This window comes from Idiomarina solivarensis, from assembly GCF_033052755.1.
Classification (GTDB): domain Bacteria; phylum Pseudomonadota; class Gammaproteobacteria; order Enterobacterales; family Alteromonadaceae; genus Idiomarina.
This window is the reverse complement of sequence record NZ_JAVFHZ010000004.1, coordinates 172,667-229,314: the sequence shown is the minus strand read 5'-3', so window position 1 is coordinate 229,314 and position 56,648 is coordinate 172,667. Positions and strand designations below refer to the sequence as shown.

Below are 56,648 nucleotides of genomic sequence, written 5' to 3'. Positions count from 1 at the left end.
ATCAACCTTTTGATCTATTATCCGCAATCGGAAGGGATAGTGTTGGAGCGTTACAATTTGTACTGGACGGTGAGCAGCTGGGAAATGCTCGTGAGCTTCAATATGAGCAGCTGGACCTTGATAGGTTAGAACGTATTCTGAAAGGTTATCAGTCAAAGGCACCTTTGGGCATGATAAGAGAAGTGGATGACTTTCGGATTTCAATTGCCGGCGCTCAGGAAAAAACGTCATTGTTAAAAGTGCATGGTCAATGGTGTCTCCCAAAAGGAAACACACCAACTTCCCATATCATTAAATTGCCGATTGGTAAGATACAAAGCCATGATCATACGATTGATTTGAGCGACAGTGTTGAAAATGAAATGTTGTGTTTGATGTTGGCGAAAGCTTTTGGCTTTGACGTACCGGAATGTGAGGTAATTGATACGGGAAATGTTAAAGCGTTAGCAATTGAGCGTTTTGATCGACGGTATTCGGGTGACCGTTCGTGGTTAATGCGCTTACCTCAGGAAGATTATTGCCAAGTGTTTGGTTTACCATCTGCTCGTAAATACGAATCGGGTAATGGCCCTTCGATCGCGACAATCATGAAGCACCTTCAGGGCTCAGCTCAGTCAGTTAATGATCGTGAAGTATTTATGGCAGCACAAGTGCTCTTCTTTTTGCTCGGTGCTACCGATGGTCATGCAAAAAACTTTTCCGTCCATATAGAGGCATATGGTGCTTATCGACTGACGCCACTTTACGATATTATTTCTGCTTACCCTGCTGTGGGTGGAGCCGGTTTGAATATTCGCGACTTAAAACTGGCGATGAGCTTGCGTGGCTCCAAAAGTAAGGAATGGAATATTTACCACATTTTTAAGCGCCACTTTTTAAAAACAGCGAAAGAGGCTGAGTTCAGCCAAACCAAAATGAAAGAAATTATTTCCAGAATGTGTGGTCAGGTGGACCATGTTATCGAGCAAGTGAAAAAGGATTTACCCGCTGATTTTCCGGAAAACGTGGCGAGCCCGATTTTTGATGGCATGCGCGCGCGCAGTGAGCGGTTACTTGTAGGGTAGCTTTAACAGTCGCAAACTGGCATTTTAGGGTTTCGGGCTCCGGAGGCAGAGGTAGCCTTACGACCAAACGTCCAGTACCTGCAGCAGGAGTCTTGTCGCAATAAAAAACATTAACGCAGCGATGCATGAATTAATGATCCGCCACGCTTTTGGCCGGTTGAGAATATTCGCTAGCTTTCTGGCAACAAAAACAAGGCTATAAAACCATGCTCCAGAGGCGAGTAAGGCACCTGCTACAAACCAGGGCTTTAGCTCCTGAGACAAGCTGGCAGTTACACCTCCAACTAGTACCACGGTATCGATATAGACGTGCGGGTTTAAAAATGTCATAGCGAATGCCATTAAAGTTGTTGCTTTCAGGCTAGTGGGTGGCTGTTCTGAACCTTCAACAGCTAAAGCAACCTTCCCGTGGAAAGCAGCGCTAAGCGCAAGTAAGCCGTACCATACAAGGAATGCAGCGCCAGCAAGGCTTAGTAACATACCCCAGATACTGTCAATGGACACGAGTGCACCTATCCCAAACACGCCGGCACCTATTAAAATAAGGTCGCCAAGGAAACAAACGGTGGCTGCTGCAAACGGATGGTTGTTTGTCAGGCCGGTTTTAAGCAGGAAAGCATTCTGACTGCCAATAGCAATAATGAGCCCTCCGGAAATTACGACCCCCATTACAAATGTGCTTATGATTTCGTGCATATTTCCCTCTGACATTGACGTGGTCCGCAACTCATGCGGATAATAGAGTAATGGCAATGGTGCAATATAAAAACTAAAAGATCAATATAGTGACCAAAAAACAAGATGCAGTTATAAATCAGGCCATCGCAGATCGGGTTGGCAAGTTTCGCAAAGAGCATAAACTCACTCTTGATGGGTTAGCGAAGCGTGCGGAGATCAGCAAAGGCATGCTCGTTCAAATTGAAAAGGGCAATGCGAATCCAAGCATTGGTATTCTTTGTAAGCTTGCAAACGCCTTAGGCGTCGCTGTTGCTGATATTGTTGCTATGTCTGATGGGCCAAACATCGGGATTAAACATCGAAATGACATGCCCGTTCTCTGGAAAGGTGAGCATGGCGGAACGGCGAGATTACTGGCGAGCACCAAAGGCTCGGTTATGGTTGAGTTGTGGCGTTGGGTTATGTTCCCTGGCGAAGTGTTTACATCCGATGCTCACGCGAAAGGTACTATTGAGCTCATACATGTTGAGGAGGGGACATTGTCGGTGACCGTAGTCGATGAAACCTTTGTCTTAGGTCCGGAAAGCTCCCTGACAGCAACGATGGATGTTCCCCATAGTTATGAAAACCGTTCAGACGCTGAGGTAAGCTTTACTATGACAGTCTATGAGCGAACCGAATACTAAGCTGCCGAATTGATAACTGCTTTTGTGAGGAACAGAAAGAGGTTATAAGAGTCGTCACAATCGGTTATTATTTGCGCACATACATTTTTTAAGGTCGCCTGCGTGTCATACAATAAATTTGACATTATACCTGCTGCCAGCTTCTCTGATATTGGCTTAAAGATGGTCCCACCGTTGCGATGTCTCTCCAGCTGGGTTCAATGTTTGTGGGCTAATGATGGTTCGAAAAGCAATCCACAGCGTGTTGAAGAAAAACTGTATCCCGATGCGGGGTCCAGTCTAACGTTTGAAATACGCAATACCGAGATCAAGGCACGTTACTTTCATCATACTCGAGTCTTTGCTCATCGTTGGGATCTATCGACGAAACATATTAGCGTGCGGTTTCGAGCTGGAGGCGCGAGAGCGCTGCTGGGGCTGGATATCGACGATTTGCAGAACATAGAGATAGATTTACTCGACACAGCTTTTCCTCAACGCTCAAGTTTACAGCTGTTAATGGATACGCTCCCGGCGCTCTCAACAACCCAACAAATCGAAGCTGTGCAGAACTGGTTACTGACGCTTAGTTGTCGCGCTCAAGAACCTCATTATAAATGGTCGACGTTATTGGCTCGTGCGTCCACAGACTTAATCCCGCCTCAGCAACTGGCTTTGCAGAACGGATTGAGTCGACGCACACTGGAAAGGCAATTGCGAAAATACTTAGGTTTTACTCCCAATCAGTTGCACCGTTTTGCTCAAATTCGAAAAGCCCGGCAACATTTGATCATGACACCAGACAGCCTCAGTGATATTGCTCTTGCTTGTGGCTACTTCGATCAAGCGCATTTTACGAATGCTTTCCGTGAACAAGCTCTGGAAACGCCACTTCAATATCGCCAACGAAAAATGTCGCAAATTTCCAATTCGTAGCTAGTAAATGTTCCTAAAGTATAGAAAGTTATTCTTTGGAGGACATTATGCAACACCGAATTTCACAATCATCACTTTATGAACAATGCCCGCGTCTGGTAACTCACTTAACCGCATTAGGTGAGGTGCCGGAAGCAGTAAGCTTATCCCCACGGCTTCTGCATCTCGTAAAACTGCGCGCATCGCAGCTCAATCATTGCGGCTTCTGTCAGAAAATGCATGCGGATGAAGCCCGCGCCGATGGCGAGATGCAATCAAGGTTAGATGTGCTTCCGGCCTGGAGAGAGTTATCTTGCTTTACTCCAGAAGAGCGCGCTGCCTTGGCGTGGACCGAAGCTTTAACGCTGCTCAACCATGTAGAAATTACTGATACTGCCTTTCAGGATGCACTGGACGCCTTTGATGAGAACGGGTTAATTGAGCTGACCGCGGTCATCGTACAGATAAATAGCTGGAATCGTATTGCCGTCAGTTTCCGTTTCCAACCGGAAATAAAATAACGGGGGCGATATGAAAGTAACATTATTGCAGCGCCTTCAACAAAATACGTTAGGGGTATTGGCCAGCTTGTCGTTCTTCTTTGGCAGTATGCTGTTTCTACCCACTTTTGCAAGCTACGCGACATTAGGTGTGTGGCTTTTCATGACGGGGTCAGCGTTGATGTTTATTGATGTCATTCGTCCAGTACGTGGTTAGTGGATGAATCAACACCTAAAAAGGATCTTCGCAGATTTCTACTTATAGACTCTCTGTTTGTAGTTGTCGGTCTTGCTGTGCTAACGGCCAAGATAATGTGAAAGTTGTCCCTTGCTGGGATTGAGAGTGGCAACTGATTTGTCCACCGGAGAGCAAAATGTTTTCGCGGGCGATGGCTAGCCCTAGCCCTGAACCTGACTTTTTGCGGGTGAAAAAGGGCATAAATATATAGGGTAAGTCTTGTGCTGAAATGCCGTTGCCGTTATCACGAATGCTGATACTAATATGCTGTTGAGCGATAAGATCAACTGTCAGTCGGGGTTGAGGATGTCTTTTCAGAGCCTGAACTGCGTTCTTAATAATATTGATTAGTGCTTGTGAGGTTCTGTTTTTATCAACATAGGCCCTTGCGGAGGAAGGAGCGCCGAAACTTAGCTGAATATTATCTTCTTCAAAGGTCGACTGAAATAAAGCCAGGGTATCTTTCAGTAGTTCGGACATATTGAGGTATTCTGGTTGCGCTTGCTGTTTTACTGAAAACCTTCGGTAGCTCTCGGTGTAGTCTGTCAGCCATTTTGTTCGATCTAGAATAAGCTGCAGTATTTCTGTTAGACGAGCATCATAGTCCTGGTGCTGTTGAACAAGACCTAATGCCGTTTGCGATAATGATGAAATCGGTGTAACTGAATTGCCCACCTCGTGCGTAATGACTGTTAGTAACTTCTTCCATGCCGTTACTTCTTGTCTATCTAATGCTTGGCTGATGTCGGTAAAGCAAATCGTGAAGACTTTTCCTTGTTCAGTGGAAATATAATCGTGCCAGGCGGAAAAGCGGATGGCAGAATTCTGTTGATGCCAGTCGTGAAGTTGGTTACAGGGGCTATTAATAACATTATTTAGTAACTGCTGTATTGACGTTGATAGCAAGCGAGTATTTTTAGGGGTAAAGGTCAAACTAGGGTTGTTGAGTTTGAGCATTGCCTGGTTAATGATGAATATATCGCCCCGCTCGTTGAACGAAATAATGGGATGAGAGAGGTTATTTAATGCTAGCGCATAGACGGCCTTACTGAGCTCATGGTTGTGTTGGAGTGATTGGAAACTTTGGGCGATCCCGAAGATAACAGGAAATAAGTTGTGTAAGTCATTACTTGCGTTTTTGCCTGGCGTTGGCGAAGAGTGGCCTCCATCTAATGCGAGTAAATTCAGCTTAACTGTCGCTAAACATTTGTGTACAAGAAAAATAGCAGTTAGTGCGACGGATACTGCGCCGATTAACGCACCAACACTCGTCCAATAGAGCTCGCGGTTTAAGCAATATACAGCCAGCGCGGTAAGTACCATTATAGTAAATAAGCGCCAGGCGAGGGATAGCAGCATTTTACTGCTCATTTTGGTATTTCTCCAGGCGACGATACAGGGCGCCTCGACTTAAACCTAGCGCTTCTGCTGCTGCGCTGATATTGCCATGATATTCGCTTATGGCACATTGAATGGCTTGTTGTTCAAGCTGCTTTAAATTCAGGCTATTAGTTAGATCTGAATGCCGTTTCTCAGATTCGTTAGTTACCGTCGCCGGATAAGGCATAACAGCCTCAATCGAGGTTATTTCGTTCTGAGAATGAATAAGATAGCGCTCAATAACATTTCGCAGTTCACGAGCGTTACCAGGCCAATCATAATTTTTCAGAGTATTTTTATCACGTGCGCTTAATGTTGTCGGGTTTTGCCGGTATTGGTGAGCAAGTTGCTTTATAAAGTGTTCTGCTAGGCAGATAATATCGGAACGGCGTTGACGCAGCGGTGGAATATAAATTTCTATGGTATTAAGGCGATAATATAAATCCTGCCTAAACTCGCCGATTTGAATACTTTGATTGAGGTTTGCATTGGTGGCAGTTATCACCCGAACATCGACAGGATTAGTTTGATCGGCGCCGATGGGTGATATTTGGCGTTGTTCTAAAACACGCAGTAGCTTTTTTTGGAGCTTTAGCGGCAAGTTTCCAAGCTCGTCGAGGAAGAGGGTGCCTTGATTAGCCTGAAGAAACGCACCCTTTCGGCGTTTATAGGCGCCAGTGAATGCGCCTTTTTCATGACCAAACATTTCGCTTTCAAATAGCTCGGTGGATAACGCGCCGCTATCGACAGCAACAAAGTTATGCTTTTTTCGAGCGGACAAATCATGAATGGTTTGTGCAACAATTTCTTTGCCCGTACCTGTTTCCCCGATAACGAGAACATTAGCGTCGCTACGAGCTGCTAAATTTAGCAGTTCGCGAAGACGGGCCGCCGCGCTGCTTTCGCCGATAAATCTTTGTACAGCATCTATTTGAGCGGAGGTTGTGGTAGTTTTGTTATGTAGCAACTCGGCAATGCGCCGCTTTAGCTGCGCGTTGTCCCAAGGCTTCATAATAAACTCATTGGCTCCCAACCGCATGGCTTCAACTGCAATGTCAATATCGGCAAAGGCGGTGATTGAGACAATAGGAACGTGTGCGTCAAGGCGTCGAATCGATTCGATCAAATTTATTCCCTCACGCCCGTTCACAGCTCCCTGACTTAAATTCATATCTAGAATGATCAGCTCGTATCGTTTATTCCGCATGGCAGAAGTCAACTCATGAGCAGTTGTGTAAGTGTCTATTTGCTGGACGATATCGGTAAGCAGGTAATTGAGTGAGGTTAGAATATCCCGATTATCATCGATAATGGCTATCATGACTTATCTCATAGTTATAAGTTAATTAGTGTTAACTTATAAAAGAGTGGCGGTCTTGTCAAAACGAAGGTGGATGTGTCCAATCTTGGACATTTAACTGTTCAACACCGAACAGTGTTTTATCAAGGGATTTCAACTAACTGATTTAATTGGATAAAAATAGTTATTATTGTTGGCTTAGGTTTTGCTTAGTCAAAGGTATCTTAGGGGCTAATTAGTAACGGTAGGAGAATGGATAGGAAACTGAATCGTAAAAGCTCTCAAAAATTACGTTGGTCAGCCGTGGTGCTCGTAGTCTTGCTTGGAGGCTTCTTAGTTTCCTGGGTAGATTACGGTGGTAGCGAAACAACTGGCCCGACGGTCAATATAGAGACTCCTCAGATTTTTTCTGTAGTGAAGCATAATTTTACTGAGTTAATTACCGTCCGGGGAAATGTTGTTCCGGAAAATGTGGTTTACCTTGATGCCATTGATGGGGGGCAGGTTAAACAAGTGCATGTGGATGAAGGTGAATTCGTAGAAGAAGGTGAGCCTATTGTGGTTTTGTCTAATACGGCTCTGCAGCTTGAAGTGATCTCCCGTGAAGCTCAGGTCAGTGAACAATTGAATAATTTGCGTAATACGCGATTGCAGATGGAGACGGACCGCCTCGACTTAGAGAGAGATATCCTTGAGGTCGAGTATCAGTTAGGAGTGTTAAAGCGGCGACTCAAGGAGACTCGACATTTGTTGAAAAATGCACTGGTGGCGAAAGAGGAAGTTACCAAAATTGAAGAAGATATTAATTATTTCAGTCGGCGTTTAGAGCTGGCTAAAGAACGCCGCCAGCAGAATGAAAAGTTACGTCAGGTGCAGTTAGAGCAACTGACTATGACAACTAAACGCTTAGAAGAGAACTTAAGAGTTGCCACTGAAAACTTAGCCCGCCTTGAAATAAAAGCGCATGCCGATGGTTATCTTACGTTTTTAGACGCTGAAGTTGGTGAATATAAAGCTCCGGGGGCTAGGATCGGCCAAATTGATGATCCATCTGCAATGAAAGTCAGTGCAAATATCGATGAATTTTATTTATATAAAGTAAGTAAGGAGCAGTCTGCGGTTGCTGTGATTGACGGCCGACAAGTGCAGTTAATAGTAACTCGCGTATACCCTCAGGTGACCGCCGGTCAATTTAAAGTCGATTTTGCTTTTGTTGATGACTCATCTTTATCGCTAAATAGTGGTCAATCCTTAACGTTAGAACTAAAGATTGCGGATGGAGGGGAGCGTTTAGCTGTTCCACGGGGGGCGTTGTCGAGTCTAGCAAAGGAGCAAACGTTGAGCGTGCGGCAAGCGGGTGATGACGACTACAGCGAACAACGGGTTCGATTAGGAGCCCAGCATAAAGGATACGTTGAAGTGGTCACGGGAATGCAGTTAGGTGACCAAGTTAAAAACATAACAAATGAATAGGGCTGCCATGCTTACATTAAAAAATGTGGTTAAACGGTTTTATGCAGAAGATATTGAAACGACTGCCTTGAATGATATTTCTATGACGGTCAACGAGGGCGAATTTGTCGCGGTAATGGGACCTTCCGGCTGTGGTAAGTCAACGTTGTTGTCTACGTTAGGCATGCTGGACAATATTGATGAGGGCCATTACTACCTGGACCAGGACGAGGTAGGTTATGCCAATGAGCGAGTCTGTAATCAGTTAAGAAATGAGAAAGTCGGTTTTATTTTTCAAGACTTCAACTTAATCGATACGTTGTCAGTACGCGAAAATATCGAATTGCCATTACGTTATGCCGGGATTTCATCTGAACAGAGAAAGCAACGCTCAGATCAATTGATGACTCGATTTAATATTGCGCATCGCGCTGGGCATCGGCCGCTGCAGCTGTCAGGAGGACAGCAACAGCGAGTTGCTATTGCGCGCGCGCTTATTTCTCGACCGCGTTTGATTTTGGCGGATGAGCCAACGGGGAATCTTGACTCTGAAACTGGCTACCGAGTGATGACAATGATTCGTGATTTAAATAGAGATGGCACTACTGTAGTCATGGTCACTCACTCGGAAGCTGACGGACAGTTTGCTGACAGAATTGTCAAAATGCTGGATGGCAAAATATTGCTTGATGGTCAGGTATCTTAGGAGGGCGCATGCAGGCATTATTTAAAGACGCCGTTCAAACATGTCTACTGGCGGGTCGGCAAACGCTGTTACAAGCAATTGTTCTGGCATTTAGTTTGATGGTAATTATTGTAACGGGACTCTTTGTTCAGCATGAACTGTCTTTCGACACTTCACAGCCAGATTACCAGCGCAGTTATCGCATTAACATCGACTTTCCTAATATAGATTATGGTGGTACCGCAATAGCTGTAAGCCCTGGAGCATTGCGGGATGTTTTTTCATCTTCCCGCTTTAAAAATCACGTCAGTGTGCATAGTCAAATTAGTGCAATGCCAGCAAACTATAAACTGTATACGGCGGATAAATCCTTATTAAATGTTGAGCTGCTAGCAATAGACAATCATTTTTCTGACATTTTTTCTGTGAAATCAACAACCGGCAGTACGGTAGACTCTCCTGCTCAGCCAAACGGCTTATATATTTCGGAGCAGACGGCCAAAAAAGTATGGAACAGTACCGATGTCACTGGAAAGGTTCTGTATTTGAATAAGAAGCATCCTTTAGTGATTGAAGGGGTCGTAGCTGAGCAGCAACAGAGTTCTCATTTAAGCTTTGACGCGTTATTCAACAAAGCGATGATTGAACGGCTGGATCCTGAGTACTTTCAGCACTTTCAGATGAATAATTTCTATAACTATCTGAAAGTTGAGCAAGATGCTGATATATCCAATATCGAGAGGCAGTTATCAAAAGAGCTCAGTGAGCGTAATAAAAAAGAGGTTGTTGTCAGCTTGCAGCCGATAAGCGATATCTATTTATCAACCGGCATCCTAATGGAGCTAGGTGATAGCGGTTCGATTAATGTGCTACTTGCTTTAGTTATTATTGCTGTTGTGGTTTTAGTTATAGCCGTATCAAACGCCTCCAGTATTCAGGCCGCTATCGTCAATGACCGATGGCAAGAAATCGCTATTAGGCGGTTATGTGGCGCAGGTTTATGGCCGCTGATTATGAATTTCTTATTAAGTGTGGTTATTACTTGCTTGTTCGCCGGATTCGCTGCGCTTGTATTGAGTGAATTGTTTTTGCCTATGTTGAGTAGCTGGCTTAATAAACGTTTGCTTATGCCGTATTCAATTAGCTCAATTATGCTGCTTATGTTACTGGCTGTCGTCATTGCGGGCGTTTGTGCTATTTACCCTGCCTGGCTATTAAAGACGTTTACTGTGAAGTCCGTTTTCGCCGATAAACAGAGGGCATCGTTCCGCTCTCAGGGCTTAAAAAAAATTGTAGTAACGGTTCAGTTAACAATGACCTGTGTACTGTTAGCACTTTGCCTTAGCTTGAACCATTACATTAATCAAATGCAAGAGATCGACCTTGGTTATGAGAGCGAAAATACATACTTATTTGATGCTTCAGCGGCAGGAAAAGACGTCGATCTTGTTGCGTTCATGAACGCTCGTACTGGCTCTTCTGATTTAGAGGCAGTGGCTGAAGGCGAGGTTTTCCCAACCTACAATTTTAATATTGGCGCTGAACAATTAAGAACTATAGACCATAGTTCGAAACCGATTGACTGGGCACCACTTGTCGGTGTGTCGGAGCAATATTTTGACTTACTGAATATCAATATAGTTTCAGGAAGAGCCTTTAGTGAAACCCGTCAAGGTGACCAGCTTCGTTATGATGAGGGTAATGAGAATTACCGGGCCGCAGTTATCATTAATGAGGCGATGCGGAAGGCGTTAGGTTGGTCTAACAATCAAGAGGCACTTAATCAGATGCTTGTATGGGGACCTGATGGGATATATAACGGGCGTGTTATCGGAGTAAGTCAGAACGTATTTTATAGCAAGCCTACCGAATCAGCTGACCCAATGATGTTTATATTGGGGAGAAATCAAACTCAAGAAAATTACTTGGCGATGGCCTTTTCGCAACCGCTGACGACAGATCAGTTTCAAGTTTTAGAAAGAGATATAAACCAGGGACTGGGATTCAAAGGTGTTGCGTTGGTCAGCTTACAGGAACGTTATCAGGCATTATTTAAAGACGAAACCATACAGTTTCGATGGATACTGATAATTTCTTTTATTCTATTGGTTTCTTCGTTGGCTGGTGTATTCGGCTTGATTGCACTAGATACCGATACACGTCGAAAAGAGTTGGCTATTCGACGTGTACTGGGAGCGTCCGCTGGGCGCCTCTGTCTATTCTTTTGGTACAGTTACAGCGGTATGTTCGTATGGATGTTAGGTGCCTCGGCTTTCGGTTACTGGGCTATTATAGCTTTATTGAGCTACTACGAGCTATTGACGCTGCCTTTGTCATTGCTGAGTTTTTCTTTTGCGTACCTCGTTGTATTCATTTTCGTTAGTTTAGTGATCATCGGGCGAACGCATTGGGCTATGAAAGATAAGCCGAATAAGATTTTGCGTAGCCACTAGTATTTACAGAAAATGTAAACATCGTAAATTGTATTTACTGAGGTTTGGCATGTTTATTCATTTTTTTATTGTTAAGTTTTTATTGTGCTTTATGCACAATCACAAAACACAAGGAGAATAATCATGTTAAATGTTTTAGCTCTACAAAGCCTGAGCTCAGTCGATCAGTCACAATCTGAAGAATTAGCTGCAGCTAACAGTGGTGTGAGCAATTGTTGTACTGGGTGCAGCAGTCTCAGTACAGGCGGTTGCGGTGGCACTAAAGAGAAAGAGTTACTGTAAGAAAAAGCAGCTGACGGTCGATTTAAACAGGCCGTCAGCTGCTCCTATCTATGATCGGTGGTGAAAGAGGTAGGTCGTAAAGCCCCACTGCATTATTCACGTGTAAACTAACCCAATACCGCTGATTAATAGAAATTAAGGATTTCTGAGTAAATGATTGAATAACGGTTTTTGTGGTTACTCCTCTGGCTATCCGATTAATTAAACCTTGAAAAGTTTGCCCTGGACCTGCGATTAACAGCTTCTTAGGGTGTCCGTTGCTCTCGTCGACGTAATCCTCATGAGTGCACCACGTATGAATAATACGCTGTTCTACAGACAATACCGGATTGCATATATCCCTTGCGGATTGATTAAGTACTTTTCTAATGCGTTCTGGACTTAAACCTGTGACGAAACCGATATGGGACTGTGTTTTCAGTCGGTTATCTTTCTGCAACGCTCGACGATGTGCGACATTTACAAGTTCGTACTCAATGATATCGGTTAAGACATCATGAGCAACTTCGCCTAAGTACTGTTCGACAATAACTTTAAGAGATTCATGTAAATCTCTCAAAGTACTATGACTTTTAGCTTCGGCATTATCCATCTTATTTCACCCTTAACAATCCTTCGTTGAAGTTATACACAACTACTGTTGTAAACATTAATTTAACAAAATTCATGGGAGATACATCATATTTTTTGATGAATTTTAGTAAACTCGATTATCCGTAAATACAGCGAGCGTCAGTCAGCCGTTACTCATTTTCTGTAATATCTGTATATGATCTTATGCTTAGGTAGTTGTGGATTATCCGCTATTGCTTTTAATCGATGCGAGTCAAATATGATAAGCAAATACTGGCGATTTATCTCGCCCCACAGATCGTTATTTATATCGATTACAATTCTTTCTATTGTCACTGGATTGGGTACAGCGGTTGCTGATCCTCTGGCGCTAAAGATATTGGTTGATGCTTTAACTGAAGGGGACTTTACAAAATTCACCTATTTCGCAGCAGGGTTCATTGTCATCGCGTTGTTAACTGCATGGCTTCGGTACTTAATGAGTTGTCAGGCAAAGAAGCTACAGAACAGCATCCATAAAACAACGACGTTATCATTAAGCGGAAAATTCTTTTGTAAGTCACTAAATGAGGTAGGTAAACAAGGATCGACTTATTACATAAATCGACTTCATGATGAGCCTAGAGAGCTTTCCCAAGTTGGTACTTATGGTGCCGCCACGATATCTCGAGCGGTTCAAATGATCGCTTCGTTAGCTGTCGTTATTTATCTTTCATGGCAAGTTACACTTGCACTATTAATTATTGCACCTGTACTCATTTTTTTGGGAAAGCACTTTAGTAATAAGCTAAAAGAAACGGAGTCTGCAAGATTGGAAACTGATGCGCAGTTTAAATCTATTTTAGGTGGGTTTGTAAATGGTTTTCCGTTCGTAAAATTAATGAATGGTAGTAAACAAACAGTTTCTTCATTAGATAGAGAAATTGAGCAGCCATTGACAGCCTCCTACTTAAATACGCAAGTGGGGGCAAAGTACAACCTTTTATCATCGATGTTTTTTTCTATTTCTGAAATTAGCGTGATTATTATTGCCGGTTCTCAGGTTGTATTTGGTGGAATTACTATTGGTAGCTTATTTGCGTTTATGCGCTCTTACCATATTATCATTGGGCTAGTCGATGGTATAACATCATCATTACCTTTATTAATTCGTCTGAATTCAACTATTGACCGTTATGATACGTTCAGAGGCGAAACAGGGCCCAAAGTGGCAAACGACAAGTCTAAGAATCTAGACGATTTTGAGATCAATATACCAAGCCTTAGTTTTTCTTATCATTCTGACGAACACATTTTGTCAAATTTTAAGTTACACGTTAAAAAGCAAGACCGTGTTTTAATAAAAGGCCGTAATGGTTCAGGAAAAACAACGCTAAGCTTTATTCTTGCTGGTTTGATACAAGTGGAACAACAGCAACCCACGAAGATCCCTAGCGCGCGAGAGGTTAGTGCTTATATTAGCAGTGTGCCGTTTGCTCCACTTTCTGTTGGTGAGTTGGTTTTAGATAAGCGTTCAGCTTGGTGTCATGAAACTTACATAAAACTATTAAATGAGCTTTCACTAGAGAAGTATATCAGCACTCCTGTCTTATTTCTTTCGGCGGGACAACAAGCTAAAGTCAGAATTGCATTAACACTCTCGAAAAACGCGGATTTATATATCTTTGATGAACCTTTAGCTTTTATCGACGCGCAGTCGAAAGTCCACATTTCCAATTTAATAAAGCAGCATACGAATGGGAAAACTGTTTTATTTATTACCCATGAAGCAGAGCAACTATTCGAACCCTTCGAACAAATAATCACAATTGATAGAGCTGGGATTAAACACTATGAGTGCGAATGAATTTTATGGTGTCGTTAGCAAGGAGTTTTATGATACGCCGGATAATTTACCTGTTAGCGGCCTTTATCTTAATCACGTGAAAAGACTTGTTCCTCGTTCTTGGCGTATACAGGTTAGAGGCTGGTGGACATTTATTAGCCCCGCTGAACATAAAATGGCCAAGCAAGGTTTTAAGATTCATATTTCAGCTATCAATAAAGATGCAGTCAGCATTATAAATGCGGTATTACCCATCCTGATTACCCACCAAGTAGCTTTCAAGTTTGTATCCGGCCCAGAAATGTATACCTTAGGGATTAGCAAGAACTTTGGGCGTAGCGGCTCTGCCAAGCTGATTGCGGTCTATCCAAGCAATGAAGAGATTTTTCGTCAGGTAATAGAAGATCTTTATCATGCAACTAAGGATTTTCAAGGTCCTTATATATTATCGGACATGCGTTATAAAGATAGCGGAGTGGTTTACTATCGATATGGTGGCTTTATTTCAGTTGAAAAGCTAAAAATAAACGGCACCGCAGAGGCTATGATACAGGGGGCGGATGGGTCTTATGTAAGCGATGAAAGAGTACCTTACTATAAGTTGCCAGAATGGGTGGCTGAACCTTTTCAGCAAGTTAATGACATCTCTAGCTTATCCGTTCCTTTACTTAATGACCGCTATCAAGTGCTTAACGTCATGAAGTTTTCTAATTCGGGAGGGGTTTACTTAGCTAAAGATATAAGTAATGACGAAAGTGTGGTTATAAAAGAGGCCAGACCATATATCGGCTTAGCACGAGTTAGCGAAGATCAATACGTTGACAGTAAAGAGCTTCTGAAGCGTGAGGCCCTAGTTCTGCGGAAACTTAAAAAACTAGACTGCGCACCACGTTTAATAGACGAGTTTGAACAAGAAAGCCATGCATATCTAGTGCAAAGTTTTATTCCAGGCCAGCCTTTAAGCTCTTTTCGCGCACGGGACAACGTGACCTTAATCAGTAAAAGCGACCCTGAAGGCGTTATAGATTTTATAATGACCTTTTCTGTATTAGCTCGTCGAACTATAGAAATGGTAAAAAAAGTGCATAGCGAGCAGGTCATTTTGGGAGATCTATCCGCATCTAATGTAATGGTTGAACCGGATTCGTTAACTGTTCGTTTAATTGATTTTGAGACGTCATGGGATTGTGAAGAAGGAGAACCAGACTATATCGTTACCGATTGGGGGACCGACGGCTACCGTTATCGTGTAAAAAGGCAGAGCAGCAAAGATATAAAGTCCGACTTGCTGAAATCTGACTGGTACTCATTGTCAATGACCTTATATAGCACGTTACTACCTAACAATAACTTATTTGAGCTTGCGCCAGATAAGTTCGATTTAATGCTAACCAAATTAACAGAATACTATGGTCTTCCTGAGTCGCTAAAAGGTTTTCTAAAGGCATTGCGAAAAGCCAATTTGGACTCAGCTATGTCTCTGTTGAACGAACTAGAAGGAGTGAGTGCCAAAACGGTGCTACCTGTCGAAAGTTGGCAGGGTATTAACAATATCAATATAGCTAAATCTATTGACCGAGCGGCGGTAAACAGTGAACGATTGGCTGATTATGTAGAAAGTGTGGCAACCCCTTTGCGGGAAGACAGGTTATGGCCGTCGGGCACAGAGATTTTTGTGACCAAACCCGCTAGTTTAGCTTACGGCGCCGCTGGAACTCAGATGTTTTTGGTTGATATGCAAAGGCAATGTCAGCCAAAGTATGATCTTTGGTGGAAACGAGAATGGAAAAACTTTGAAAGCTACCCACCTGGATTTCATAGTGGGTTAGCCGGTATTTCCTATCTATATGGAAGTATAGGGCAGTTAGATACAGCAAAAACTCTTTTTCAACAGTTGTCGAAGAGCCCTCTCAGATTTACAAACAACAACTGGATGTATGGTGAGGCTGGCATTGCTCATGCCGGTTTAGCCTTATTTGCGCAATCCAAAGATGAAGACTTTCTGTGTCATGCTAAGCAGTCGGGAGATTATCTATTAAATAGTGCAGAGCATCACGAGGGAGCTCTTTGTTGGCTGGATAGCAACGGTCAGCCTTTGCATCCTGGCTTCGCTGACGGTGTATCCGGTATTTTGTTGGCGCTAACCCAGTTGTATGAAGTAACTGGTGAAGAGCGTTATATGAATAGTGCGCTTCAGGCGTTGTCCTATGTTAACCAATATGCAGATGTGTCGTTGGGGAGGCCTGTCTGGTATCTTGACCAGACGCGACAAATTCATACGCCATATTGGCACCGAGGTGCGGCAGGCATTGGCAGTGTTTTATTGCGCATGGGGCGTGTTATTGATGATAAAGAACTAGTTGACTTAGGTTGCGAAGCCATAGGTGGAGCTTTTTCTAAATTTACGGTGGCGTGTGATCAGTATCGTGGTATGAGCGGTATTGGCGAGTCGTTGTTAGATGCCTACCAGCTCACATCTGATGAGCGCTTTTTGAGAATGGCCTGTTTGGTTGCTGATACTATATCCCTATATATTATTGAGCAAGACGAAGGAGCCGTTATTCCAGGATTTCAAAACAAACGCTTTCAATGCGATTATGCTTACGGTACAGCCGGTGTCGGTTGCTTTCTTAAGCGCTTGGAGTCGCAATCGGCTCGCCGTTTTATGGATATTAAAATGAACCGTTATTAGACTCTCTCCACTCCAAATATTGTTATGAGGTGTCTAGCAAATCAATGGCGATTCAGAGCTTGCGTGGCTCCAAAAGTAAGGAATGGAATATTTACCACATTTTTAAGCGCCACTTTTTAAAACAGCGAAAGAGGCTGAGTTCAGCCAAACCAAAATGAAAGAAATTATTTCCAGAATGTGTGGTCAGGTGGACCATGTTATCGAGCAAGTGAAAAAGGATTTACCCGCTGATTTTCCGGAAAACGTGGCGAGCCCGATTTTTGATGGCATGCGCGCGCGCAGTGAGCGGTTACTTGTAGGGTAGCTTTAACAGTCGCAAACTGGCATTTTAGGGTTTTGCCATTGGAGCCTGTTGCTCGCGACACGCAACATGAAACTATGAGTAGACTTAAACAGTCTTGCCTCAAAATTGGAGATGAGCTCAAATGTCAATAAGCTCTATTTTTAAAAGGTTCTGGGATATTCTAATTTATATTTTAGTAAACCTGATGTTCCTAGTATACCTATATGAAACCATTAACTTTACTACCGCAGAGCTTCAAAGTGTTCCGCAGTCTTCTCTTTGGTGGAGCTTTATATGTAGTATCATTTGGTCATCAGTTTCTTTAAATATATTGACCCTATACTACATACTTTCTGCCAATCATCGAAAATTACGTTTGATAGTATTGCTTCTTGGCGGAATTAGCCCGTGGCTCATTATTATACCTCCGTGGTAAGTCCTGAGTTTAAGGACGAGGCGTTACGCCATCAGATTTATTTTTCTACAGCGATTTATTTTCCCGCTGGGCAAATTCTTGTTGAGCTTCACTAACTAATATCGATTTATAACAATCAAGTCATTCTTAAATCGCGATAAAAGGGCTGTTAAAACAACTGCGTAATACCAAGCAAAATAGCGTAGCGGCCAGATTTGCTAATAAAAACCAGAATCAAAAATTGCCAAAAGCTTAAGCGCAGCATACCAGCGATGAAGGTTAGAGCATCTCCAATAAACGGCGCCCAGGCCATCAGTAGCGACCACTTACCGAAACGTTCAAACCAGCGGTGACCACGAGCCAGAGATTTCGGTTTGAACGGGAACCAGCGACGATCCTGATACTGTACCAAAAAGCGGCCCAGAACATAGTTGACCACGGACCCCAGTGTATTGCCAATTGAGGCCAGCCACCAAATTATCCAAACATCGTAATCCAGCCGTTGGGCGGCCACGACTACAAACTCAGACTGAGCCGGTAGTACGGTGGCGGCCAGAAACGCCGTCAGAAATATGCTGAGATACATAGGGTCATAGTGACGCTGAGCGGCTTATATACTGGAAGTAATTTGTTCATAAATTGCTTTCATTCGTTATTCACTAATAAAGACTCACTGATTCTGCTATATAAATAGGGTACGTTAAATTCAGTGAGAATAACAAAAACTTAGCAGAGTCAGGGAAGTCTAGGGAGATATGTATGAAAAGTGATTCAATAGAGCGCTATGGCACAGTATCACGCTTTTTCCATTGGGTAATTGCGACGCTAGTCTTGTGGCAGGCAATGAAAGTTTTCGACCGTATAAATGATGGCGAGCACTGGGTTGGTGAGACACTAGTGCCATGGCACATCTCAATTGGTGCGCTCATTCTGGTTTTGGTGCTGCTACGTATAGTTTGGGCTTCACGGAACCTAAGTAACCGCCCACCCGCGCCACCGGGGGTGCTGGGCGTGCTGGCCAGAGCCGGTCACATCATTATATATATTGCACTCGTGTTTCTGCCGATCGCGGGTATGAGTTTTATGATTGGCAAAGGTCATGGCTTAACTATTTTCGGTATGGAGCTGGTCTCCCGCGGTACAGAAATTCCATGGCTTGCAGCCATCGGTGAACTGCACTCGCCGGTTGCCTTGTTTTTGCTGGCTGTGTTGGCCGGCCATGTGGTGATGGCGTTCTGGCACCAGTTTGTTCGAAAAGACGGATTGCTGCGGCGTATGCTCTGATGAGGCTTTTCGATACGGTGAACCTTGATCGTTTTGATGGCGTTAACCATACTTTATTTAAGTAGGCTTTTGAGTATAAAGAAAAAACGAGGAGGTTAGCGTGAGTAATAAAGAAGCGTTTGAAAAGAAGCATGAAGCAAAAATTGAAGAGATGAAAGCTGAAATTGACCGTCTGAAAGCTAAGGCGAAGCAGTCGGAAGCCGATTCCCAGATTAAATATGAAGAAAAAATTAAAGAGCTTGAGACGTTGAAAGATAAAGCTGAAGATAAACTGGAAAGTCTCAAAAAATCCAGTGAAAATGCTTGGTCTGATATTAGCACAGGCCTTGAGTCGGCGACTCAATCCTTGGCGACTGCAATAAGAGCAGCCAACCAGGAGTTTAAAAAATAGAGCCTTTAAACGGTAAGAAAAGGAAACTATCAAACCCAGCAACTACTGCTGGGTTTGATTTAATGCCTGAATAGCAAAGCTGCCCAGCCAGTGGCCGCCTTCGTAACTGTCGCCTACCAGGTTAGGGTAAGAATGCGCCATATGTTTATCGGCTACCTCGCGTAAATGCTCATACTGTGGGTATTGATTAGCCAATGTGTATAAGTTCCAGGCGCGGCTGAAGTTTAAACCATCTAGGTGTACCAGCTTGCCATCCGTTCTGTCGCCAACTTCCCCCACTGCCAGGCTGAATTCAGGGTCAGAGAGCTGTGGCATAAAGTCCTCTAGCCAGGTTAGGAACTGTTGTTTTGGCAGAACGCGCTGCATAAGGCCAACCTCTTCCAGACAGGGCGACAGAAAATCGTAGCCGCTTGGCTCCCAGCCTATCGGACAGTTTTTATCGTCCAGAAAATAATCCTTAGCACGCTTAGTAATTAACTGCTGCAATTCGGTATGCTCTTGATTAACGGCGTAGTCGTAGGCAAAACTTAAACCAAACGCAGTGTTGGTGTGTTCGCCCACACGTACCGGGTAGACCAGTCGGGGCAAAAAGCTGATATAACGGTCAACGATTAAATCGGCTAATGGCTGTAAATTAGCCGCTAACTCTTTGCCCATTGGGTCTTGCCATGAATGCAGCTCGTCAGATAACTTTAATAACCAGGCCCAACCATAGGTGCGCTCGAACGAGTCATTGATCTCCTTACTAAAAAACTCCACTTCCCGAGCAACTTTCTCAGCGGTTATGTTCCGCTTAAGAATGGCTTTTACTTCGTCTGCCTGTTCTAAATTGGGAAATTGGCGCAGTAAAGTAACCATAGACCAGTAGCCATGCGCAGCACTGTGCCAATCAAAACAGCCGTAAAAAACCGGGTGCAGAACCGAAGGTTCCTTTAAATCATCGGCGCTGCCCAGCACAATTCCCGTTTTATAAGGGTAGGGTGTTTCGACACAATGCAGTGGCAGTGCGATCAGCTTATTAGCCTCAGACAATGTCAGGCTGTGTGATGGTGTGTGGTCGGTCTCAGCAGCCTGGGTGAACAGGCTGACCGACATGAATAAGGCGCTGCTGATGGTGGCCCGAATATTCATAATATTGCCTTATAGGCTAAAGATAGCGCTATGTTATCTGTGGCTTTGAAGTGCGTCTTTGTTAACTGGCTCATTAGCTTTTTAGTAAATCCAGGAAAAAGGCATACTCCAGTGCGGTGTTTTGCAAACGCTTAAAGCGTCCGGAAACGCCACCGTGACCAGCTTCCATTTCGGTTTTAAACAGTAGCAAGTTATCATCGGTTTTATAATCTCTTAGCTTGGCGACCCACTTAGCCGGTTCGAAATACTGTACTTGCGAGTCGAAGAGACCGGTGGTGACCAGTAGGTTAGGGTAATCCTGTGCGCTTATCTGATCATAAGGTGAATAAGAGAGCATGTAATCGTAGTAGATTTCTTCCTTCGGATTACCCCATTCATCAAACTCGTTGGTGGTGAGTGGAATACTCTCATCCAGCATGGTAGTGACAACGTCTACGAAAGGCACATGCGCTGCTACACCAAGATACAGTTCCGGAGCCTGGTTAATTACGGCTCCCATCAGCAGACCGCCGGCGCTGCCGCCCATAGCAAAGACTTTATCTTTATCTCCATAACCTTGCTCAACGAGCGCTTTAGTTACATCGACAAAGTCATTAAAAGTGTTCTTCTTGTTCAGTTTTTTGCCGTCTTCATACCAGGGACGGCCAAGCATTTGTGAGCCGCGAATATGAGCGATAGCAAAGACAAAACCTCTATCTAGCAGACTTAGGCGGTTGCTGCTAAAACTAGGTTCTGAAGTGGAGCCGTAAGAACCATACCCGTATTGATAAAGTGGGTTAGTCCCGTCCTTTTTGAATTTATCTTTTCGATAAACCAGGGTTACCGGCACCTCTGCACCGTCCCGGGCGGTGATAAACAACCGTTCGGACGCATAGTTTTCGGGCTGAAAATCGCCCAGTACCGGCTCTTGTTTTAACAGGGTTTTATCGAGGCTGTTAAGGTCGATGTCATAGTGACTGCCGGGCGTCGTCATACTGGTGTAATAAAGTCGAAGGGCAGAGCTATCTGCTTCCGTATTACCATACAGGTAGAGAGTATACGCTTTGTCGCGGAAGGAAAGTTCCTGTTCTTCACCGGTGTTCAGGTTACGTACGAACACCTGAGTCTGGCCGCGCTGGCGCTGCTTATAAACCAGGTGCTGGTCAAACAACTCAATATCTTCCAGGCGGGTATCTTTCTTATGTGAAATGACTTCCTGCCACAGCTGCTTGTCACCAAGTTTGTCGGCGCTTACTCGCATCAGGCGAAAGTTCACTGCGTCCAGGTTGGTCAACACATAATAATCATTGCCGTGTTTGGAGATGCTGTACTCCAGTCCGTCTTCCCTCGGCACAAATTCAACTGGCATGGCGTTGGGGTCGTTTGCGTCAATTAACGAAACGCCTTTAGATTCAGTGGCGTCGTGGATAATATAAATTTGTGAATCGTCTTCACTCTTACTGATTCCGGTGTAAAAGGTTGTGTCCCGCTCTTCATAGACCAGCTCGTCTTGTTGCTGATCGGTCCCTAGCTTATGACGATATACCTGATAGCCCAGCAGGGTTTGTGGATCTTTTTTTATGTAGTAAAAATGCTGACCGTCGTTGCCCCAGACAATACTGCCCGATGTGTTGGTTATTTGATCTGAAAGTAATTTTCCGGTCTGCATGTCTTTCAGTTTAATTTCATACATCCGGCGGCTGACGGTATCTTCACTGTAGGCTAGAATCGTATCGTCCGGACTCACGGCAAGACTACCTACAGAGTAATAATCCTCGCCTTCGGCCAGTTTGTTGACGTCTAGAAGGGTTTCTTTATCTGTGCCTGCAAAGTCTTTACTGCGCACGTAAATTGGGTATTCGTTATCGCCCCGCATTTCTGTTGAATAATAGTACTCGCCGTCACGTACCGGTACGGAGTTATCATCTTTGGCAATGCGCCCTTTCATTTCTTCAAATAATTGCTGCTGCAGCTCTTCGGTGTGAGCCAATTTCTTATTTGCGTAGTTGTTTTCAGCTTCCAGGTAACTCAGTACCTTGGGGTCTTTACGCTCATCGTCCCGCATCCAGTAATAATTATCGATGCGGGTGTCACCATGTACGGTCATTTCATGAGGAATTTTTTCTGCTATTGGCGCCTCAATGCTCTTTTGAGATGATGATGAGGTTTCTTCGGTGTTCTGATTTGCCGGAGAACAGGCCTGCAATAAGGCTGCACTTAACAGAGCGATATAAAAAGAACGGGTTTTTAGCATGTCAGGCTCACATTGACTTGGGTTATTGTTACAGTGTTACTTTTTTTACAAGCTGCAACAAGAATTTATTGGGCCTCTTTGCGATATTGTCCTCTGAAAACTATGGTTAGTGGGTATCTCGGAAGCCGAAATGCTCGGTATATTCTAAAGTAAGGACGGTGTGATGCGCGTTGATAATGTATCTGACCCAGCTCTTAAACAAACATCTGAAGAAACGCTAATGGCGCAATATGAGCATGTACGAACCCAAACCCTAAGGTTGACCGAAAGCTTTAGTGCCGAAGACATGATGTTGCAGTCAATGCCGGACGCGAGTCCGGCTAAATGGCATTTGGCGCATACAACCTGGTTTTTCGAAACCTTTTTACTGCAGCCGCATTTAGCCGGTTATCGGTCTTTTGACGAGACCTACCAGTATTTATTCAACTCGTACTATGAGACCGTAGGTGAACGCCATCCCCGGCCTCAGCGGGGCTTGCTCTCCCGTCCGCCACTTAAAGAAGTGCTCGAGTATCGATCTTATGTCGATAACGCAATGAAGCAGTTGTTGAACTCTTCTGGCGTTGATACCAACATTGAGGCTGCAGTTACCATTGGCCTGCACCACGAGATGCAGCATCAGGAGCTGCTACAAACTGACATTAAGCATGCGTTGTCGTTAAACTCGTACGCCTTGCGTTTGGATACCAATAAAGCAGTGACCTCAGTGAGTTCCCATGCTCCGCAAAATCCGGAGTTCATTCCATTTAAAGGAGGGCTCTCGTTTATTGGTACCGATGCTGAATCTTCCTTTGCCTACGATTGTGAACAACCCCGACATCAGGTGTTTATACCGGAATTCAGCCTTTGCGAACGTTTAGTGACCAATGCTGAATGGCTGGAATTTATGGAAGACGACGGCTACAAGCGGCCTAAACTCTGGCTCTCGGATGGGTGGGCTACGGCTCAGCAAGAAGGCTGGCAAGCCCCTTTATATTGGTATTATCAAGACAACCAATGGCTGACGGTGACTGCGCAGAAACGTGAACCGTTAGATCTAAATGCACCGGTTTGTCATATAAGTTATTACGAAGCAGACGCTTTTGCCCGCTGGAAAGGGTGTCGCTTACCGACTGAGTTTGAATGGGAACATGCGGCCCAGTCGGAAGAGTTGAGCGGCCATTTTCTTGAGTCGGGCAATTCATTACCGCAGCCGGTAAACAATAGCGCGAGAGGACTTAAGCAACTCTTTGGGGATGCCTGGGAATGGACGCAAAGTCCTTTTATTCCTTACCCAGGCTTTACGACGCCGGAAGGGGCTTTAGCCGAGTATAACGGGAAATTTATGGCGAATCAGTGGGTTCTCCGTGGCGGCTCTTGTGCTACTGCCGAGCAACAAATGCGGTCAACGTATCGCAATTTCTTTTATGCGCATCAACGTTGGCAATTTACCAGTCTGCGTTTGGCCAAATAACATTAAAAAAACCGGGAAGCTTTATGAACCATGAATTTCTGCACGATGTTCTGGCAGGATTACGGCTGCCGCAGAAAGAGCTGTCGCCGAAGTACTTTTACGATGCTCAGGGATCGAAGTATTTTGACCAAATTTGTGAGCTGGAGGAATACTATCCGTATCGCACCGAGCTGAGTTTATTGCCTGAGGTAGCGCGAGAGCTGAAACAGTATTTTATGAATCAGTCGATTACCGGCATCCAGTTGGTTGAGTTTGGTGCTGGCTCTTTGCGTAAAGTAAAGCCGGTGTTACAAGAGCTGACCATGGTTGAGGAATTTACCGCAATCGATATTTCCGGGGAGCATCTCAAAGAAGCTTCAGCTGATTTGGAGGAATCCTTCCCGGAGTTGCCGATTAAAGCTGCTCAGGGAGATTTTACCCAACCGATAAAGTTAGCGCTTTCCAATGCTACGGCAATGGGCTTTTTTCCTGGTTCTACCATTGGCAACTTCTCGCCCGAAGAAGCTTTACGTTTTCTGCGTAATGCGCGCACTACTTTGGGTGACGGCGGCTACTTATTACTGGGAGTTGATACCAAAAAAGATCAGCAAATGCTTGAAGCGGCTTACAACGACAGCCAGAATATTACGGCCCGTTTTAATAAAAACATTTTGATTAGAATAAACCGCGAACTGGATGCTAACTTTCAGTTAGACCAGTTTGAGCATACTGCCATTTATAACCAAAAGCTCGGGCGTATAGAAATGCATTTACGCAGCCTTGTTCGCCAGACGGTTGAGATAGCTGGTGAAGACTTTCAGTTTGATGAAGGCGAGACGATTCACACAGAAAACTCCTATAAGTACCACCCACATGAGTTTGAGCAATTAGCGGCAGAGGCTGGCTGGCAACGTGAAGGTTTATGGCTGGCGCAAAATGATATCTTTTCGGTGATGTTATTACACAATGCGGAGCAATCAGCAGGGTAATCAATGTCTGGTCACGATACACTTTGCACAGTAGATGTTTTCTATGGTCCGCGAGCACAGGGCAATCAACATCATATTCTGTATCGTGCGGATCCGGACTGGTATGAAATTCCGGCTGAGCATGGAAACACTCCTAACTTAATACTACTGAGTGGCGGTGACGGTGTGTTTACAGCTCAATTTTTTAGCTGTGGTCAACCGACCTACCGCTGCGGATCAGGTAACCTTGCTATTGCGACTTATATTGATGAGGAACTGGCGTCTGCAGCAAGCAACTGGCGGTTGCTTACGGATGCCGGTGAGATACAACTGGGAGTCGATCGTCAGTCGGCCTATTACCTGGACAAAGCCTTAGCGCAGAGACCATTACAAAACCGAAATTTTTGGCAGCGATTGGTTCGGCAACCGGTTATTAATGGACGCTACTGCGGTCATCGTAACGATTATGTCCTGCTGGAGGTGAGCCAGCCGTTGATTGAACTGAATATAAATAGTCCTGCTTTACGTCGGTTCAGTCAGCGCGCCCTAATTGTGGTTTATCGACCCCCGTCCGGAGCCGTCCAGTTGCGTTATTTTGCTCCCCAATACGGGCCGGCAGAAGATGCTGCGACCGGCTCAGCCAGCGTTCAGGCTGCGAGTTATTTGCGGCAACAATACCCGAAGCGATACGCCCATCAGCCGTTGCAAATTCAGCAATGCTCACCTGCCGGCGGGTATCTTTATCTGACAGGTCATCAACAGCAGACTTTAGTGAGAGGCCGAACGGCGGTGCGACGCAAAGGGGCGAATCATTCGTCTTTTGTCTACACTAATATAGACACTAAAGAATAAACACTTATCAGCAAAACAGACAGGTGCTTCGATGGTATTTGAAAAATGTCCAAAATGTGAAGATCAGGTATTGGATAACAAGTATAGCTGTCCGGCCTGTGGTTATGTGAAACCGGATAAATCCGATAAATCAGAAGACCCGGATAAACAAAATCAGCCTGGTGAAAATAATATTACCACCGAGAACACGTCGAAAAGCTTGACGATACAAGGGGTGTTATCACTCGTTATTCTTATTGTCGGTGTGTTTTGGTTTTTTCTGACAGCTGACGAGTACCGGCAAAGTGGCGAAATCAATATTATTGCGCTCATTATGTTCGTCGGTGGCTTAGCTTGGTATATCTTAACGCGCTTTCGAATTTGGCGGGAACATCGGTAATTTTGAAATATTCCCGCATCGCGACTAGGCTTATTAGTTGTAGTAAAGCAATTTTGGTTGCATTCGCAAAACTGCAATTTGCAGCCTTAGTTTCGCACTGAGAAGAAGTTTAAGGAGGCGAAATCATGCAAGTTAAAGACATAATGACAACACCGCAATATCTTAAAGACAACGTGACAATTCGCGAAGCTGCGTTAACGATGCGCAACAATGGAACCGGTTTTGAGCCCCTGACCAATGCTAAAAAAGTCACTGGCGTCATTACTGATAGAGACATCGCGGTGCGCGCGGTAGCTGAAAGTAAAAGTCCGGATGATAAAGCCAGTAGTATTGCCACTGAGCGAGTTCTCTATACCTATCAGGACGAAGGTATTGAGACGGTTGTCCAAAACATGGTTGAGCAGCAAGTTCAGAGGTTGTTAGTTCTGAACGACCGTGAAAATAAAGACTTGGTCGGTATTGTGACCCTTGGCGATATCGCGAATCATTGCGATGATCCTAAGTTAGCACAAAAAATAGTCAACGCGTCGCGAACCTACCACTAAGCGTTTATTTAAATAATGGTTTAAGTCAGAAAGTCGGCTCTGGACTTTCTGACTTAATTTAACTGCCATCGCTAGTTCCAATACATCAACGACGCTGTCATAAGAGCGCTTCGTGAAAGGGCTGAGAAGTTGCTTAGCTATTGCTAAAGGTTGTGCGGTGGAGTAGGAGAATGCCGAATGAGTTGATAAATCCTCTAACTCACGGTAATTTCACTTTCTTATCACCAACCTGAAGCCATTATGTCGTCGTTACTCAATTGGATGAAAACCCTGAGCGCAATACCTTTAGCGCTTTGCATTCTGTTCGTTGTATTTTTACCTTCTATTCTATTTGCTGCGCTTATTGTTGGTGTGTTTGATTTGCTGTTTCTGGACCTTATCTGGATGTCCTGGCCGACTTTCTGGTGGATATTAGGAACCTGGGTTGTGACTCTGTTTATAGCGTTAGTCAGCAATGCCGATAAGATCATGTTTGGTACACCTCGGTAGTTTAATCCTGGGGCACATAATACCCGCGACGTTGGTATAAAATAGAGGGCAACATAGCAAAAGCTTTTATTTTTTGAAGTTGCTCAGGACTGGGTTGTTCTTCCAATGGCTCTTGTTTGTCCTGTTCCAGTATATAGTGGTACTGCTCAGTTGGCTTATTAACCCGAAGTACCGTTAATGTACCATCTTCTAACCACCCAAAGTTGTCCCCAAATTGCATCATTGCGCGGTTTTCCGGTTGTTCGTTGGTACGACTTAAGTCTTGTCCTACCGTTGGTAAATAGGCTGAAACACCAGCCAGCGACAATAAGGTGGGGGCTAAATCAATTTGGCTCGCGATAGTCTTGATGGTTTTAGGCTGAATGTCTGCTCCTAAAATAAGTCCGGGTATATGAAATTTTCCAACAGGAATTAAGTCGTCACCGTAAACACGAGTATCGTGATCAGCGACGACTAAAAATATCGTGTTATTCCAGTAGTCGCTTTGCCGGGCTTTTTTAAAGAACGCTCCAAGTGCGTAGTCCGCGTACTTTACCGCGTTATTGACAGTATTTTTTGGCTCCTCATAGCGCTTTATTACGTTGTCCGGGAATTCAAAAGGCTCATGATTTGAGGAACTGAATGCCAGGGTGAACGTTGGCTGTTCACCTGCGTGACCCTCCAAACGTTGATGTAACTTGTCGAATAAATCTTCGTCGCTGACTCCCCAACTGCCGATAAATTTAGGCTGTTTGTAATCATCCTGATCAATAATCGACTGGAAACCATTTCCGACGAAAAAATTGGCCATATTGTCAAAGTGAGACTGACCACCGTAGATGAACTCCGTGAAGTAACCCCGGCGCGATAAGGTGTCTGCAAGGGTAAAAAAGTGGCGTTGCGAATTGGAGAGTTTGACGGTACTTCGTGCTCGGGTAGGTAAAAATCCAGAAACGACTGCCTCGATACCTCGTACCGAACGAATGCCGGTTGCGTAGAGCTGCTCAAACCACCAGCCTTGTTCCTTAAGTTGCTCTAGGTGAGGTGTTACCGGTTTTCCGCCAAGTGACTCAACAAAGGTCGCTCCAAGGCTTTCTTCCAGAATAATCACAATATTGAGAGGTTTTTCTCGCTTACGGGTGGCGGCCTGGAAATGCACCGTTGGGTATTCGTCAAATGGGAACTCGTAGTCTTTCAGATGACTCGTTTGTTTTACCGTGGTTAATACTTCTTCGTCCGTTAAGTCCCCATAAACGAGATTGGCTTTTGATTCATGTTTTAAGTTGTAAAGTGCGTATTCCAACGTATAAGTGGAATTCAGAATTAATGAGTTGACCATTGCGTCTGATGTGACAGCAAAAAACGCGGGGTTTGCGGGACGATGAGCTAAAGTAGAACGTATACCCATTACCACGACGATTAAAAGAAGAGGGTAAACACCTAATAAATAACGACGACGTAAGATTTGTGGTTGAAATTGTTTATTAATACGCCGGGTTGAGCCTTTGATAAAATAGATGATTAAAAGAGTGGAAACTAAACCTATAATTAACCACCCTCTAAAGCCGTTCCACAACGTGGAAAAAACCTCGGCGGGGTACTCGAGGTACTCAAAGAATAAGCGATTGGGTCGAGTATCGTACTGGGCCAAAAAGGCAGGTGTCGAAATTTCCATGAACCATAACGTAATGAAACAGAAAGCAAACCACAGCAGAGAAAAGCGATACCACATATTCTGAATCCGCTGTCGGTTCATGAGCGGAATAAAGAATGGCAATGCAAGCAGTGGGATAATAATAAAATAGCCTACTTGCATAAGGTCGGCTCGTAAGCCAAGGACAAAAAACTCCCCTAACCCTATAGCATCGACAACACGATCGTTGTACAAAAGTGCATAAAGTAGGCGAAACCCGCTGAGCAGAGTAAGCGCCGAGATAAAAAACAGAAAGATGGGTCGTAATAACTGTGCTATCGGCAAAATCGATTTGGTCATAAGGCTGTGCTTATCCAATATTTCCGCTTAATAGGGGCAAATTAACAACACATTCTTAAGCTAGCCTTAAGAAATATTTAATAAATTATTGAGATCTAGCATCAGGTATAAGAGGAAATGGAATGAAGCCAAACAAAACGGGCATAGAACGAATTTGGTATGCGACGTTCAATTCATTGCGAGGCATAAAAAGTGCCTGGCAGTATGAAGCGGCTTTTCGACAAGAAGCATTAATGTGCTTGATTTTGGTGCCCGTGGCTTTTTATGTCGATGCTTCTATGGCAGAACGATTGCTATTACTTACCAGTCTTTTTGTTCTCGTTATTACTGAGTTGCTTAATTCAGCAGTGGAAGCTGTGGTAGACCGTGTTGGAGCCGAGTTACATGAGCTTAGTGGCAGGGCTAAGGACCTTGCCTCAGCGGCGGTTTTTTTCGCCTTAATTTTTATGGCTGTTGTTTGGACCTGCGTCCTGTTTTTCTAGTTTAGTATTTTATTCTCGGAACTTTTTAGAAGTTTCGGTCTTCATTATGTTTAAAATACCTTTAAGGTTTCCTTAAGTAAGGCCGTCTAAAGTAGCAGCATGAATGATTCTGTCAGCACCGTTTGCTGATAAAAGGAGCAATCGTCATGCACTACCAATGGATAACGCCAACGCATCGAAACCGAACATCGGTTGAAACCTTCATCTGCGATCGCTACTGGCTCAACTTTAACGCCTGCCTTAGTCATTTGCCCGAAACGCTGTTGGGTCTTTATGAAAATGGAACTTTGGTTGCTGCATGTGGAATTCAGTTCGCAGAGCAAAAGCCCTTATTCTCACAGTGGTATCTCGATAAGCCATTACAGCAGTATCTGGTCGGTAATAAGCATTTGCCAGCTGCCGAGTGTATTGCTGAGGTTGGGTCGATGGCCGCTATCAGGCCAAATTATCTGCCCCTACTTTTTAAGGCCGTTGTCGAGTCGCTTTTGTTGTTGGGACGGACGGCGGTTGTGTTTACTGCAACACGGGCTCTGCAGAAGTACTTTGCTCGAGAAGGTATTGCGCTGACGCTTTTGGCCGAAGCCAAAAGGGCGGCATTGCCCGACTCAATACAAGATATTTGGGGTAACTACTACCAGCACCAGCCCCTGGTGTTAAGTGGTTGGTTGAGTCAGGGCCAGATTTTATTCAATAAGCAACCGTGGCGGCTCACCCAAGAGTCAACAGCAGAGGTTGCGTCATGTCGATAATGGAATTTTTTGAACGTTTGCAGACAAACGCTGAGAGGTTTCCGAATCAGCTTGCTTTAACAGATGAGCAAGAAGCGATTAACTACGAAACCTTGCTGCACCGTGTTGCTGTTCAACATGAACATTATAGGCAACAGACAGGCTCTGTGTTTTTTATTGATAAGCCCAATTCAATTGACTGGGTGATAGAAGACTTGGCTCTACTGTGGGCTGAAAAGGTCAGTGTGCCGGTTCCGCCATTCTTCACTGACGAGCAAAAGCGGCACTTGGTTCAGCAAGCTAATTCTTCGGCCCAATTACCCCTGGCAACAGCCAAAATCACTTATACCTCAGGTACGACCGGTGAACCTAAAGGTGTTTGCCTGTCTGCTGAATCTCAATTGGCGACAGTAAAAGCACTGGCGGAAAGGCTAGGGCCAGTAAAGGTTAAACGGCACCTGGTACTCATGCCTCTTGCGGTCTTGCTGGAGAACATTGCCGGAGTGTACTTATCGCTGTGGCTGGGCCATGAGATTGTTTTGGTTAACTCTGAAACGGCAGGGATAAAGGGGTCGTCATCTCTTTGTGCGACATCCTTCTTTCGCGCACTGCAGGATTATCAGCCGGACAGCCTGATTTTAACGCCAGCGCTGTTAACCGCTGTTATAGCAGGTGTTGAACACGACCAGTTAGACAGGCGGCAATTCAAACTGTTGGCAATTGGCGGGGCCAAGTTACCTCTGCCACTAGAGTTAAAAGCATTGGAATTGGGGCTACCACTAGTGCACGGCTATGGACTGTCAGAGTTTTGTTCGGTTGTTGCACTTAACGTTCCGTGCCACCCGGTTGCCGGCACCGTTGGGAAGCCACTGTCACACGCGCAGGTTGTTCTCGATGACGGAGAAATTCTGGTCTCAGGTAACTGTATGTTGGGTTATTTGGGTGAGCCGGATTCCTGGTACCCGCAAACTATAAGAACCGGAGACTTTGGTTCCTGGGACGCTGAAGGCAACCTCTGTATTGGAGGACGCCTTAAGAACATTATTGTGACCTCATTTGGTCGCAACATTGACCCTGAGTGGCTGGAAGCTTTGTTGAGACTACAGCCAAACATAGTGCAAGCGGCTATCTTCGGTGCCGAGCAGTTACCTATTACAGCGCTTATATTCTCTCAGGAAAGCGCAGACTTCATTGCTGCATGTGTGGAAGCGGTCAATAGTGGACTTCCTGACTACGCACAAATTGAACGATATTTTCTGGTGCCTGAGCCTTTTAGTACAGCAAACCAACAGTTGACCGGAACCGGGCGGCTTCGTCGCGAGCAAATTGCTCGCAATTATTCTCAGCTCTTAACGGTATAGAGGTATTTTATGTCTTTTTTTAACACCTTATGTGAACAAACACAGGTAGAACAGCAGTATCTGCTGAGCGCAAAGCCGATTCAAGAGGCACTGCAGGGTAATATCTCACTGTCGCGTTACCAGGCATTTTTAGGCCAGGCGTATCATCACGTAAAGCACACCGTACCGTTACTCATGCGCTGTGGCAGTAAACTGCCTTTTGGTGATGAGTGGTTGCGCAAAGCGGTAATTGAGTACATTGATGAGGAATATGGGCATGAACGCTGGATACTGAATGATCTCGACGTTGCTGGAGGTGACGTGGAAGCAGTGCAGGCGTCAGAGCCACATACATCGACACAAGCTATGGTGTCTTTAGTTTATAACGCCATAGACAACGTGCATCCGGCTGCATTCTTCGGAATGGCTCACGTACTGGAAGGCACTAGCGTGAAGCTGGCAACGACGGCCGCGCAACGTATCCAGAGCACATTGGGTTTACCCGAGTCGGCTTTTAGTTATTTGTTGTCTCATGGGGACCTGGATCAGGAGCATGTTCACTTTTTTGAGCAACTGATGAATCGAGTTGAAGACGTTGAAGCACAGGGCGCCATTATCCAAACGGCGAGGCACGTCTACCGCCTGTACGGCGACATGTTCAGAGCGTTACCTGAGCTTGCTGGCGAACAATTGGTGCAAAACGCATGAGCAGAGTCGATTGGAAATCACAAACTGTTGTACTGACTGGCGCGAGTGGGGGGCTTGGAACCCAACTTGCCGAGCAGCTGAGTGCAAAGCGGGCGAAGCTGCTGTTGTTAGGTCGCTCTAAGCCTGAGCTCTGTGCCCTCGCTGAGCGTTTACATCAAGACTATTTCGTCGTGGATTTACGTGAGAACGATGCAGTAACTAAGTTGAGAGCCTTTATTGAGCAGCAAAACTTAGACATTACCGGACTCATCAATAATGCGGCGACCACACACGAGGGATTGTTTGAAGAAACAGAAGTTGAGGATATTCAACGTGTTATTGCTACGAATTTAACGGTACCGCTCACCCTAATCCACAGTTTGTTGCCGCAATTAAGAGCAAGCCATGGCTGGGTTATGAACATTGGGTCTGTTTTTGGTGCTATTGGCTTTCCGGGCCAGACACTTTATTGCGCTAGTAAGTTTGGCTTGCGGGGGTTTGGCGAAGCCCTTCACCGAGAGCTGGAATCAGATGATGTGCAAATACTTCACTGCGCACCCAGAGCAATACAGACGCAACTGAATAAAGGTGTTATTCAGCGTTTAAATCAGCAATTAAAAGCTTCGGCTGATAAGCCGGAGTGGGTTGCTAAACAAATCATTCATCAAATTGAGCAACAACAGCCACTGAAAACTCTTGGCTGGCCTGAAAAGCTATTTACCCGGCTCAACGGGCTGTTACCTGAACTGGTGAACGGCAGTATGAAAAAGCCTCGTGCTTTATTACATCAATTGATTAAGGAAAAATCGTTATGAAACCAATGACTGTAATATTAACCTCAATGACGTTAGCTTTGATGGTCTACTTGTCCCCGGTCGCTGCTGAAGAAGCCAGTCAGTTGCTGACAGTTCAGCAGCGGTGGGCCGAAGTCAATTACACGCTTGAAGGAGATGAGCAGCTAAACGCCTTCGAAGAGCTATCAAAACAAGCGGAAAACTGGGTTAAGCAAGAACCAGAAAACGCCGAAGCGCATATTTGGTTAGGAATTATTAAGAGCACTCAGGCTGGAGCCGAAGGCGGGTTGAGCGCACTGGGATTGGCAAAAGAAGCCAGGAAGCACCTGGAGCGAGCATTGCAACTGGAGCCTGACGCTCTGGGCGGTTCAGCTTATGCCAGTTTGGGCACATTGTACTACAAAGTTCCGGGGTGGCCGTTTGGCTTTGGCGACGATGACAAAGCGAGTGAGCTGTTGCAGCAGGCATTAAAAATAAACCCTGATGGTATTGACCCTAATTACTTTTATGCTGATTATCTATTTGAACAAGAGCAGTATCAAAAAGCCAAAGCGCATGCTCAACGGGCGTTAAACGCAGAGGTTAGAGCCCAGAGACCACTGGCTGATGCAGAACGCCGCAAAGAGGTGCACGCATTGTTAGACAAAATTAACCGTGAGCTTAAGGGGTAGTCGGCGGCATGGAATTGCTACTGGTTGAAGACAACTCAATGCTAGGGCAGGCCGTTGAAATTGGCCTGTCAGAGCGGCAGTTTCAGGTGCAATGGGTACGCACCGGAGCCGCCGCCATTAGTGAGTTAAACCGAACCCATTATGAAGCTGTGGTACTGGATTTGGGGTTGCCAGATCTTGATGGAACTCGCGTATTATCCAGTATTAGAAAAAAAGGACTCACGCTGCCTGTCTTGGTTCTCACCGCGCGGGACCAGTCAGCGGAAATTGTTAAGCAGCTGGATAATGGTGCTGATGATTATATGATCAAGCCATTCGATATGAATGAACTGGCAGCTCGTTTGCGAGCATTGGTGCGCAGGCAGCGAGGCTACGCGTCACCAGAACTGACCGTTGGTGAAATCGTTCTGGATGACGTTAATCATACCGTTGCGGTTCAGGGACACTCGATAGACCTTTCTCGTCGTGAGTTTGAACTATTAAAAGCGTTAATGGGGGCTCCGGGACGTGTTCAGAGTCGCGACAAACTGGAATCTGTTGTTTTTCAAAACGAAACTCAGGTAGAAAGTAACGCTTTAGAAGTTCACGTTCATAACTTGCGAAAAAAGCTGGGCCATAAGGAATGGATCCAAACCATTCGTGGCATTGGTTATCGATTACAATGCGACTAATTCAACACATCAAGCATAAATTAAACTCCATCAGGCGACGTATTCTGGTCGCGGTATCGCTAGTTTATCTTCTCAGTTCGGCAGTCTCAGCTGGCTGGATCTATATTGAAGTCAGCCACGAAGTGGATGAGCTCTTTGACGCGGAAATGCTGCAGCAAGCAAAAACCCTATCTGCTTTAATCTCCGTAAATTCCAATTTTCCGAAGTCAGGGGTCGTGGTTCAATCCCTTGGAGCGCATGGGTATGAAGATAAACTGTCTTACAGAATAGAGAGTGCGGACGGCAAAGTGCTTATGAAAACCGAAGGTGCACCGGATTCTGATGAGTTCGCATTTATTCCTGGTTTTTCTGCGCAACAATTCGAGAATGACTTGTGGCATGCCTTTGGCCTGAAAAATGTTGAAAGCGGGCAGCGAGTATTAATGTTGCAAGAAGATGGCTTTCGTTCCGAACTGCGTATGGATTTGACGATTGATACGGTCATACCGGTACTGTTTATTCTGCCTTTTATGTTGTGGCTGGGCTGGTGGACCATCAACCAGAACTTTTCCAGTTTTAATCGTTTGGGTGAAGAATTACGCCGAAAACGTGCAGATGACTACACCGCTTTTGTCGAAGATAACGACCGGGAAGAAGTTGCGTTAGTGAAACGCTCGTTGAACCATTACCTGAACCGAATTGAGCAAACGTTTTTGCGAGAAAAACGGTTTTCCGCCGACGCAGCGCATGAGTTGAGAACGCCTCTGGCCAGTTTGAAAGCTCAGCTTCAAAGTCGTTTGGGGAGTGCGACCGCAGGGCAAAAGAATGAGTTGCAGCCGCTGCTCGACAGCACCGAGCGGCTCGTCAAATTGGTAGAAAGCTTATTGCAGTTGTCTAAAGCTGAGTTACCACCGGAGCGTTTACAGCCGGTTAATGTTGCCCGGCTCGTCAGGCAGGCACTTGCTGACCAATACGCGGCTGCAGAATCGAAAAAACTTAACTACAGCGTTTTGCTTCCAACCGTACTTACGCATACGAGTGATGAAAACTATCTCTACCTTCTGTTTGCCAATGCACTGGATAATGCCATTAAGTATGCGGTTCCGGGCTCCTCAATTCATATAGAAGCGACTGAGCATGAGGTTTCTATCTGCAACCGGGTTGCTGAGGATCACACCATCGATATTGACCGAATTACCGAGCGTTTCTATCGGGGCAAACAACTAGGCGTGGAGGGCTCCGGCCTGGGCTTGAGTATCGTCAAAAATCTAGCGGATCAACTTGGCGTTTATATTGGTTTTCGTAATACAGGCGATGAGTTCTGTTTCATTGTGACATTTGACCCAGCTCAATAAACAGCAGTGTTTTTGGTGCTGAGTGATGAAGCTTAATATTTCCTTAAGGGAGAGTGGTTACATTTAAGCCATTCAACACCTTTTGGAGTCATTATGGATATTCGATATTCAGGTCTGTCACGAATTAGCCATTGGTTGAGCGTAATTTTTGTCGTTGTCATGTTAACTCTGGGCTACATGATGTTTTTCTCGACCGATAGGGGAGCCGGAGCCTACGCAGAAGCAGCGCACATTGGAGTCGGTTTTTTTGCGTTTTGGGTTCTGCTCTGGCGTACAGTTTACCGTTTAAAAATGGGCTTCCCTGCTTATAAAATAAAAAGCACACGGCATGATGTCGCCAGAGTTATCCATTACCTGATTTTACTCGCTCTGGTATTACTCATTTTTACTGGTCCGCTTTATCTGTTCACTGAAAACGAGGGCATGGCGGTATTCAATTGGTTTACCATTAATCTTGATCTTTCCGCCCTAAGTCTTATTCATGAGCCCGTGGAAGAAGTGCATAAAATTACGGGTTTGTATCTGCTGCCTGCTTTACTGATTGTGCATATTGTTGGCGCTATAGTGACCTATATTTTAGGTGAATAACTACCTAAGCCGATTAACGCCTGTTGCTGAAGTTCGTTGGGAGCGAAGCTTTGTCGACAGGCCACTTTCTGACTACATAAACCCAAATATCTCGTCTAGACTCTAGTACAAAGCCACTAAATAGAGGAAAGCTATGACAGATACTGAGCGGCAAGATCTCGGGTTGTTCACGGATTTGTATCAGCTCACAATGCTAGATGCTTATTTGCAAGAAGACATGCACGATGACGCTGTTTTTACTCTGTTTGTTCGTCGGCTTCCACAAGAGCGGAAGTTTCTGTTGGCTGCGGGTCTTGATCCCCTGCTTCAAACAATTGAAGAATTGTCCTTCAGCGATGGGGATTTGCGTTACCTTGAAGAGCAAAACTTCTCTCCGCGGCTTATTAATTATTTAAAGGATTTTGAATTTACCGGGCAGGTGAGAGCTTTGCCTGAGGGCACTGTGTTTTTTGAAAACGAGCCCATTGTCGAGATTAAGGCGCCGCTACCACAAGCGCAACTGATTGAAACTCTGGTGATGAACCAGCTGCATCTACAAACTCTATTGGCCTCAAAAGGCGCCCGGGTTGCCTACGCTGCGCAGGAACGCCCTGTTTTAGACTTTGGTGCGCGCCGTGTGCATGGCATTGATGCGGGTAGAAAAGGCAGCAGGGCACTTTACCTCAGCGGCATTGCTTCCACCTCTAATATGTTAGCTGCGCGCACTTATGACTTGCCGATAGCCGGCACTATGGCGCACAGCTATATTCAAGCCCATGATTCAGAGTATGAAGCGTTTAAAAACTTTACCAGAGCCTTCCCTGAAACCGTATTGCTGGTCGATACCATTGATACTTTAAAAGGTGTAGACAAAGTCATTGAGCTTGCCAATGAGTTAGGCTCCGACTTCAAGGTGAAAGGCATTCGGCTGGATTCAGGGGACTTAGGTGATCTCGCTTTTAAATCCAGAAAGCGACTGGACGAACATAATCTTAATCACTTACAGATCATCGCCAGTGGTGGTCTCGATGAGTATAAAATCGCTCAGTTAATTGAGGATGGAGCGCCTATTGATGGCTTCGGCGTTGGCACCGGAATGGGTGTGTCTGATGATGCTGCGGCGCTCGATATGGCCTACAAGTTAGTTGAGTACGCCGGTAAGGGGCGTTTAAAACTTTCTAGCGGGAAACCCGTCTTACCCGGCGAAAAACAAGTTTTCCGAGAAACCGAAGAGCGTTTTAGTCGCGATATCATTGCACGTGCGGAAGAGCAACTGCCGGGTGAGCCTCTGCTAAAGAAAGTGATGCAAAATGGCAAAAGGCTTCCGTCTCATCAGCGTGATATTGAAAGCATCAGGAACTACGCCCAACAACAGCTAAAACAGCTGCCTAATGATGTTTCTTCACTACGTGGTAATGGGAAGTCTTATTCGGCAGAGATAAGTGAGAAGTTATCAAACTATCAGAAAGAGATAGCCGAACACCTCAAAGGAGGGGTTAGAAAGGGAGAGTATTCATGAAAACAACTTTTGAGAACAACGATGCACTGATAATTGTCGATGTACAAAATGACTTTTGTCCGGGCGGAAAGCTGGCTCTGGATGAAGGTGATGAGGTGGTGCCTATTATCAATGCGATGACCGCGCAAGCACAGGAGGCGGGTATTCCAATATTTGTGTCGAGGGACTGGCACCCCCGGCACCATGTGAGCTTTGATGAGCGCGGCGGCCCCTGGCCTGAACACTGCGTTCAGGATACCAAAGGCGCCGAGTTTCACCCCGATCTTAGCGTACCTGATGATGTTCGTTTAGTTTCTAAAGGGGCTCGTTTTGATATTGACCAGTATTCGGCGTTTGATAAAACCGGGCTGGTTTCCGAGCTCGTACATCTTAATGTTAAGCGGGTCTGGGTCGTTGGTTTGGCGTTGGAGGTTTGTGTGAGAGCCACTGCCCTTGACGCCGCAAAAAATGACTATGAAACTTTTTTAGTGGAAGAAGGAACTCGCTTTATTGACCGCGCCGACGCGGAAAAAGCTCGAAAGGAGCTAAGGGACGCCGGCGTTACCATTAAGTAAGGAGTTACTTTCTAAGCGCGCGTTGATAATGAGCAAATTCTTTGTCACTGAATAGCACAAAACGTACAAGCTTCAGATGGCTTAATTTCTCAACGTGCGCTCTTATTGTCTCCAAAGCAACGTCGGTTGCCGATTCAAAAGGGTAACCAAAGGCTCCTGTTGATATAGCCGGAAAGGCAATTGACTCCATCTGGTGTTTTTCCGTTAAGTCCAGCGCGTTTCGATAGCAATCGGCAAGCAGTTTATCGGAAGGCGTATCAACGCCATAGACGGGCCCCAGACAATGAATGATATAGCGGTTAGGTAGGAGGAATGCTTTGGTCATCACAGCGTCACCCGGTTTAATAGGCGCAAGTGAACGAGTAGCCTCTTCCAGTTCATTCCCGGCTGCGTGATGGATTGCGCCAGCGACACCACCCCCTGGTTTGAGCTCAGCATTCGCGGCATTAACAATGGCTTCAATGTCGTTTTGTTGGGTAATATCACCATGCACACACTCGTATTTCATAATTTTCTCCATTTTTGCCTTTGTTTGATCTTAGTACATTAGCCTTAAAGAGAGGTTCAACCTTTTTTGAATAACATGATTCGATTGCTGATAACCTCAAGGTGGAGTTGGAAGTGTGTTGCGATCCAATTCATTGTTTTTGGCGTGTAGAAACTGACATGGGTTGGATCATTTTTGTAATTCCACAGTTTAAAACGTTCAGCTGTTTCTTGAGTGAACAGCGACGTCATAATTCCTATCCAACCATTCGGCTTAACTAAACTGACTAACTCTGGCCAGGTTGCCGCAGGCTCATAGAAGTGTTCAACCACTTCGGTGCTGGTAACAAAGTCATACTGACGGTCGAGTTGTTCACGTGCGGGTGCGTAAAAAATATCGTAAATCGACATCTTCATGCCCTGTTCTTCTAACATCAGGTGCAAAACCGGCCCAGGCCCTGAGCCAAAATCGAGTCCGCTCATACCGGGGACGAGTTTTTCTAGCAGAGGTTCTGATAGCTGACTGAGAAAGGCTCTGTATTGCGTATCGTTGGGGTCATTTTCATGATAGTCATAAATGGCCTTCTCTTCGTTCGGAAGTAAACGAGTTTCCCGGTCAGCAAAAATGAGATCGCATTCCGGACAACGAAAATACTTGCGGTTTTTGTCGTCACAAAAAGGGAAAGAGGTAGAAGCGCATAAAGTACATAGCATGAGACTATGCTACCTCAGCGCATTGTAACTGCAAGACGATCTTTCTCTTTCTTTAATCTGTATCTATAAAACCTATCAAAGCAAACGGTATCTTGCCTTGGAGTAAATGGCGCAGCGTTGCTATAACTATACATAACAATTATTCAAATTTAAGCACAGAAATAAGGAAGGCATAATGAGTAGTTCAAACGGTGGCGGTAAATGCCCAATCATGCACGGTAGCATGACATCTGAGAAAAAAACGAACACGCACTGGTGGCCAAATTCCCTCAAGCTAGAAATTCTGCGTCAGCATGACACCAAAGCGAATCCAATGGATGACGACTTTAATTACGCAGAAGAATTTAAAAAAATCGACCTGGAAGAGTTAAAGCAAGATTTGAAAAACTTCATGACCGACAGCCAGGAGTGGTGGCCGGCAGACTGGGGCCATTACGGTGGTTTAATGATTCGTATGGCCTGGCACTCGGCCGGTTCATACCGTTTAGCCGATGGTCGTGGTGGCGGCGGCACCGGGAACCAGCGCTTTGCGCCGCTGAACAGCTGGCCAGATAATGTCAGCCTGGATAAAGCGCGCCGATTATTGTGGCCGATTAAGAAAAAATACGGCAACAAGCTGTCCTGGGCAGATTTATTTATTCTGGCCGGTAACATGGCCTATGAGTCCATGGGTCTTAAAACCTTTGGTTTTGCCGGTGGTCGTGAAGACATCTGGCACCCGGAAGAAGACACTTATTGGGGTAGCGAGAAAGAGTGGCTGGCGGAGACGAAAAACCGTTACAGCTCGGATGAAGAGCGCGATTCGTTAGAAAATCCATTAGCGGCAGTGCAAATGGGTCTGATTTATGTGAATCCGGAAGGTGTAGACGGCAACCCTGATCCGTTAAGAACGGCGAAAGACGTGCGCGAAACCTTTAAACGTATGGCAATGAATGACGAAGAAACCTGTGCGTTAACCGCAGGCGGCCATACTGTGGGTAAATGTCACGGTAATGGTAAAGAAGAAAACTTAGGTCCGGAACCCGAAGCGGCAGATGTTGAAGAGCAAGGTATGGGCTGGCGCAACAGCGGTGGTAAAGGTGTGGGTCGCGATACGGTTACCAGCGGGATTGAAGGCGCCTGGACGACCAACCCAACCCAATGGGATAACGGCTATTTCTACCTGCTGTTTAACTACGAGTGGGAACTGAAGAAAAGCCCGGCTGGCGCTTGGCAGTGGGAGCCTATCGATATTAAAGAAGAAGATAAGCCGGTTGATGTGGAAGACCCGTCTATTCGTCTTAACCCCATTATGACCGACGCTGATATGGCGATGAAGATGGACCCGGACTATCGCAAAATTGCGGAGAAGTTCTACAAAGACCCAGAGTACTTTGCGGATGTCTTCGCGCGTGCCTGGTTTAAACTGACTCATCGTGACTTAGGTCCGAAAGATCGTTACTTAGGTCCGGACGTACCGGAAGAAGACCTGATTTGGCAAGATCCTATTCCGAAAGTGGATTACACCTTAAATGAGCAGGAAATTGCTGACTTAAAAGAGAAGCTTTTAAACACGGAATTAACCTCCTATGAGTTGATTTCGACCGCCTGGGACAGCGCGCGTAATTTCCGCGGTTCGGACTTCCGTGGCGGAGCTAATGGCGCCCGCATTCGTTTAGCGCCGCAAAAAGACTGGCACGGTAACGAGCCGGAAAAACTGCACAAAGTGCTTCGTGTACTGGAAGAGCTGCAATCGACATTGGATAAGAAAGTCAGTTTAGCCGACTTGATTGTTCTGGGTGGTACGGCAGCCGTTGAAAAAGCGGCTAAAGACGCTGGCTATACTATTACGGCTCCTTTTGCTCCGGGTCGTGGCGATGCCACTGATGAAATGACAGATGTGGAAAGCTTTGAGTCATTAGAGCCGCTGCATGACGGTTATCGCAACTATCTGAAAAAGGATTACGCAGTGCCAGCTGAAGAGCTGATGCTGGATCGTACGCATTTGATGGGCTTAACAGCACCTGAGATGACTGTTCTTGTCGGTGGTATGCGCGCGTTAGGGGCAAACTATGGTGAGTCTGAGCATGGTGTATTTACCGACCGTGCGGGCACTTTGACCAATGATTTTTTTGTTAACCTGACTGACATGAATAATGTCTGGAAGAAAGCCGGTAACCACTACGAAGTTCGGGACCGTAAAACCGATGAACTGAAGTGGACGGCAAGCCGTATTGACCTGGTGTTTGGTTCGAACTCTATCTTACGTTCGTACTCAGAGCTGTACGCTCAGGACGACAACCAGGAGAAGTTTGTTAAAGACTTTGTGAAAGCCTGGACGAAAGTCATGAATGCTGACCGCTTCGATTTGGCATAAGGAGGAAGCATGTCGAAAGTACTTTTAATTACCGGTGCCTCAAGTGGCATCGGTAAAGCCACAGCCCGTAAAGCGGCGAAAGAAGGCCTGAAGCTGATATTAGTTGCGCGCCGGAAGGAAAAGCTGGATGCGTTAGTTGAGGAGTTTGGTGCTGACAGCGCCATTGGCGTAGCCGCTGATGCCGGGAATTACGATGAATTAGAACAGGCAGTGAAGCAAGGTGTCGATAAATTTGGCCAGTTGGATGCGGTGTTTGCGAATGCCGGTACTGGCGTTTCGACAGCCGGTACAGAAGAGGGCGATCCAGATGAATGGAAGCAGATGGTTGATGTGAATATCAACGGACTCCTGTACACAGCGAAGTTGACGTTGCCGCATTTACGCAAAACCACAGGCCACTTTTTAATGACGGGTTCTGCCGCTGGGCGGATTACCTTGAAAGGCTCGGTTTACGGCGCAACTAAATGGTTTGTCCATGGTTTTGCACAGAACCTGGCCGAAGAGATGAAAGAGTGGAATGGGCGCTGCACGACCATAGCGCCGGGCATGGTGAACACCCCATTCTTTGATGAACCCAAGCCTGACAAGCTGGATCCGGATGACGTTGCCGATGCTGTGTTGTATTCAATTAATGCGAATCCACGTAATTGTGTGCGTGAAGTGTTCTTAATGCCTGCTTTTTGATTTAGGTCAAACTAAGGTCGTTTTAGAATAAACGACAATGGTTATCATTTAATATTCCTCTAGGTTCCTGTATGATTTTAAACCTAACTACGACATGAGCCTAGAGGAGTTCTCGTGTTTATCCGACTGCTTTTTTCCATTGCCTTAGCGGGCACCTTGTTATTTTCGGGCCAGACTCTGGCTGCGACATCGGCCTATACATCAGGCTCTCCTTCGGCAGCGACTCAAAGCGCTGATATGCGTCAATTACTGCAACTGGCTGAGTACGTTGGCGTAGATTATTCCGAAGCGGTTGCTGATGGAAAAGTTATTAATTCCGCTGAATACAGCGAAATGATTGAGTTCGCACAGCTTATTGGTCAAAAGACTGAGCAGGCCCCAGACTCTGTGAAACCTCAAATGCTGCAGTTAGTAGACCGCCTTAAGCAGCTTGTTAAGAGTAAGGCGGATACTGGTTCGGTTGTCGCGGTGACCAGTCAATTGAGAGATACCCTGTTGTCGGCTATGCCAAAATTAAACTTACCGTCGCGGCTGGTCGATAAAAAGCAGGTTCAACAGCTTTTTCAGCAAAACTGCGCGGCCTGCCATGGCGCTGTCGGGCAGGGCGACGGCCCTGGAGCTGCTGGTTTAGAGCCTGCGCCAACAAACTTTACTGATCGAGAGCGTGCGATGAATCGCTCATTGTTGGGTTTGTTTGATGCGGTATCCGACGGCATAGATGGAACGGCGATGCCCGCTTTCAGCCACCTAAGTGAAGAAGAGCGTTGGGCATTAACACTGTATGTTGGCAGTCTGGCTTTTGATGAAAGTGCGAATAGCAAAGAACAAGTGCCGTTGACTGAGCTTATCAATTACAGCCCGAACACTTTGTTACAGCAAGGGTTTTCAATGGATTCCATTGACTACTCGAGAACTCACGCGAGAAATTATTTTTCAGAAGGTCAGGAACTAGCTCCGCTTGCTATTGCTCGTACAAAAATCAAGCAGGCATTGAGCGCTTATCAACAGGGTGACTATTCAGAAGCGAAGCGTTTCGCGATTTCAGCGTACCTTGATGGTTTTGAGTTAGCAGAAAATGCGCTTAAAGCGAAAGAACCTGCGCTGATGCAAACTATAGAGCACGATATGATGGCACTACGTGGTGTTATCAGCCAACCGGGGCAGTTGCAGCAAGTGCAACAAATGACTTCGCGTTTGCAGCAGGAACTGGAAACAGCGGCTAACACTCTGGCGACCGATCAACTTTCCCAAGCCGCTTTGTTTTCCGCAAGTGCCGTTATTTTATTGCGCGAAGGGCTGGAAGCTCTGTTGATTGTGCTGGCAATTGGTACTGTGCTGGCTCGCTCAGGAAGTCGAAAAGGTTTACGGTATTTACACATGGGCTGGGTAACAGCGTTGCTGGCCGGTGTTGGTACATGGGTGCTGGCGGAGTATTTTATTAGTATCAGCGGTGCTAGCCGTGAAATTATCGAAGGCAGTGCAGCTCTATTTGCCGCCGGAATACTCTTTTATGTGGGTTACTGGATGCACAGCAAAACCCAGTCTCAGCAGTGGCAGCGCTTTATTCAGGAGAAAGTACAGACTCAGCTAAAACAGGGCGCCTTATGGGGGCTGGCTGGGCTTGCGTTCCTGGCGGTGTATCGGGAAGTGTTTGAAACCGTGTTGTTTTACCAGTCATTATTACTGCAGGCGGAAGGCGGCGGTCGCAGTGTTGCTTACGGCTTTGTGTTTGGGTTGGTGGTTCTTACAGCAGTGGCCTGGGTCATTATTAAGTACTCGGTCAAATTGCCAATGAATACCTTCTTTAAGGTAACGACTTACATCATTCTGGCGTTGGTCTTTATACTGTTAGGTAAAGGCATTACTGCTCTGCAAGAAGCCGCATGGCTGAGCCACACGCAGTTTCCGTTGAATATTACTTTCGAGTGGCTGGGGCTTTATGCGAACTGGGAAACGGTGATATCGCAGCTGGTGTACGTGATTCTTGTGGTAGCACTTTTTAAGCGCCCAATGTCATCGAAATAAAACCGAGTTATCCTAAAACTGTCATATTTGGTGAGTAACATACCACGCAACTTAACGCATGAATTGGTTATACTCCCTGGTTAAGTTTTTACGCCCCCAAATTTTTGGGGGCTTTTTTTTGGGAGTAAGGCTTTTGACATCCCCTCTCCACAACTCCATAATCCTTAACCATTAGGCTTTGTGGGGAGTAACCAGTAAAAAATGACAGCTTCAGCGGAAGAAGAAAAGCAATACAAAGCCTCCTGGAAGCGCTTAACACTGTTTAGTCTGTTATTTATTTTACTGACGGTTGCTGGCTTCTACGCTATTTACGATCACTTTTCCGGGCGAAGCTTAACCTTTGATGCACGCTTACTGTCACCACCGGTTATCGGCGCGGTTTTGCTGTTGTTGGGCATTTACTTTACCGCGGACGGATTGCGTCTGTATTATACGTTGCGTGCTTTAGGATATCGTATTCCCAAGAAGGCCATGGCGAAGTTGGTCTTTATTAATATTTTCTTCTCCAATATTACGCCCATGGCTACGGGCGGTGGCTTTGCTCAGGTTTGGTTTCTGCACGAGCATGGTGTCCCCATTGGGCGAGCAACGGCGGCGACAACCATTCGTACGGTATTGGCTATTTTCTTTATCTTTTCGCTTACTCCCTTATTTTTACTGACACTGAAGCCGTTACAAGATGAAGCCATTATTGGTGATATTGGTGCGGCTTTGGCCGTTTTAATTGTGCTTTATCTGCTATTTTTTGCGATCGTTTTACTGCGGGCCCATTGGCTTATTGGCCCGCTAAGCTATCTTTGTAAGGGGATACATAAGCTAAGGCTGATCAGCCCAGAACGTCATTTACGTTGGCAATATAAAACGCGACGTGAAATGCTGCGCTTCTCCCGCAGTTTTTCTGAGTATTGCCGGGGTTCAAAAATGGCGATTGCACTATCGGTGTTTTTTACCTTTATTTTTCTCCTCAGCTTATTCAGTTTCCCTGCGCTGCTCATGTGGGGACTGGACTATAATGTAGACTATTTGGTCAGTGTGGGGCTTCTGGTCGTGACAACGTTTATTATGTACTTTGCACCGACCCCCGGCGCGTCAGGCATTTCTGAAGGCGTGTTTGGTAGCTTCTTTAACGATATTTTAGCGAATCAGCATTTACTTCTAGTGACCTTTAGTTGGCGCTTTTTAACGATTTATCTGGGTATGCTTCTGGGCCTTGTCATTTTACAACGCTATTTAGTGCAGTCTGCCAAAGTACGGGTCACACAATGAATAAAACAAAGTTACTGAAAATTCTGTTTTATCTAAACATTGCCATTGTTTTAGGCCTTGTGAGTTATAAAGTCTACTTGAATTTAGTGACTTCCGAATTTGAGGCGGAACATACTGAACAGCTCTCTGATATCAGCGCGTTGCTGGAGAAACAGGACAGCTATAGCTTTGCCGTTGTAGGTAATATCAATAACTCCGTTGGAATTTTTGAACGCCGCATTATCCCCATGCTGAACGATGCGAATATCGACTTTTTAATCTCTGCCGGTAATGCGGTAAGTGGTGGCGGAGAAGACAAATACCGGGCAATTAGGGGGACGTTATCGCGCCTGGAAATGCCGTATCTTTTAACCTTCGGGAATAACGAATACGAAGAGTTCGGAAGCTTTCGCTTTTATAACCATTACGGGCCGCATTTTTTTAGTTTTTCTTCAAACGGCAGTCGTTTTATCTTTCTTGACAGCACCGGGAAGACCCCCTGGCAATGGCAGCTTCGTTGGCTAGAGGACATTTTAAAAGGCGACAGTTCAAAGCATCGGTTTGTTTTTATCGGGCACCCGCCAATGGAGCCGAAAGAAGCGTTCTTTTTAGCGGAAGAAGAGGACTTTCTGCAGCCGCCGCAGTTCAAACAAGCACTGATGAAGACACTCAGTAAATTTGGCGTCGATCGGGTGTTTTCATCCAATATTTCCATTTACTCCGAACGGGAGCATAACGGTATAACCTATATAACCACCGGAGGTGCCGGTGGCCTAGTGCTCAATCAGGATGAAAGCTTTTATCACTACGTAAAAGTGACGGTGAATGCTGACGGCTCTGTCGAGCATTCGGTTAAGGAGCTTGAGATTGGTCAGCATCCTATCCTTAAACAGCTAGAGAGTTTGTGGTTCTTTATCCACTCTCTGTTCTATGTGGGTTATCTGAACTTTATTTTGCTGGTGAGTTTGTTTTTAGTGATCAGTACCAAACTCTATAATGCGGTGTTTGTCGGCAAAGACTATTACCCAGATTACGACATTGATCCTGAGCCCTGGCTGAAAAATCCTATGCGTGTGGCCATGTTTACGAATAATTATCTGCCATTTATTGGGGGCGTTCCCATATCAATTGAGCGCCTGCGTAATGGGCTGGTCAAGCTTAAAGATAAAGTTCTGGTGGTTGCTCCTCGCTACCAGAAAAAAATGGAGCGGGAAGAGCATGTGGTGCGTATGCCTTCACTGTTTTCCTTTGGGGAAAAAAGTGAGTTTCGTTTTGCCAATATCTTTTCAGGCGCGGTTCGCAAAAAGGTTAAAGCTTTTAAACCCGATATCATCCATGTGCATCATCCGTTCTGGATAGGCTCGCTTGGTGTCTTTATGGCGCGGAGACTAAAAGTACCGGTCGTTTATACCTACCACACAAGACTGGAACATTACGCTCACTTTGTTTTTTTACCGGGCTCTTTGTTCCGTAATATTATTGCCCACTTTCTGGTGCGTCGGTTTGCGAATAAATGCGATGGCGTCATTGTACCAACGCAGTCGACCGAAGAATATCTCCGTATGATAGGGGTAAAACGACCGACGTTTGTGCAGCCCACCGGTATTGAGTTTGATCGCTTTCAACAGGTTGCTCCAGAGCAGGTTGACACATTACGCCAACAGCAAAGCCTGAGCGACGAAACGGTCTTTATCAGTGTGTCTCGTTTGTCTAACGAGAAAAATATCGATTTTATGATAGACGCCATGGCGCAGTTGAAAGAACAAACGGATAAACCGTTCCGATTCTTGATTATAGGAGACGGACATCAGCGACATCGCCTGCAAGGCCGTATTGATGAAATGGGCCTGCAGCAACAGGTCACGTTAGTGGGGGCGGTACCACCAGATGAAATGGCCATCTGGTATCAGTTAGGTGATGCTTTTCTGTTTGCTTCCCAGTCAGAAACACAAGGGATGGTTATTCTGGAAGCGATGGCCGCGGGCTTACCGGTGGTCGCGGTTCGTTCAAGCGGCATAGATGATGTGGTCGAAGATGAGCATAACGGCTATAAAACACCGGCGAAGCAAGCTTTATGGTGTAAACGAGTCAAGCAGCTTCTCGACGATGCGCCTTTACGCAAGAGCTTGTCGGAAAATGCGCTGGCTTTTGCCCGTGACTATTCTGTTGACAAGTTCAGTTGCGATGTTCGCCACATATACGCAGAAACCCTGGCTCGCTATCATGAAAAAAAATAGCGTCACAAAATGTGGTTACCAAAAACCAGTAGCTCACAGACAACCACGGCTGTTGTGAGTAACACTCGAATTCGGTAATAACCCATGTATGAGGTCATTGCCGAGCTGCGGGCCAGTTTCTGCTCGAAGAACAGTAATAACGCAAAGCCTATCATTTGCAGCGCCAGAGACCATGCCGGGGAATGCAATAACAAGGTTAACCATGCCAGTAATGCAAAGACATTACTTAATATGAGTGAGCCTTTGGTTTTCTCACTTTCAGCCCGGTGTAATGCATCACCCCATAACGTGCCACCCAAAAAAGTGAGAATAATGGCACCATAAGTAATTAAAAATTCTAAAGGCAATATGCCCCATAAGGTCCCCGTATGCATTAAGGCTGCAAGCGATGACGCCAAAAAGGGCACTAACCCAAGAAAACCTAAAGTATAAATAAGTCCGTTCTTACCTGAATTCATAGTCACTCTGAGCTTTCTGTTATGGCTTTATAGTGTAGTACAAAAATTCTGTTTCAGAGGATCTCAATACCTTCGCATTTGTAGTGACCAATTAAGTGATCGTCATGCAATATATTGCCTTTAAGGTCGAAGACGAAAAAGTAAGTTTCCGTTCTGTCACCCACTTCAACGCTTTTCAGTCCAACACATTCGTTTGGGTGGCCGGGCAGAATCTTGAACGACGAAACACCTCGCTCAGCGACGATGTCGCCTACGCTAATGATCTCAATATCGTTAAAGTCTTCGGACACAATGAACAGCTTATTGCTGCCACAACAGGTTTCGTCGTACTCTGGGTCGAAGGCTCGGTCGGATATTTTTCTTGGAAAAAACAGCCATTTTTCCAGTTGAGGGTGCCACTCTGCAGCTTCGTGAACAATATACCCATCCTTGTCTACGCCGGCGGCTTTTTTCAGCTTGTTGTAGTTATTATGCCAATTGATGCTTTGTAAACCGTAGTTGCGACCAATGACCTTTATCCACTCTTCTGTTGGTTTTTTGCCATGACTGCCAACGATCAATTCGTTACCTTTTACGGTGGCCCATTCGCCTTTGAAACCTTTAAACTTTTCGTCGCCGCTTCCTGCCATGAGAATTTGTCGGGGGATGAGCTGGTTCTGATTGCGAATTTCGCAAACAAGGCCGGTACGATCATCAAACGTCATCAAATGTTTACCAAACATAACCAACTCGGAGAATTCGGCGCCTCGGCCTCCTTCTGCAATTAAGCTAATGAGGTGGTGCTCTCCGCCATCTTCTTCTGCAATTTCAGTCAATTCATACTCGCCTGAGGCCGATCGCGTAAGTTCGTCATGACGGAGCGTTGAGCGCCAGGCGGTTTGACCATCATCCAGCTCAATCTGCGATGAATCGTCTTCATCTGTAATAATGGCGAGTCGGTACTCCTCTTGTTGTGAGGAATAACGGCTTAGTCGTTGCTGATCAAGAGGACGCTGTTTCATTTTTTTGTTTCCTTGTCTTTAGTGTTGCTTCAAACAGACATTCGCCCTGGTCTGCATTGAGTTGTTTTATGGTTTCCGGCACACCGGTTTCGCCAAATTCGACCAGACCAATGCCGGAGTGGTTCCATAAGCGCTCGCCGGCATCTCTTTCGCTGGGAAGTCTGGGAAAAACACGAAACCGTTTTCGTTTTGTGAACCAGTTCAAAGGGGAGTAAGGGGCATACAGCCAGCGGTTAAGACGATCGAGCCACTCTAAAAGCGAGTCCGGGAACTGATTTTTGATACCACTGCTGGTAATTTGCCAGATTCTTGGCCCGGGCTTTTGGTGCTTTAGCCGCACGTCATAAGCAAAAGAATAGTGCACATCTCCCGATAAAATCGTGAAGTTTTGCGGCGTACCGCGATGCGCAAAAATATTGAGCATGACTTCTGCTGAACCGGGGTGGGCCATCCAGTTTTCTGCGTCGACTAATAGCGGCTTTCCTAAAAAGGTGAAAATCTCCTGGATGGTCTCAATGAGTTTGACACCGAACATGGGCGCGGGCGACACCACAATCACCGATTTTTGGTTCAGAATTTTTTGCTGAAAGTCTGATAGTGCTTCCCAGTCCATTAATCCGGATGGTTTGGAGCGGGCTTGCTCACTTCTCCAACGACGGGTTCGGGTATCCAGAACGACAACCATTGGTTCACGGTAAATCTCGTACTGCCAGCCATCAAATGACAGCAACGAATCGATTAACGCGTCTAAGTCAGTGGTGTTGTAGTGACCGTTAGATTCGGAGACCGCTTTAAACTGAGAGACTAAAGCGTTAAGTGAATCTTTCGTGTTGCCCCAGCCCTGACACAATAAATAGCCCGCAAGCGCGTTACCGACAATTCGCCTGGAAAATGGGTGTTCGTAGGCGGTTATTTCCCATAGCGCGGAAAGGTTCCAGTCATCGGTAATGTCGTGGTCATCAAAAATCATATAATTAGGTACATTGGCCATAGCTCTAGCCGCTTTGGGCAAGGTATCGCAATATTTTGTCAGTGCGCTTTGCTCTTGCTCATAGGTTGCAAGTTGCTCTGGTGTTAGTGACGGAGGCGCTTCAGTGGCTAGTCGTTGCCATAAGACGGGGGACCAGGTGAGTAGGTAGATGCCGATGTACTCACTAAAACTAATGAGATGGTTTTTGGCATTACTGGAGGTGAAAATAGGTTTTTTAACACCGCCAAAAAATTTCTCCGTAAGTGCTTCGTTCATTTTAGTGTCCGGAAGCAGCTGGTCTCTGCCATAGTAATTCGCATCAAGCGAACGAAGTTCCGCACTGTCGTTAAAGTTTGTGCCGCTTATGGCCTCTTCGTACAGCCCCAGTAATTCAATCGTGTTGTGTATTGCTGAAAGCATTGGTCCGGCAACGTCATCAACATAGACTTGATCGCCGCTGTGCATTAATAATGCCGGCCGTTCGCTCGGCTTGTTCAGACTTTCTTCCAGCTCGGCGTCGACCCTCACTAAGCCATCGGGAGCAGTGTGATGAGGTCGCCGGCAGGAACCATGAAAAACACGATCAATGGACTTTTTAAAGACAAAGCCAGGACGGTTTTGAGTGGGGTACAGTAAGTGTGAAGCGGTCTCTGAAAGTCCTTTCTCATCAATAACAATGTCGTATTCAATGTACTGATCGTGAGTCAGTCGCTGTTTAGGCGTGAGCTGAAGCCGCTTGATGACAGCGTGCGTGCCAACCCGTACCGACTCGATCTCTTGATGCTTCAGGCCAACAGAGAGTTCTGCGGTCAGCGGAAAGTCGTCTCGGCAGACGAGCCACACAACAACACTGTCTTCATCGACAGCGCGTAATATTGGACCACAGATAATAGGCGGTAGTGAAGAATGACTCAACGGCGTTCCTTTTAGCTTTTATCTAGACTGTTTGTCACTATAAAGAACAATCTGGGCATTACAAAATATGACTAGCCATAGCTAGCAAGAGTTTAAGTTGCTTTAGCAAAAGTCAGTCGATACTATTCTGGCCCTTTTACAATGAGTGGTGCTATTGCTCGTGGGTCATGACGATGAATAAACAGATCTTGGTTACCGGAGGTTGTGGGTTTATCGGTTCGCACACGGTTGTCGAACTGATGCTCAAAGGCTACCAAGTGATTGTGATTGATAATCTGAGTAACAGCAGCGCTTCAGCCATTGATAAAATTGAGAAAATGACAGGCAAGCGGCCGGCCTTTCGTCAAATAGACATTTGCGACCGGAAAGCTTTGGAAAGTGTCTTTCGCGACTACGTTATTGATGCAGTTATGCATTTTGCTGCGCTTAAGAATCCTCAGGAAAGTTATCAGCTAACCGACCAGTACTTTCTGACTAATGTGGAGGGTACAAGACAACTTATCGCTTTAATGGAGCGGTTTTCAGTAACCCGCTTGGTCTTTTCATCATCTGCGGTGGTTTATGGCGTACCGTCACAGGTTCCGATTGCTGAATCAGCGGCTGCTGGAGAGGTAACAAACCCTTATGGCGAAACGAAATATCAGTCGGAATGCGATCTAACCGAACACTGTCAAAACAATTCAGAGTTTTCGGCTGTGAGTTTGCGTTATTTCAATCCGGCAGGGGCACACCCGTCGGGTGCCATCGGAGAGCAACCGCTAAAACCTGCCGCTAATCTGATTCCCGCCATTGGTAAAGTTATTATGGGTCTAGCGGAGTCGGTGCCAATATACGGTGATAATTATCCGACCTGCGACGGCACCGCAGTTCGTGACTATATCCATATTTGCGACCTGGCGAGCGGTCATGTTGCTGCACTGGAAGCCGTTCTTGCACAATCAGGACACCAGATTTTTAATTTGGGAACGGGCAAAGGTGAGTCTGTACTGGGAGTCGTTCGGGCTTTCGAAAAAGCCAGCGGGATGCGTATTCCCGTTGAGTTTTTGGCGCCGCGAAAGGGCGATGTCGGCAGCTGTTATGCTGAGGTTAGAAAAGCCCGTACTGAGTTGAATTGGCAAGCTGATTTCGACTTAAATACAATAGCTCGGGACTATTGTCATTGGTTATCGCTATCTAACTGATGTAATGCTATTTCGTTATTTTCAACCGAGGGCTCCTGATAAGCGCACAACAAAAAGGGGTGTATCTGGAAATAGGTTGCCGATTTTTTCTGATGGTGAAGCGGGCTTTCCAGCACGTTGAGTAAAGAAGCCCCGGACGCTTTAGCGAAGGCTTCTGCTAGAGTCCAGTGGTGAAAGAAGTCTTTTTTGGTCAAAGCACTACCCGCCAGAAAGCCATCTTTATAATGGTCGCGAATGCGCTGATAATCTTTATTGGTACTCAGGTCTTCGAGGTCGATACCTATCTTGTTGGTGCTTGAGTAGGCCGCAGCGATACAGCCTGATTTATGAGTAATAGAACAATACACGGAGCGCCCGTCGACGGTTAAAAGTGGCGCACCGGAATCGGTTTTATCGACGACGACCTGCTGAGATGCCTCGGTTGCCCCGTATTTTTGTACAAGCTGAACCAATAACTCCCGGGCTTCTGCTGAAACCTTTAGCGGTGATGCTGTTTTGTTGTATAGCCTATATCCGATAACCATATGCGATGTTATATTTTTGAAATGTCGAGTGAGATTCTGTAGTATTCCGCTTCTTTTTTGAGTGTCTGCCCATAATCCTATGCGAGCTTTTATAGCTGATAGTACATTAGTCGAAACGGAAAGTCGTGAGCTGCTGAAGCAAATCCCGGCTGCAACCCGGCGTCGCCTGAGTTTGTATTCGAAAGTACTGGTCACAGCCATTCTGCAGATAGGTGAGCGGCAGCCGCAACTGAAAGATACTCCAGTGATCCTGGCGACCCGCCATGGTGACTTGCACCGTACTGAAAAGCTACTGCGCGAGTTGGTGCGTGGTGAGGTTTTGTCACCCACGCAGTTTGCTCTGTCAGTGAATAATGCGGTGCTGGGGCAATACAGTATGGCGGCCGATAATCGACAAGCAATGACAACGCTGTCGGCGGGTGAGCAAACCTACCCTTTGGGCTGGCTCGAGGCGATAAGCCAACTACAAAGCGAAGCGAAGCAAGTGCTACTGGTGTATGCTGATGAAGTGCCCCCAGCGGTCTATTCAACGCAGATTCAATCACCGCTAAAAGGCTTTTCGCAAGCGATTTTACTCGATAGAGAAAACGGACAGGAATTGATTTTGGATCGCCGGATTAAAAAAGAAAGTCAGTTACAGGATGACGTCTACTCAGTTGCGAACAACGTGCAACAAATATTGGATGCGCGCGGTGGTAAAGTGGTTAATGGCTATAACGGCGTGATTTGGAGCTGGCATGCTACTTAATCTTTGGTGAATAATAAATCGTACTTGGCGGCGTTTCGCCACCGGGCTTTGCTTTGCCATTTTTGGGTTCGGTGGTTTATTGCTGTCGGTTACAGCTTTACCTCTGCTAACGTTATTATCCAAAGGACAACAGCAGCGCGAAATCCGAGCCCGGCGTTTAGTGCAACTGACGTTCCGATGGTTTATTGGTGTGATGAAATGGACGGGAGTGTTCCATTTCGATTTTAAAGCCATTGAGCAGCTAAAAGGCGTTCGGGGCCAAGTCATTATCGCGAATCACCCTTGTTTGATTGATGTCGTTGCGTTGATTTCTTTTGTGCCGAATCCTGACTGTGTGGTTAAGTCTCACTTATGGAAAAATCCTTTTATGCGGGGGGTTATCCGCTCGACAGGGTATTTAAGTAACTCTGACCCAGAGGACTTAGTCACCGATTGTGAGCGTTCGCTGGCGCAAGGAAATAACCTGATTATTTTCCCGGAAGGTACGCGGACCACGCCCGGAGAAACGGTTAAATTCCAACGCGGAGCAGCCCATCTGGCACTACGAACCCGGGCGAAAATAACGGCACTGAGAATTGACTGTTCGCCGGTCACTTTAATTAAGAATGAGGCTTGGTATTGTGCGCCGGAGCGAAAGCCGACCTTATCAGTGCATTATCTTGGAGAGATAGAGTCGGCCAAGTATTGCGACACGACAAAACTGAGTATCGCTGCGCGTCAATTGACTCGTGATTTACAGAGTTACTATGAAAGGGTAAGAGAAAATGACAGAGAGCCTGAAGCAAGAGATCAAAGCCTTGATTATCGAGTCGCTGGATCTTGAGGATGTTGAAGCATCAGATATTAACGATTCTGCCGCCTTGTTTGGCGATGATGATGATGGCTTAAACCTCGACTCCATAGACGCACTGGAATTAGGTCTGGCAATTAAGAAAAAATATGATGTGAAGCTGGATGCCAATTCAGCGGAAACAAAAAGGCACTTTTACAGTGTGAATACGTTAGCGGAGTTTGTCGCTAACAATCGTGGTGAGTGACGAGGGAACGATGAAGACGAAAGACGAAGTATATGCAAGGTTAGTTCAGATTCTGGAAGAGGATTTTGAACTGGAATCTGATGATATCTCTTTGGACGCTAACCTGTATCAGGATCTTGACCTTGACTCTATCGATGCGGTGGATTTAGTTGTTAAGTTGCGCGAAATTACCGGAAAGAAGATAAGCCCGGATGCGTTTAAAGCAGTACGTACAGTCGAGGACGTTGTCGAAGAAGTCTATAAACTTGTTCACAACGACTAATGACAAACGGACCACGTTTATTGATCGGTGGTTTGCTCATTGCTTACCCGCTGTTGGTTTGGTGGCTGGCACAGCAAGGATTAACAACCTGGTTAATCCTGGTGCTGCTGGCACTGCTGAGCTTAAACGTTGTTTTACAGGGTAGGAATCATCCCAAAAGCTGGCTGTCGGTAGCGATAATACTGCTGGTCTTAGCAACGGTGTGGTTTACCGACCAGTTAACCGGTGTGCTGTTTTATCCTGTTTGGGTCAATGCCGCGCTATTATTGGTCTTTCTTGCATCATTGTGGCGTAAACCTGCAGCTATTACTCGATTGGCTCTGTTGATGGAAGGTTCGCTGTCAGAAAAGGCTGTTGCTTATACTGAAAAGGTTACCCTGGTTTGGGTACTGTTCTTCTTTGTTAATGGTGGCATTTCTTTGGCAACGGCTATCCATGGTGACCTCGATCTCTGGACGTTATACAACGGTTTTATTTCCTATGTTCTGATGGGATTACTCTTTGTGATTGAGTGGAGTGTGCGACGTGTTGTTAGAGATAAGCACTGATCATTGGGAGCTGCGCTGGCCGCGTTCAGAGACGCAAATAGCGGTCATAGGTGAAGAGCCGATTAACGTGACGCGCTGGCTCCGGGATGTCGCAGCTGCCACGCAGTGGTTAGCGAAAAGTGAAGGTAATGCGCTACTCTATCAGCGCAACTGGTATCGTTTTAGTGTGTGGTTTTTCGCCCTGCTGAATTGCCAAAAACGTGTCATTTTGCCAGCTAACGATAAGCCCGCCACCTTGACTGAATTGTCAGTTCATTATTCGTTCAGAGTGCCTGATGAGTTGCCGTCGTCGGTCGGTTTGGATACGCCGGAATTCGGCCTGGCGGGGCAATTAGATGCAGGTGTTACCTTTTTTACCTCTGGTAGCAGTGGTAAGCCTAAAGCAGTAGAAAAAACCTTAAGGCAGTTGTGGCTTGAAGTCATGACGCTGGAACGGACATTTTCAGAGCAACTCGGAAGCGCTGATGTTGTTACCACTGTGACGCATCAGCATATATATGGTTTCCTGTTCACTGTGCTTTGGCCTATTGCTGCGGGGCGCTCGGTGACCATTCCTTTAATCGATTACCCAGAGCAGCTTCAGCAAATATTGGCGAAAGCTGGCCGCCAGCGTTACGCTCTTATCAGCAGTCCGGCACATTTGCAGCGGCTGGACAACTTGTCGCGATTAACTCAGTACAGTCAGTCACTGGCAATGATTTTCTCATCAGGCGGGCCGCTGCCAGACTCGGTGCCAACGGCATTTGCAGAAAACGGCTTGATGGTTCCGACCGAAGTTTACGGAAGTACTGAAACCGGTGGTATAGCCTGGCGCCAGCGAACCTCTGGTTCATC

Annotated in this window: 57 protein-coding genes (2 of these 57 running past the window's edge); 43 read left to right on the top strand and 14 right to left on the bottom strand. The window is 45.8% G+C overall.

Annotation, left to right across the window (positions count from 1 at the left end; translation table 11 throughout):
- Window positions 1-1,064 carry the 3' portion of a type II toxin-antitoxin system HipA family toxin gene (locus RBK99_RS08665; protein ID WP_317504208.1) on the top strand. 250 nt of this gene lie to the left of the window's left edge, so 1,064 of the gene's 1,314 nt are visible here — the last part of the coding sequence; its start codon lies off the left edge, out of view; its stop codon occupies window positions 1,062-1,064.
- Between the two features lie 57 nt (window positions 1,065-1,121).
- Here the strand turns inward: RBK99_RS08665 and RBK99_RS08660 are convergent, their stop codons facing one another.
- A complete protein-coding gene (locus RBK99_RS08660; RefSeq protein WP_317504207.1) occupies window positions 1,122-1,760 on the bottom strand; it encodes a LysE/ArgO family amino acid transporter in 639 nt (212 codons plus the stop codon).
- A gap of 89 nt (window positions 1,761-1,849) precedes the next feature.
- Here RBK99_RS08660 and RBK99_RS08655 point away from each other — a divergent pair, with 89 nt between their 5' ends.
- The 4 genes from RBK99_RS08655 (at window position 1,850) to RBK99_RS08640 (ending at window position 4,039) form a co-directional block, all read left to right on the top strand.
- A complete protein-coding gene (locus RBK99_RS08655; protein ID WP_317504206.1) occupies window positions 1,850-2,428 on the top strand; it encodes a helix-turn-helix domain-containing protein in 579 nt (192 codons plus the stop codon).
- A 102-nt stretch (window positions 2,429-2,530) separates the two neighbouring features.
- Window positions 2,531-3,343, top strand: coding sequence for a helix-turn-helix domain-containing protein (locus tag RBK99_RS08650; protein ID WP_317504205.1), 813 nt, complete (start codon window positions 2,531-2,533; stop codon window positions 3,341-3,343).
- A 47-nt stretch (window positions 3,344-3,390) separates the two neighbouring features.
- Window positions 3,391-3,843, top strand: coding sequence for a carboxymuconolactone decarboxylase family protein (locus tag RBK99_RS08645; protein ID WP_317504204.1), 453 nt, complete (start codon window positions 3,391-3,393; stop codon window positions 3,841-3,843).
- A 10-nt stretch (window positions 3,844-3,853) separates the two neighbouring features.
- Complete coding sequence (locus tag RBK99_RS08640; protein ID WP_317504203.1) at window positions 3,854-4,039, top strand: YrhK family protein; 186 nt, start codon at window positions 3,854-3,856, stop codon at window positions 4,037-4,039.
- A 42-nt stretch (window positions 4,040-4,081) separates the two neighbouring features.
- Here the strand turns inward: RBK99_RS08640 and RBK99_RS08635 are convergent, their stop codons facing one another.
- Window positions 4,082-5,431, bottom strand: coding sequence for a sensor histidine kinase (locus RBK99_RS08635; protein ID WP_317504202.1), 1,350 nt, complete (start codon window positions 5,429-5,431; stop codon window positions 4,082-4,084).
- Window positions 5,421-6,761, bottom strand: coding sequence for a sigma-54-dependent transcriptional regulator (locus RBK99_RS08630; RefSeq protein ID WP_317504201.1), 1,341 nt, complete (start codon window positions 6,759-6,761; stop codon window positions 5,421-5,423). Before RBK99_RS08630 ends, RBK99_RS08635 begins: the two co-directional genes overlap by 11 nt.
- 231 nt (window positions 6,762-6,992) lie before the next feature.
- Here RBK99_RS08630 and RBK99_RS08625 point away from each other — a divergent pair, with 231 nt between their 5' ends.
- The 4 genes from RBK99_RS08625 (at window position 6,993) to RBK99_RS08610 (ending at window position 11,612) form a co-directional block, all read left to right on the top strand.
- Window positions 6,993-8,213 (top strand): efflux RND transporter periplasmic adaptor subunit, encoded by a 1,221-nt coding sequence (locus RBK99_RS08625; protein ID WP_317504200.1) that lies wholly within the window; start codon window positions 6,993-6,995, stop codon window positions 8,211-8,213.
- A gap of 7 nt (window positions 8,214-8,220) precedes the next feature.
- The gene (locus RBK99_RS08620; protein ID WP_317504199.1) at window positions 8,221-8,898 is read left to right on the top strand and encodes an ABC transporter ATP-binding protein; all 678 of its coding nucleotides are present in this window, start codon (window positions 8,221-8,223) and stop codon (window positions 8,896-8,898) included.
- A gap of 8 nt (window positions 8,899-8,906) precedes the next feature.
- Window positions 8,907-11,330, top strand: coding sequence for an ABC transporter permease (locus RBK99_RS08615; protein WP_317504198.1), 2,424 nt, complete (start codon window positions 8,907-8,909; stop codon window positions 11,328-11,330).
- 123 nt (window positions 11,331-11,453) lie between these two features.
- Window positions 11,454-11,612 (top strand): hypothetical protein, encoded by a 159-nt coding sequence (locus RBK99_RS08610; RefSeq protein ID WP_317504197.1) that lies wholly within the window; start codon window positions 11,454-11,456, stop codon window positions 11,610-11,612.
- A gap of 34 nt (window positions 11,613-11,646) precedes the next feature.
- Here RBK99_RS08610 and RBK99_RS08605 read toward each other — a convergent pair whose 3' ends face one another.
- Complete coding sequence (locus tag RBK99_RS08605; RefSeq protein ID WP_317504196.1) at window positions 11,647-12,204, bottom strand: DUF6502 family protein; 558 nt, start codon at window positions 12,202-12,204, stop codon at window positions 11,647-11,649.
- A 240-nt stretch (window positions 12,205-12,444) separates the two neighbouring features.
- On the opposite strand from RBK99_RS08605, the gene RBK99_RS08600 reads away from it, so the two are divergent.
- The 3 genes from RBK99_RS08600 to RBK99_RS08590 all read left to right on the top strand — a co-directional run bounded on the left by RBK99_RS08600 (window position 12,445) and on the right by RBK99_RS08590 (window position 17,006).
- The gene (locus tag RBK99_RS08600) at window positions 12,445-14,031 is read left to right on the top strand and encodes an ABC transporter transmembrane domain-containing protein (protein WP_317504195.1); all 1,587 of its coding nucleotides are present in this window, start codon (window positions 12,445-12,447) and stop codon (window positions 14,029-14,031) included.
- Window positions 14,018-16,702: a class III lanthionine synthetase LanKC gene (lanKC, locus tag RBK99_RS08595; protein WP_317504194.1), complete on the top strand. Its 2,685-nt coding sequence runs from the start codon at window positions 14,018-14,020 to the stop codon at window positions 16,700-16,702. The genes RBK99_RS08600 and lanKC overlap by 14 nt, the downstream gene beginning before the upstream one ends.
- A gap of 154 nt (window positions 16,703-16,856) precedes the next feature.
- Window positions 16,857-17,006: a hypothetical protein gene (locus tag RBK99_RS08590; RefSeq protein WP_317504193.1), complete on the top strand. Its 150-nt coding sequence runs from the start codon at window positions 16,857-16,859 to the stop codon at window positions 17,004-17,006.
- A gap of 563 nt (window positions 17,007-17,569) precedes the next feature.
- Here RBK99_RS08590 and RBK99_RS08585 read toward each other — a convergent pair.
- Window positions 17,570-17,986 carry a YqaA family protein gene (locus RBK99_RS08585; RefSeq protein WP_317504192.1) on the bottom strand — a complete coding sequence of 139 codons (417 nt, stop codon included), beginning with the start codon at window positions 17,984-17,986 and terminating at the stop codon, window positions 17,570-17,572.
- Between the two features lie 173 nt (window positions 17,987-18,159).
- Between RBK99_RS08585 and RBK99_RS08580 the strand changes: the two genes are divergently transcribed.
- Window positions 18,160-18,684: a cytochrome b gene (locus RBK99_RS08580; protein ID WP_317504191.1), complete on the top strand. Its 525-nt coding sequence runs from the start codon at window positions 18,160-18,162 to the stop codon at window positions 18,682-18,684.
- Window positions 18,685-18,784: 100 nt separating this feature from the next.
- A complete protein-coding gene (locus tag RBK99_RS08575) occupies window positions 18,785-19,075 on the top strand; it encodes a sll1863 family stress response protein (RefSeq protein ID WP_317504190.1) in 291 nt (96 codons plus the stop codon).
- Window positions 19,076-19,117: 42 nt separating this feature from the next.
- On the opposite strand, the gene RBK99_RS08570 is transcribed toward RBK99_RS08575, so the two are convergent.
- Both RBK99_RS08570 and RBK99_RS08565 read right to left on the bottom strand, forming a co-directional pair.
- Entirely contained in the window at window positions 19,118-20,206 is a 1,089-nt protein-coding gene (locus tag RBK99_RS08570; protein WP_317504189.1) for a DUF2891 domain-containing protein, read from the bottom strand.
- A 73-nt stretch (window positions 20,207-20,279) separates the two neighbouring features.
- The gene (locus tag RBK99_RS08565; RefSeq protein WP_317504188.1) at window positions 20,280-22,439 is read right to left on the bottom strand and encodes a S9 family peptidase; all 2,160 of its coding nucleotides are present in this window, start codon (window positions 22,437-22,439) and stop codon (window positions 20,280-20,282) included.
- A gap of 163 nt (window positions 22,440-22,602) precedes the next feature.
- On the opposite strand from RBK99_RS08565, the gene egtB reads away from it, so the two are divergent.
- From egtB to RBK99_RS08535, 6 genes are all read left to right on the top strand, one after another.
- Window positions 22,603-23,892, top strand: a complete 1,290-nt coding sequence (gene egtB, locus RBK99_RS08560; RefSeq protein WP_317504187.1) for an ergothioneine biosynthesis protein EgtB — start codon at window positions 22,603-22,605, stop codon at window positions 23,890-23,892.
- A gap of 23 nt (window positions 23,893-23,915) precedes the next feature.
- Complete coding sequence (gene egtD / locus RBK99_RS08555; RefSeq protein WP_317504186.1) at window positions 23,916-24,860, top strand: L-histidine N(alpha)-methyltransferase; 945 nt, start codon at window positions 23,916-23,918, stop codon at window positions 24,858-24,860.
- 3 nt (window positions 24,861-24,863) lie between these two features.
- Window positions 24,864-25,691 (top strand): PhzF family phenazine biosynthesis protein, encoded by an 828-nt coding sequence (locus tag RBK99_RS08550; RefSeq protein WP_317504185.1) that lies wholly within the window; start codon window positions 24,864-24,866, stop codon window positions 25,689-25,691.
- 31 nt (window positions 25,692-25,722) lie between these two features.
- Window positions 25,723-26,070, top strand: a complete 348-nt coding sequence (locus tag RBK99_RS08545) for a zinc ribbon domain-containing protein (protein WP_317504184.1) — start codon at window positions 25,723-25,725, stop codon at window positions 26,068-26,070.
- Window positions 26,071-26,195: 125 nt separating this feature from the next.
- Window positions 26,196-26,615: a CBS domain-containing protein gene (locus RBK99_RS08540; protein ID WP_317504183.1), complete on the top strand. Its 420-nt coding sequence runs from the start codon at window positions 26,196-26,198 to the stop codon at window positions 26,613-26,615.
- 240 nt (window positions 26,616-26,855) lie between these two features.
- Complete coding sequence (locus RBK99_RS08535) at window positions 26,856-27,104, top strand: hypothetical protein (protein WP_317504182.1); 249 nt, start codon at window positions 26,856-26,858, stop codon at window positions 27,102-27,104.
- Between the two features lies 1 nt (window position 27,105).
- Here RBK99_RS08535 and RBK99_RS08530 read toward each other — a convergent pair whose 3' ends face one another.
- Window positions 27,106-29,076 carry an LTA synthase family protein gene (locus tag RBK99_RS08530; protein WP_317504181.1) on the bottom strand — a complete coding sequence of 657 codons (1,971 nt, stop codon included), beginning with the start codon at window positions 29,074-29,076 and terminating at the stop codon, window positions 27,106-27,108.
- A gap of 122 nt (window positions 29,077-29,198) precedes the next feature.
- On the opposite strand from RBK99_RS08530, the gene RBK99_RS08525 reads away from it, so the two are divergent.
- The 11 genes from RBK99_RS08525 to RBK99_RS08475 all read left to right on the top strand — a co-directional run bounded on the left by RBK99_RS08525 (window position 29,199) and on the right by RBK99_RS08475 (window position 38,423).
- Entirely contained in the window at window positions 29,199-29,558 is a 360-nt protein-coding gene (locus tag RBK99_RS08525) for a diacylglycerol kinase (protein ID WP_317504180.1), read from the top strand.
- Window positions 29,559-29,704: 146 nt separating this feature from the next.
- On the top strand, window positions 29,705-30,307 hold the full coding sequence (locus RBK99_RS08520) for a thermostable hemolysin (RefSeq protein WP_317504179.1): 603 nt from the start codon (window positions 29,705-29,707) through the stop codon (window positions 30,305-30,307).
- Window positions 30,298-31,647 carry an AMP-binding protein gene (locus RBK99_RS08515; protein ID WP_317504178.1) on the top strand — a complete coding sequence of 450 codons (1,350 nt, stop codon included), beginning with the start codon at window positions 30,298-30,300 and terminating at the stop codon, window positions 31,645-31,647. Before RBK99_RS08520 ends, RBK99_RS08515 begins: the two co-directional genes overlap by 10 nt.
- 9 nt (window positions 31,648-31,656) lie before the next feature.
- Window positions 31,657-32,334 (top strand): iron-containing redox enzyme family protein, encoded by a 678-nt coding sequence (locus RBK99_RS08510; RefSeq protein WP_317504177.1) that lies wholly within the window; start codon window positions 31,657-31,659, stop codon window positions 32,332-32,334.
- Window positions 32,331-33,128, top strand: coding sequence for an SDR family oxidoreductase (locus tag RBK99_RS08505; RefSeq protein ID WP_317504176.1), 798 nt, complete (start codon window positions 32,331-32,333; stop codon window positions 33,126-33,128). The genes RBK99_RS08510 and RBK99_RS08505 overlap by 4 nt, the downstream gene beginning before the upstream one ends.
- Window positions 33,125-33,778: a tetratricopeptide repeat protein gene (locus tag RBK99_RS08500; RefSeq protein ID WP_317504175.1), complete on the top strand. Its 654-nt coding sequence runs from the start codon at window positions 33,125-33,127 to the stop codon at window positions 33,776-33,778. The genes RBK99_RS08505 and RBK99_RS08500 overlap by 4 nt, the downstream gene beginning before the upstream one ends.
- An 8-nt stretch (window positions 33,779-33,786) precedes the next feature.
- Complete coding sequence (locus RBK99_RS08495; protein ID WP_317504174.1) at window positions 33,787-34,449, top strand: response regulator; 663 nt, start codon at window positions 33,787-33,789, stop codon at window positions 34,447-34,449.
- Window positions 34,440-35,783, top strand: coding sequence for a histidine kinase dimerization/phospho-acceptor domain-containing protein (locus RBK99_RS08490; protein WP_317504173.1), 1,344 nt, complete (start codon window positions 34,440-34,442; stop codon window positions 35,781-35,783). The genes RBK99_RS08495 and RBK99_RS08490 overlap by 10 nt, the downstream gene beginning before the upstream one ends.
- Before the next feature lie 93 nt (window positions 35,784-35,876).
- Window positions 35,877-36,371, top strand: coding sequence for a cytochrome b (locus RBK99_RS08485; protein WP_317504172.1), 495 nt, complete (start codon window positions 35,877-35,879; stop codon window positions 36,369-36,371).
- 133 nt (window positions 36,372-36,504) lie between these two features.
- Window positions 36,505-37,869: a nicotinate phosphoribosyltransferase gene (locus RBK99_RS08480; protein ID WP_317504171.1), complete on the top strand. Its 1,365-nt coding sequence runs from the start codon at window positions 36,505-36,507 to the stop codon at window positions 37,867-37,869.
- Window positions 37,866-38,423: an isochorismatase family protein gene (locus RBK99_RS08475; RefSeq protein WP_317504170.1), complete on the top strand. Its 558-nt coding sequence runs from the start codon at window positions 37,866-37,868 to the stop codon at window positions 38,421-38,423. Before RBK99_RS08480 ends, RBK99_RS08475 begins: the two co-directional genes overlap by 4 nt.
- A gap of 4 nt (window positions 38,424-38,427) precedes the next feature.
- Here the strand turns inward: RBK99_RS08475 and RBK99_RS08470 are convergent, their stop codons facing one another.
- The gene (locus tag RBK99_RS08470; protein WP_317504169.1) at window positions 38,428-38,931 is read right to left on the bottom strand and encodes a macro domain-containing protein; all 504 of its coding nucleotides are present in this window, start codon (window positions 38,929-38,931) and stop codon (window positions 38,428-38,430) included.
- A 56-nt stretch (window positions 38,932-38,987) separates the two neighbouring features.
- On the bottom strand, window positions 38,988-39,623 hold the full coding sequence (locus tag RBK99_RS08465; RefSeq protein ID WP_317504168.1) for a class I SAM-dependent methyltransferase: 636 nt from the start codon (window positions 39,621-39,623) through the stop codon (window positions 38,988-38,990).
- A gap of 175 nt (window positions 39,624-39,798) precedes the next feature.
- Here RBK99_RS08465 and katG point away from each other — a divergent pair, with 175 nt between their 5' ends.
- The 5 genes from katG to RBK99_RS08440 all read left to right on the top strand — a co-directional run bounded on the left by katG (window position 39,799) and on the right by RBK99_RS08440 (window position 48,170).
- Window positions 39,799-41,979 carry a catalase/peroxidase HPI gene (katG, locus tag RBK99_RS08460; protein WP_317504167.1) on the top strand — a complete coding sequence of 727 codons (2,181 nt, stop codon included), beginning with the start codon at window positions 39,799-39,801 and terminating at the stop codon, window positions 41,977-41,979.
- A 9-nt stretch (window positions 41,980-41,988) separates the two neighbouring features.
- A complete protein-coding gene (locus RBK99_RS08455; protein WP_317504166.1) occupies window positions 41,989-42,663 on the top strand; it encodes an SDR family oxidoreductase in 675 nt (224 codons plus the stop codon).
- Window positions 42,664-42,777: 114 nt separating this feature from the next.
- Window positions 42,778-44,688: an FTR1 family protein gene (locus RBK99_RS08450; RefSeq protein WP_317504165.1), complete on the top strand. Its 1,911-nt coding sequence runs from the start codon at window positions 42,778-42,780 to the stop codon at window positions 44,686-44,688.
- 201 nt (window positions 44,689-44,889) lie between these two features.
- Window positions 44,890-45,954, top strand: a complete 1,065-nt coding sequence (locus tag RBK99_RS08445; protein ID WP_317504164.1) for a lysylphosphatidylglycerol synthase transmembrane domain-containing protein — start codon at window positions 44,890-44,892, stop codon at window positions 45,952-45,954.
- Window positions 45,951-48,170 carry a glycosyltransferase gene (locus RBK99_RS08440; protein ID WP_317504163.1) on the top strand — a complete coding sequence of 740 codons (2,220 nt, stop codon included), beginning with the start codon at window positions 45,951-45,953 and terminating at the stop codon, window positions 48,168-48,170. Before RBK99_RS08445 ends, RBK99_RS08440 begins: the two co-directional genes overlap by 4 nt.
- A gap of 2 nt (window positions 48,171-48,172) precedes the next feature.
- On the opposite strand, the gene RBK99_RS08435 is transcribed toward RBK99_RS08440, so the two are convergent.
- From RBK99_RS08435 to RBK99_RS08425, 3 genes are read right to left on the bottom strand one after another with little or no spacing between them, the layout of a single operon-like run.
- On the bottom strand, window positions 48,173-48,628 hold the full coding sequence (locus RBK99_RS08435) for a DUF3429 domain-containing protein (protein ID WP_317504162.1): 456 nt from the start codon (window positions 48,626-48,628) through the stop codon (window positions 48,173-48,175).
- A gap of 53 nt (window positions 48,629-48,681) precedes the next feature.
- Window positions 48,682-49,629 carry a hypothetical protein gene (locus RBK99_RS08430; RefSeq protein WP_317504161.1) on the bottom strand — a complete coding sequence of 316 codons (948 nt, stop codon included), beginning with the start codon at window positions 49,627-49,629 and terminating at the stop codon, window positions 48,682-48,684.
- Window positions 49,610-51,514: an alkaline phosphatase D family protein gene (locus tag RBK99_RS08425; RefSeq protein ID WP_317504160.1), complete on the bottom strand. Its 1,905-nt coding sequence runs from the start codon at window positions 51,512-51,514 to the stop codon at window positions 49,610-49,612. Before RBK99_RS08425 ends, RBK99_RS08430 begins: the two co-directional genes overlap by 20 nt.
- Before the next feature lie 173 nt (window positions 51,515-51,687).
- Between RBK99_RS08425 and galE the strand changes: the two genes are divergently transcribed.
- Window positions 51,688-52,695, top strand: a complete 1,008-nt coding sequence (gene galE, locus RBK99_RS08420) for a UDP-glucose 4-epimerase GalE (protein ID WP_317504159.1) — start codon at window positions 51,688-51,690, stop codon at window positions 52,693-52,695.
- Here galE and RBK99_RS08415 read toward each other — a convergent pair.
- Window positions 52,671-53,147: a 4'-phosphopantetheinyl transferase superfamily protein gene (locus RBK99_RS08415; protein ID WP_317504158.1), complete on the bottom strand. Its 477-nt coding sequence runs from the start codon at window positions 53,145-53,147 to the stop codon at window positions 52,671-52,673. The two genes, galE and RBK99_RS08415, sit on opposite strands and share 25 nt — an antisense overlap.
- A gap of 151 nt (window positions 53,148-53,298) precedes the next feature.
- On the opposite strand from RBK99_RS08415, the gene RBK99_RS08410 reads away from it, so the two are divergent.
- The 6 genes from RBK99_RS08410 to RBK99_RS08385 all read left to right on the top strand — a co-directional run.
- Complete coding sequence (locus RBK99_RS08410; protein ID WP_317504157.1) at window positions 53,299-53,967, top strand: beta-ketoacyl synthase chain length factor; 669 nt, start codon at window positions 53,299-53,301, stop codon at window positions 53,965-53,967.
- Between the two features lie 79 nt (window positions 53,968-54,046).
- The gene (locus RBK99_RS08405) at window positions 54,047-54,790 is read left to right on the top strand and encodes a lysophospholipid acyltransferase family protein (protein ID WP_317504156.1); all 744 of its coding nucleotides are present in this window, start codon (window positions 54,047-54,049) and stop codon (window positions 54,788-54,790) included.
- Complete coding sequence (locus RBK99_RS08400; protein WP_317504155.1) at window positions 54,732-55,004, top strand: phosphopantetheine-binding protein; 273 nt, start codon at window positions 54,732-54,734, stop codon at window positions 55,002-55,004. The genes RBK99_RS08405 and RBK99_RS08400 overlap by 59 nt, the downstream gene beginning before the upstream one ends.
- 10 nt (window positions 55,005-55,014) lie before the next feature.
- Window positions 55,015-55,266, top strand: a complete 252-nt coding sequence (locus RBK99_RS08395; protein WP_317504154.1) for an acyl carrier protein — start codon at window positions 55,015-55,017, stop codon at window positions 55,264-55,266.
- On the top strand, window positions 55,266-55,814 hold the full coding sequence (locus RBK99_RS08390; RefSeq protein WP_317504153.1) for a COG4648 family protein: 549 nt from the start codon (window positions 55,266-55,268) through the stop codon (window positions 55,812-55,814). Before RBK99_RS08395 ends, RBK99_RS08390 begins: the two co-directional genes overlap by 1 nt.
- Window positions 55,792-56,648 carry the 5' portion of an AMP-binding protein gene (locus RBK99_RS08385; RefSeq protein ID WP_317504152.1) on the top strand. The gene runs 496 nt beyond the window's last position, so only the first 857 of its 1,353 coding nucleotides appear in the window; the start codon lies at window positions 55,792-55,794; the stop codon falls past the right edge of the window. Before RBK99_RS08390 ends, RBK99_RS08385 begins: the two co-directional genes overlap by 23 nt.

Bases quoted from the DNA above. Each gene is read 5' to 3' on its own strand.
- RBK99_RS08540 (WP_317504183.1), top strand. From the start codon at position 26,196: ATGCAAGTTAAAGACATAATGACAACACCGCAATATCTTAAAGACAAC.
- RBK99_RS08645 (WP_317504204.1), top strand. From the start codon at position 3,391: ATGCAACACCGAATTTCACAATCATCACTTTATGAACAATGCCCGCGT.
- RBK99_RS08515 (WP_317504178.1), top strand. From the start codon at position 30,298: ATGTCGATAATGGAATTTTTTGAACGTTTGCAGACAAACGCTGAGAGG.
- RBK99_RS08410 (WP_317504157.1), top strand. From the start codon at position 53,299: ATGCGAGCTTTTATAGCTGATAGTACATTAGTCGAAACGGAAAGTCGT.
- RBK99_RS08430 (WP_317504161.1), bottom strand. From the start codon at position 49,629: ATGAAACAGCGTCCTCTTGATCAGCAACGACTAAGCCGTTATTCCTCA.
- RBK99_RS08530 (WP_317504181.1), bottom strand. From the start codon at position 29,076: ATGACCAAATCGATTTTGCCGATAGCACAGTTATTACGACCCATCTTT.
- RBK99_RS08495 (WP_317504174.1), top strand. From the start codon at position 33,787: ATGGAATTGCTACTGGTTGAAGACAACTCAATGCTAGGGCAGGCCGTT.
- RBK99_RS08620 (WP_317504199.1), top strand. From the start codon at position 8,221: ATGCTTACATTAAAAAATGTGGTTAAACGGTTTTATGCAGAAGATATT.
- RBK99_RS08550 (WP_317504185.1), top strand. From the start codon at position 24,864: ATGTCTGGTCACGATACACTTTGCACAGTAGATGTTTTCTATGGTCCG.
- RBK99_RS08605 (WP_317504196.1), bottom strand. From the start codon at position 12,204: ATGGATAATGCCGAAGCTAAAAGTCATAGTACTTTGAGAGATTTACAT.
- RBK99_RS08585 (WP_317504192.1), bottom strand. From the start codon at position 17,986: ATGTATCTCAGCATATTTCTGACGGCGTTTCTGGCCGCCACCGTACTA.
- RBK99_RS08510 (WP_317504177.1), top strand. From the start codon at position 31,657: ATGTCTTTTTTTAACACCTTATGTGAACAAACACAGGTAGAACAGCAG.
- RBK99_RS08445 (WP_317504164.1), top strand. From the start codon at position 44,890: ATGACAGCTTCAGCGGAAGAAGAAAAGCAATACAAAGCCTCCTGGAAG.
- RBK99_RS08505 (WP_317504176.1), top strand. From the start codon at position 32,331: ATGAGCAGAGTCGATTGGAAATCACAAACTGTTGTACTGACTGGCGCG.
- RBK99_RS08470 (WP_317504169.1), bottom strand. From the start codon at position 38,931: ATGAAATACGAGTGTGTGCATGGTGATATTACCCAACAAAACGACATT.
- katG (WP_317504167.1), top strand. From the start codon at position 39,799: ATGAGTAGTTCAAACGGTGGCGGTAAATGCCCAATCATGCACGGTAGC.
- RBK99_RS08395 (WP_317504154.1), top strand. From the start codon at position 55,015: ATGAAGACGAAAGACGAAGTATATGCAAGGTTAGTTCAGATTCTGGAA.
- RBK99_RS08525 (WP_317504180.1), top strand. From the start codon at position 29,199: ATGAAGCCAAACAAAACGGGCATAGAACGAATTTGGTATGCGACGTTC.
- egtB (WP_317504187.1), top strand. From the start codon at position 22,603: ATGCGCGTTGATAATGTATCTGACCCAGCTCTTAAACAAACATCTGAA.
- RBK99_RS08455 (WP_317504166.1), top strand. From the start codon at position 41,989: ATGTCGAAAGTACTTTTAATTACCGGTGCCTCAAGTGGCATCGGTAAA.
- RBK99_RS08600 (WP_317504195.1), top strand. From the start codon at position 12,445: ATGATAAGCAAATACTGGCGATTTATCTCGCCCCACAGATCGTTATTT.
- RBK99_RS08475 (WP_317504170.1), top strand. From the start codon at position 37,866: ATGAAAACAACTTTTGAGAACAACGATGCACTGATAATTGTCGATGTA.
- RBK99_RS08400 (WP_317504155.1), top strand. From the start codon at position 54,732: ATGACAGAGAGCCTGAAGCAAGAGATCAAAGCCTTGATTATCGAGTCG.
- RBK99_RS08640 (WP_317504203.1), top strand. From the start codon at position 3,854: ATGAAAGTAACATTATTGCAGCGCCTTCAACAAAATACGTTAGGGGTA.
- RBK99_RS08545 (WP_317504184.1), top strand. From the start codon at position 25,723: ATGGTATTTGAAAAATGTCCAAAATGTGAAGATCAGGTATTGGATAAC.
- galE (WP_317504159.1), top strand. From the start codon at position 51,688: ATGAATAAACAGATCTTGGTTACCGGAGGTTGTGGGTTTATCGGTTCG.
- RBK99_RS08580 (WP_317504191.1), top strand. From the start codon at position 18,160: ATGAAAAGTGATTCAATAGAGCGCTATGGCACAGTATCACGCTTTTTC.
- RBK99_RS08480 (WP_317504171.1), top strand. From the start codon at position 36,505: ATGACAGATACTGAGCGGCAAGATCTCGGGTTGTTCACGGATTTGTAT.
- RBK99_RS08625 (WP_317504200.1), top strand. From the start codon at position 6,993: ATGGATAGGAAACTGAATCGTAAAAGCTCTCAAAAATTACGTTGGTCA.
- RBK99_RS08590 (WP_317504193.1), top strand. From the start codon at position 16,857: ATGAAAGAAATTATTTCCAGAATGTGTGGTCAGGTGGACCATGTTATC.
- RBK99_RS08500 (WP_317504175.1), top strand. From the start codon at position 33,125: ATGAAACCAATGACTGTAATATTAACCTCAATGACGTTAGCTTTGATG.
- RBK99_RS08535 (WP_317504182.1), top strand. From the start codon at position 26,856: ATGTCGTCGTTACTCAATTGGATGAAAACCCTGAGCGCAATACCTTTA.
- RBK99_RS08635 (WP_317504202.1), bottom strand. From the start codon at position 5,431: ATGAGCAGTAAAATGCTGCTATCCCTCGCCTGGCGCTTATTTACTATA.
- RBK99_RS08615 (WP_317504198.1), top strand. From the start codon at position 8,907: ATGCAGGCATTATTTAAAGACGCCGTTCAAACATGTCTACTGGCGGGT.
- RBK99_RS08610 (WP_317504197.1), top strand. From the start codon at position 11,454: ATGTTAAATGTTTTAGCTCTACAAAGCCTGAGCTCAGTCGATCAGTCA.
- lanKC (WP_317504194.1), top strand. From the start codon at position 14,018: ATGAGTGCGAATGAATTTTATGGTGTCGTTAGCAAGGAGTTTTATGAT.
- RBK99_RS08520 (WP_317504179.1), top strand. From the start codon at position 29,705: ATGCACTACCAATGGATAACGCCAACGCATCGAAACCGAACATCGGTT.
- RBK99_RS08490 (WP_317504173.1), top strand. From the start codon at position 34,440: ATGCGACTAATTCAACACATCAAGCATAAATTAAACTCCATCAGGCGA.
- RBK99_RS08630 (WP_317504201.1), bottom strand. From the start codon at position 6,761: ATGATAGCCATTATCGATGATAATCGGGATATTCTAACCTCACTCAAT.
- RBK99_RS08440 (WP_317504163.1), top strand. From the start codon at position 45,951: ATGAATAAAACAAAGTTACTGAAAATTCTGTTTTATCTAAACATTGCC.
- RBK99_RS08390 (WP_317504153.1), top strand. From the start codon at position 55,266: ATGACAAACGGACCACGTTTATTGATCGGTGGTTTGCTCATTGCTTAC.
- RBK99_RS08435 (WP_317504162.1), bottom strand. From the start codon at position 48,628: ATGAATTCAGGTAAGAACGGACTTATTTATACTTTAGGTTTTCTTGGG.
- RBK99_RS08570 (WP_317504189.1), bottom strand. From the start codon at position 20,206: ATGAATATTCGGGCCACCATCAGCAGCGCCTTATTCATGTCGGTCAGC.
- RBK99_RS08465 (WP_317504168.1), bottom strand. From the start codon at position 39,623: ATGCTATGTACTTTATGCGCTTCTACCTCTTTCCCTTTTTGTGACGAC.
- RBK99_RS08660 (WP_317504207.1), bottom strand. From the start codon at position 1,760: ATGCACGAAATCATAAGCACATTTGTAATGGGGGTCGTAATTTCCGGA.
- RBK99_RS08565 (WP_317504188.1), bottom strand. From the start codon at position 22,439: ATGCTAAAAACCCGTTCTTTTTATATCGCTCTGTTAAGTGCAGCCTTA.
- RBK99_RS08485 (WP_317504172.1), top strand. From the start codon at position 35,877: ATGGATATTCGATATTCAGGTCTGTCACGAATTAGCCATTGGTTGAGC.
- egtD (WP_317504186.1), top strand. From the start codon at position 23,916: ATGAACCATGAATTTCTGCACGATGTTCTGGCAGGATTACGGCTGCCG.